The 52,969-nt window shown below is 61.5% G+C and carries 57 protein-coding genes and 9 tRNA genes (1 of these 66 cut by a window edge); 31 read left to right on the top strand and 35 right to left on the bottom strand.

Annotation, left to right across the window (positions count from 1 at the left end; translation table 11 throughout):
• The 3 genes from JNO51_RS09620 to JNO51_RS09610 all read left to right on the top strand — a co-directional run.
• On the top strand, window positions 1–610 hold the 3' portion of the coding sequence (locus JNO51_RS09620) for a LacI family DNA-binding transcriptional regulator (protein ID WP_215776472.1). The gene continues 380 nt to the left of window position 1, outside the view; the window shows 610 of its 990 coding nt (coding positions 381–990); the start codon falls outside the window, past its left edge; it ends in the stop codon at window positions 608–610.
• Between the two features lie 102 nt (window positions 611–712).
• A complete protein-coding gene (locus tag JNO51_RS09615) occupies window positions 713–1,552 on the top strand; it encodes a CHAD domain-containing protein (protein WP_215776470.1) in 840 nt (279 codons plus the stop codon).
• A gap of 29 nt (window positions 1,553–1,581) precedes the next feature.
• Window positions 1,582–2,634, top strand: a complete 1,053-nt coding sequence (locus JNO51_RS09610; RefSeq protein ID WP_215776468.1) for a sensor domain-containing diguanylate cyclase — start codon at window positions 1,582–1,584, stop codon at window positions 2,632–2,634.
• A 252-nt stretch (window positions 2,635–2,886) separates the two neighbouring features.
• On the opposite strand, the gene dnaE is transcribed toward JNO51_RS09610, so the two are convergent.
• The 3 genes from dnaE to JNO51_RS09595 all read right to left on the bottom strand — a co-directional run bounded on the left by dnaE (window position 2,887) and on the right by JNO51_RS09595 (window position 7,609).
• Complete coding sequence (gene dnaE / locus JNO51_RS09605) at window positions 2,887–6,333, bottom strand: DNA polymerase III subunit alpha (protein WP_215776466.1); 3,447 nt, start codon at window positions 6,331–6,333, stop codon at window positions 2,887–2,889.
• A gap of 8 nt (window positions 6,334–6,341) precedes the next feature.
• Complete coding sequence (locus tag JNO51_RS09600; protein WP_215776463.1) at window positions 6,342–7,247, bottom strand: VirK/YbjX family protein; 906 nt, start codon at window positions 7,245–7,247, stop codon at window positions 6,342–6,344.
• A 98-nt stretch (window positions 7,248–7,345) separates the two neighbouring features.
• Window positions 7,346–7,609 (bottom strand): PhaM family polyhydroxyalkanoate granule multifunctional regulatory protein, encoded by a 264-nt coding sequence (locus JNO51_RS09595; RefSeq protein ID WP_215776461.1) that lies wholly within the window; start codon window positions 7,607–7,609, stop codon window positions 7,346–7,348.
• Between the two features lie 250 nt (window positions 7,610–7,859).
• Between JNO51_RS09595 and JNO51_RS09590 the strand changes: the two genes are divergently transcribed.
• A complete protein-coding gene (locus JNO51_RS09590; protein ID WP_215776459.1) occupies window positions 7,860–8,498 on the top strand; it encodes a YkgJ family cysteine cluster protein in 639 nt (212 codons plus the stop codon).
• 36 nt (window positions 8,499–8,534) lie between these two features.
• Here JNO51_RS09590 and JNO51_RS09585 read toward each other — a convergent pair whose 3' ends face one another.
• The 4 genes from JNO51_RS09585 to JNO51_RS09570 all read right to left on the bottom strand — a co-directional run bounded on the left by JNO51_RS09585 (window position 8,535) and on the right by JNO51_RS09570 (window position 13,905).
• Entirely contained in the window at window positions 8,535–9,800 is a 1,266-nt protein-coding gene (locus JNO51_RS09585) for a phosphatidylserine decarboxylase family protein (RefSeq protein ID WP_215776456.1), read from the bottom strand.
• 152 nt (window positions 9,801–9,952) lie between these two features.
• A complete protein-coding gene (locus JNO51_RS09580) occupies window positions 9,953–11,080 on the bottom strand; it encodes an FUSC family protein (protein WP_215776454.1) in 1,128 nt (375 codons plus the stop codon).
• An 802-nt stretch (window positions 11,081–11,882) separates the two neighbouring features.
• Complete coding sequence (locus JNO51_RS09575) at window positions 11,883–12,794, bottom strand: DMT family transporter (protein WP_252346047.1); 912 nt, start codon at window positions 12,792–12,794, stop codon at window positions 11,883–11,885.
• A 193-nt stretch (window positions 12,795–12,987) separates the two neighbouring features.
• On the bottom strand, window positions 12,988–13,905 hold the full coding sequence (locus tag JNO51_RS09570) for a LysR family transcriptional regulator (protein ID WP_215776452.1): 918 nt from the start codon (window positions 13,903–13,905) through the stop codon (window positions 12,988–12,990).
• 107 nt (window positions 13,906–14,012) lie between these two features.
• On the opposite strand from JNO51_RS09570, the gene JNO51_RS09565 reads away from it, so the two are divergent.
• Window positions 14,013–14,771 (top strand): S9 family peptidase, encoded by a 759-nt coding sequence (locus tag JNO51_RS09565; protein WP_215776449.1) that lies wholly within the window; start codon window positions 14,013–14,015, stop codon window positions 14,769–14,771.
• Here the strand turns inward: JNO51_RS09565 and JNO51_RS09560 are convergent.
• Entirely contained in the window at window positions 14,736–15,938 is a 1,203-nt protein-coding gene (locus JNO51_RS09560) for an MFS transporter (protein WP_215776447.1), read from the bottom strand. The genes JNO51_RS09565 and JNO51_RS09560 overlap by 36 nt on opposite strands.
• 55 nt (window positions 15,939–15,993) lie before the next feature.
• Between JNO51_RS09560 and JNO51_RS09555 the strand changes: the two genes are divergently transcribed.
• The 6 genes from JNO51_RS09555 to JNO51_RS09530 all read left to right on the top strand — a co-directional run bounded on the left by JNO51_RS09555 (window position 15,994) and on the right by JNO51_RS09530 (window position 19,504).
• A complete protein-coding gene (locus JNO51_RS09555) occupies window positions 15,994–16,482 on the top strand; it encodes a MarR family winged helix-turn-helix transcriptional regulator (RefSeq protein ID WP_215776444.1) in 489 nt (162 codons plus the stop codon).
• A gap of 34 nt (window positions 16,483–16,516) precedes the next feature.
• Window positions 16,517–16,891: a hypothetical protein gene (locus JNO51_RS09550; protein ID WP_215776441.1), complete on the top strand. Its 375-nt coding sequence runs from the start codon at window positions 16,517–16,519 to the stop codon at window positions 16,889–16,891.
• Between the two features lie 100 nt (window positions 16,892–16,991).
• Window positions 16,992–17,450: a DUF411 domain-containing protein gene (locus JNO51_RS09545; RefSeq protein WP_252346046.1), complete on the top strand. Its 459-nt coding sequence runs from the start codon at window positions 16,992–16,994 to the stop codon at window positions 17,448–17,450.
• A 115-nt stretch (window positions 17,451–17,565) separates the two neighbouring features.
• Window positions 17,566–18,066, top strand: coding sequence for a DinB family protein (locus JNO51_RS09540; protein ID WP_215776439.1), 501 nt, complete (start codon window positions 17,566–17,568; stop codon window positions 18,064–18,066).
• Between the two features lie 101 nt (window positions 18,067–18,167).
• Entirely contained in the window at window positions 18,168–18,830 is a 663-nt protein-coding gene (locus JNO51_RS09535; protein WP_215776436.1) for a hypothetical protein, read from the top strand.
• A 59-nt stretch (window positions 18,831–18,889) separates the two neighbouring features.
• Window positions 18,890–19,504 carry a DUF2238 domain-containing protein gene (locus JNO51_RS09530; RefSeq protein ID WP_215776434.1) on the top strand — a complete coding sequence of 205 codons (615 nt, stop codon included), beginning with the start codon at window positions 18,890–18,892 and terminating at the stop codon, window positions 19,502–19,504.
• Between the two features lie 25 nt (window positions 19,505–19,529).
• Here JNO51_RS09530 and JNO51_RS09525 read toward each other — a convergent pair whose 3' ends face one another.
• Together JNO51_RS09525 and JNO51_RS09520 are read right to left on the bottom strand one after the other, a co-directional pair.
• Window positions 19,530–20,267 carry an ABC transporter substrate-binding protein gene (locus JNO51_RS09525; RefSeq protein WP_215776431.1) on the bottom strand — a complete coding sequence of 246 codons (738 nt, stop codon included), beginning with the start codon at window positions 20,265–20,267 and terminating at the stop codon, window positions 19,530–19,532.
• Between the two features lie 372 nt (window positions 20,268–20,639).
• On the bottom strand, window positions 20,640–21,398 hold the full coding sequence (locus JNO51_RS09520) for an SDR family NAD(P)-dependent oxidoreductase (protein ID WP_215776429.1): 759 nt from the start codon (window positions 21,396–21,398) through the stop codon (window positions 20,640–20,642).
• Window positions 21,399–21,537: 139 nt separating this feature from the next.
• On the opposite strand from JNO51_RS09520, the gene JNO51_RS09515 reads away from it, so the two are divergent.
• Entirely contained in the window at window positions 21,538–22,482 is a 945-nt protein-coding gene (locus JNO51_RS09515; RefSeq protein WP_215776427.1) for a LysR family transcriptional regulator, read from the top strand.
• 12 nt (window positions 22,483–22,494) lie between these two features.
• Here JNO51_RS09515 and JNO51_RS09510 read toward each other — a convergent pair whose 3' ends face one another.
• From JNO51_RS09510 to JNO51_RS09495, 4 genes are read right to left on the bottom strand one after another with little or no spacing between them, the layout of a single operon-like run.
• The gene (locus JNO51_RS09510) at window positions 22,495–22,755 is read right to left on the bottom strand and encodes a DUF1272 domain-containing protein (protein ID WP_215776425.1); all 261 of its coding nucleotides are present in this window, start codon (window positions 22,753–22,755) and stop codon (window positions 22,495–22,497) included.
• A gap of 12 nt (window positions 22,756–22,767) precedes the next feature.
• Entirely contained in the window at window positions 22,768–23,154 is a 387-nt protein-coding gene (gene msrB, locus JNO51_RS09505) for a peptide-methionine (R)-S-oxide reductase MsrB (RefSeq protein ID WP_215776422.1), read from the bottom strand.
• A 21-nt stretch (window positions 23,155–23,175) separates the two neighbouring features.
• Window positions 23,176–23,820 (bottom strand): histidine phosphatase family protein, encoded by a 645-nt coding sequence (locus tag JNO51_RS09500; RefSeq protein ID WP_215776420.1) that lies wholly within the window; start codon window positions 23,818–23,820, stop codon window positions 23,176–23,178.
• 21 nt (window positions 23,821–23,841) lie between these two features.
• Complete coding sequence (locus tag JNO51_RS09495) at window positions 23,842–25,209, bottom strand: deoxyguanosinetriphosphate triphosphohydrolase (RefSeq protein WP_252346045.1); 1,368 nt, start codon at window positions 25,207–25,209, stop codon at window positions 23,842–23,844.
• 241 nt (window positions 25,210–25,450) lie between these two features.
• On the opposite strand from JNO51_RS09495, the gene JNO51_RS09490 reads away from it, so the two are divergent.
• Window positions 25,451–26,116 carry a hypothetical protein gene (locus JNO51_RS09490; protein ID WP_215776417.1) on the top strand — a complete coding sequence of 222 codons (666 nt, stop codon included), beginning with the start codon at window positions 25,451–25,453 and terminating at the stop codon, window positions 26,114–26,116.
• Here the strand turns inward: JNO51_RS09490 and JNO51_RS09485 are convergent.
• The 5 genes from JNO51_RS09485 to yjgA form a co-directional block, all read right to left on the bottom strand.
• Window positions 26,113–26,496: a hypothetical protein gene (locus JNO51_RS09485; RefSeq protein WP_215776414.1), complete on the bottom strand. Its 384-nt coding sequence runs from the start codon at window positions 26,494–26,496 to the stop codon at window positions 26,113–26,115. The genes JNO51_RS09490 and JNO51_RS09485 overlap by 4 nt on opposite strands.
• Before the next feature lie 76 nt (window positions 26,497–26,572).
• The gene (locus tag JNO51_RS09480) at window positions 26,573–26,794 is read right to left on the bottom strand and encodes a hypothetical protein (protein ID WP_215776412.1); all 222 of its coding nucleotides are present in this window, start codon (window positions 26,792–26,794) and stop codon (window positions 26,573–26,575) included.
• A gap of 77 nt (window positions 26,795–26,871) precedes the next feature.
• Window positions 26,872–27,828: a YheT family hydrolase gene (locus JNO51_RS09475; protein WP_215776410.1), complete on the bottom strand. Its 957-nt coding sequence runs from the start codon at window positions 27,826–27,828 to the stop codon at window positions 26,872–26,874.
• A complete protein-coding gene (gene mog, locus JNO51_RS09470) occupies window positions 27,825–28,394 on the bottom strand; it encodes a molybdopterin adenylyltransferase (RefSeq protein WP_215776408.1) in 570 nt (189 codons plus the stop codon). The genes JNO51_RS09475 and mog overlap by 4 nt, the downstream gene beginning before the upstream one ends.
• Entirely contained in the window at window positions 28,391–28,936 is a 546-nt protein-coding gene (yjgA, locus tag JNO51_RS09465; RefSeq protein ID WP_215776406.1) for a ribosome biogenesis factor YjgA, read from the bottom strand. The genes mog and yjgA overlap by 4 nt, the downstream gene beginning before the upstream one ends.
• 95 nt (window positions 28,937–29,031) lie before the next feature.
• On the opposite strand from yjgA, the gene pmbA reads away from it, so the two are divergent.
• The 4 genes from pmbA (at window position 29,032) to JNO51_RS09445 (ending at window position 32,774) form a co-directional block, all read left to right on the top strand.
• The gene (pmbA, locus tag JNO51_RS09460) at window positions 29,032–30,375 is read left to right on the top strand and encodes a metalloprotease PmbA (RefSeq protein WP_215776403.1); all 1,344 of its coding nucleotides are present in this window, start codon (window positions 29,032–29,034) and stop codon (window positions 30,373–30,375) included.
• Entirely contained in the window at window positions 30,372–31,022 is a 651-nt protein-coding gene (locus JNO51_RS09455) for a DNA-3-methyladenine glycosylase (RefSeq protein WP_252346044.1), read from the top strand. The genes pmbA and JNO51_RS09455 overlap by 4 nt, the downstream gene beginning before the upstream one ends.
• 81 nt (window positions 31,023–31,103) lie before the next feature.
• Complete coding sequence (locus JNO51_RS09450) at window positions 31,104–32,231, top strand: patatin-like phospholipase family protein (protein WP_215776400.1); 1,128 nt, start codon at window positions 31,104–31,106, stop codon at window positions 32,229–32,231.
• A gap of 51 nt (window positions 32,232–32,282) precedes the next feature.
• The gene (locus JNO51_RS09445; protein ID WP_215776398.1) at window positions 32,283–32,774 is read left to right on the top strand and encodes a disulfide bond formation protein B; all 492 of its coding nucleotides are present in this window, start codon (window positions 32,283–32,285) and stop codon (window positions 32,772–32,774) included.
• Between the two features lie 78 nt (window positions 32,775–32,852).
• Here the strand turns inward: JNO51_RS09445 and JNO51_RS09440 are convergent, their stop codons facing one another.
• The gene (locus tag JNO51_RS09440) at window positions 32,853–33,806 is read right to left on the bottom strand and encodes a LysR family transcriptional regulator (RefSeq protein ID WP_215776395.1); all 954 of its coding nucleotides are present in this window, start codon (window positions 33,804–33,806) and stop codon (window positions 32,853–32,855) included.
• Between the two features lie 171 nt (window positions 33,807–33,977).
• On the opposite strand from JNO51_RS09440, the gene JNO51_RS09435 reads away from it, so the two are divergent.
• The 4 genes from JNO51_RS09435 to JNO51_RS09420 all read left to right on the top strand — a co-directional run bounded on the left by JNO51_RS09435 (window position 33,978) and on the right by JNO51_RS09420 (window position 36,378).
• Complete coding sequence (locus tag JNO51_RS09435) at window positions 33,978–35,135, top strand: iron-containing alcohol dehydrogenase (RefSeq protein WP_215776392.1); 1,158 nt, start codon at window positions 33,978–33,980, stop codon at window positions 35,133–35,135.
• A gap of 32 nt (window positions 35,136–35,167) precedes the next feature.
• Window positions 35,168–35,464 (top strand): DUF1330 domain-containing protein, encoded by a 297-nt coding sequence (locus JNO51_RS09430; protein ID WP_215776390.1) that lies wholly within the window; start codon window positions 35,168–35,170, stop codon window positions 35,462–35,464.
• Between the two features lie 51 nt (window positions 35,465–35,515).
• A complete protein-coding gene (locus JNO51_RS09425) occupies window positions 35,516–36,046 on the top strand; it encodes an NAD(P)H-dependent oxidoreductase (protein ID WP_215776386.1) in 531 nt (176 codons plus the stop codon).
• 98 nt (window positions 36,047–36,144) lie between these two features.
• Window positions 36,145–36,378 carry a hypothetical protein gene (locus tag JNO51_RS09420; protein WP_215776384.1) on the top strand — a complete coding sequence of 78 codons (234 nt, stop codon included), beginning with the start codon at window positions 36,145–36,147 and terminating at the stop codon, window positions 36,376–36,378.
• A gap of 78 nt (window positions 36,379–36,456) precedes the next feature.
• On the opposite strand, the gene JNO51_RS09415 is transcribed toward JNO51_RS09420, so the two are convergent.
• The 8 genes from JNO51_RS09415 to JNO51_RS09380 all read right to left on the bottom strand — a co-directional run bounded on the left by JNO51_RS09415 (window position 36,457) and on the right by JNO51_RS09380 (window position 37,200).
• A tRNA-Asp gene (locus tag JNO51_RS09415) sits at window positions 36,457–36,533 on the bottom strand.
• Window positions 36,534–36,539: 6 nt separating this feature from the next.
• A tRNA-Val gene (locus JNO51_RS09410) sits at window positions 36,540–36,615 on the bottom strand.
• Window positions 36,616–36,645: 30 nt separating this feature from the next.
• A tRNA-Asp gene (locus tag JNO51_RS09405) sits at window positions 36,646–36,722 on the bottom strand.
• Window positions 36,723–36,728: 6 nt separating this feature from the next.
• Window positions 36,729–36,804 (bottom strand) — tRNA-Val (locus tag JNO51_RS09400).
• Window positions 36,805–36,863: 59 nt separating this feature from the next.
• Window positions 36,864–36,940 (bottom strand) — tRNA-Asp (locus tag JNO51_RS09395).
• A 4-nt stretch (window positions 36,941–36,944) separates the two neighbouring features.
• Window positions 36,945–37,020 (bottom strand) — tRNA-Val (locus JNO51_RS09390).
• Window positions 37,021–37,042: 22 nt separating this feature from the next.
• Window positions 37,043–37,119: transfer RNA gene (locus JNO51_RS09385), tRNA-Asp, on the bottom strand.
• A 5-nt stretch (window positions 37,120–37,124) separates the two neighbouring features.
• A tRNA-Val gene (locus JNO51_RS09380) sits at window positions 37,125–37,200 on the bottom strand.
• A gap of 205 nt (window positions 37,201–37,405) precedes the next feature.
• Here JNO51_RS09380 and JNO51_RS09375 point away from each other — a divergent pair.
• Together JNO51_RS09375 and tilS are read left to right on the top strand one after the other, a co-directional pair.
• Window positions 37,406–38,371 (top strand): acetyl-CoA carboxylase carboxyltransferase subunit alpha, encoded by a 966-nt coding sequence (locus JNO51_RS09375; RefSeq protein ID WP_215776381.1) that lies wholly within the window; start codon window positions 37,406–37,408, stop codon window positions 38,369–38,371.
• The gene (tilS, locus tag JNO51_RS09370) at window positions 38,343–39,665 is read left to right on the top strand and encodes a tRNA lysidine(34) synthetase TilS (RefSeq protein ID WP_215776379.1); all 1,323 of its coding nucleotides are present in this window, start codon (window positions 38,343–38,345) and stop codon (window positions 39,663–39,665) included. The genes JNO51_RS09375 and tilS overlap by 29 nt, the downstream gene beginning before the upstream one ends.
• Before the next feature lie 61 nt (window positions 39,666–39,726).
• Here tilS and JNO51_RS09365 read toward each other — a convergent pair whose 3' ends face one another.
• Window positions 39,727–40,416, bottom strand: a complete 690-nt coding sequence (locus tag JNO51_RS09365; protein WP_215776376.1) for a Bax inhibitor-1 family protein — start codon at window positions 40,414–40,416, stop codon at window positions 39,727–39,729.
• 173 nt (window positions 40,417–40,589) lie between these two features.
• Here JNO51_RS09365 and JNO51_RS09360 point away from each other — a divergent pair.
• From JNO51_RS09360 to JNO51_RS09350, 3 genes are all read left to right on the top strand, one after another.
• Window positions 40,590–40,674: transfer RNA gene (locus JNO51_RS09360), tRNA-Leu, on the top strand.
• Between the two features lie 218 nt (window positions 40,675–40,892).
• Window positions 40,893–41,762, top strand: coding sequence for a radical SAM protein (locus JNO51_RS09355; protein WP_252346042.1), 870 nt, complete (start codon window positions 40,893–40,895; stop codon window positions 41,760–41,762).
• 11 nt (window positions 41,763–41,773) lie between these two features.
• Window positions 41,774–42,046 (top strand): hypothetical protein, encoded by a 273-nt coding sequence (locus tag JNO51_RS09350; protein WP_215776373.1) that lies wholly within the window; start codon window positions 41,774–41,776, stop codon window positions 42,044–42,046.
• A gap of 46 nt (window positions 42,047–42,092) precedes the next feature.
• Here the strand turns inward: JNO51_RS09350 and JNO51_RS09345 are convergent, their stop codons facing one another.
• Entirely contained in the window at window positions 42,093–43,319 is a 1,227-nt protein-coding gene (locus JNO51_RS09345; protein WP_215776371.1) for a Bcr/CflA family efflux MFS transporter, read from the bottom strand.
• Window positions 43,309–43,752 (bottom strand): MarR family winged helix-turn-helix transcriptional regulator, encoded by a 444-nt coding sequence (locus JNO51_RS09340; RefSeq protein WP_215776369.1) that lies wholly within the window; start codon window positions 43,750–43,752, stop codon window positions 43,309–43,311. Before JNO51_RS09340 ends, JNO51_RS09345 begins: the two co-directional genes overlap by 11 nt.
• 236 nt (window positions 43,753–43,988) lie before the next feature.
• Between JNO51_RS09340 and JNO51_RS09335 the strand changes: the two genes are divergently transcribed.
• The 4 genes from JNO51_RS09335 (at window position 43,989) to JNO51_RS09320 (ending at window position 47,917) form a co-directional block, all read left to right on the top strand.
• Window positions 43,989–45,083, top strand: a complete 1,095-nt coding sequence (locus tag JNO51_RS09335; protein WP_215776367.1) for an ABC transporter substrate-binding protein — start codon at window positions 43,989–43,991, stop codon at window positions 45,081–45,083.
• A gap of 100 nt (window positions 45,084–45,183) precedes the next feature.
• Window positions 45,184–46,095: an ABC transporter permease subunit gene (locus JNO51_RS09330; protein WP_215776365.1), complete on the top strand. Its 912-nt coding sequence runs from the start codon at window positions 45,184–45,186 to the stop codon at window positions 46,093–46,095.
• Complete coding sequence (locus JNO51_RS09325) at window positions 46,092–46,886, top strand: ABC transporter permease (RefSeq protein WP_215776363.1); 795 nt, start codon at window positions 46,092–46,094, stop codon at window positions 46,884–46,886. The genes JNO51_RS09330 and JNO51_RS09325 overlap by 4 nt, the downstream gene beginning before the upstream one ends.
• Window positions 46,887–46,912: 26 nt before the next feature.
• Window positions 46,913–47,917 carry an ABC transporter ATP-binding protein gene (locus JNO51_RS09320; protein WP_215776361.1) on the top strand — a complete coding sequence of 335 codons (1,005 nt, stop codon included), beginning with the start codon at window positions 46,913–46,915 and terminating at the stop codon, window positions 47,915–47,917.
• Between the two features lie 76 nt (window positions 47,918–47,993).
• On the opposite strand, the gene JNO51_RS09315 is transcribed toward JNO51_RS09320, so the two are convergent.
• A complete protein-coding gene (locus tag JNO51_RS09315) occupies window positions 47,994–49,385 on the bottom strand; it encodes a methyl-accepting chemotaxis protein (RefSeq protein ID WP_215776359.1) in 1,392 nt (463 codons plus the stop codon).
• A 424-nt stretch (window positions 49,386–49,809) separates the two neighbouring features.
• The gene (locus tag JNO51_RS17375) at window positions 49,810–50,205 is read right to left on the bottom strand and encodes a DNA-binding transcriptional regulator (RefSeq protein ID WP_252346041.1); all 396 of its coding nucleotides are present in this window, start codon (window positions 50,203–50,205) and stop codon (window positions 49,810–49,812) included.
• Between the two features lie 605 nt (window positions 50,206–50,810).
• On the opposite strand from JNO51_RS17375, the gene JNO51_RS09305 reads away from it, so the two are divergent.
• Window positions 50,811–51,077, top strand: a complete 267-nt coding sequence (locus tag JNO51_RS09305) for a metal/formaldehyde-sensitive transcriptional repressor (protein ID WP_252346040.1) — start codon at window positions 50,811–50,813, stop codon at window positions 51,075–51,077.
• Window positions 51,078–51,096: 19 nt separating this feature from the next.
• Here the strand turns inward: JNO51_RS09305 and fdhD are convergent, their stop codons facing one another.
• The gene (gene fdhD / locus JNO51_RS09300) at window positions 51,097–51,897 is read right to left on the bottom strand and encodes a formate dehydrogenase accessory sulfurtransferase FdhD (protein ID WP_215776356.1); all 801 of its coding nucleotides are present in this window, start codon (window positions 51,895–51,897) and stop codon (window positions 51,097–51,099) included.
• Between the two features lie 66 nt (window positions 51,898–51,963).
• Entirely contained in the window at window positions 51,964–52,953 is a 990-nt protein-coding gene (moaA, locus tag JNO51_RS09295; protein WP_215782690.1) for a GTP 3',8-cyclase MoaA, read from the bottom strand.
• Window positions 52,954–52,969: the final 16 nt, after the last annotated feature.

The following is a 52,969-nucleotide window of genomic DNA, read 5'->3' as shown; positions in this document are numbered from 1 at the left end:
GGCGCGGCGCTTTCGTCCCGAGCGCTTCGAATTTCCCGTGGTGATGATTGACCGTGCCGCTCCCCCGGGCACCACCGATACCGTGGTACTCGACAACCGCCTGGCGGCCAGCCATCTGACCGAGCACCTGCTGGCACAAGGTTACCGCCGCATCAGCGGGCTGTTCGGCAATATCAGTGCCACCGGCAAGGAGCGTGCTGCCGGGTACTGCGCGGCGCTGGAGGCGCACGGACTCAAACCGGACGCCCGCTTCATCGCACCAGGCAGCGACCCTGCCGCACGGGCCGTGCAGCAGCTGTTGCAAGCGCCAGAGCGCCCCGATGCCCTGATTGCCAGCAATGGCCTGCTCTTGCTGGGCGCCATGCAGGCCGTGCACGCCGCCGGCTTGAAAATGCCCCAGCAAATCGGCCTGGCCGGCTTCGATAACGATCTCTGGACCGGCCTGGTGGACGATGGCCTGACCGTCATCGAACAGCCGGTGGCCGATATCGGCACCATGGCCATGGACATGCTGCTGTCGCGGCTGCAAAACCCGGCACTGTCACCCCGTCAGCTGGTCCTGCACGGCAAGCTGCTGGCCCGCGGTTCGACGCGTCTGCAGTCTGCCTGAAGGTCTGTCCGGGGCGGCCATCGCGCATTCGGGACGAATAGCGCTTGTCTTCGCCTGCCGGGCAGGGCAAGCTGACAGGGTCATCGTCTCAATGAAGATGTCATGAAAGCCAAGTCCCCATCCGGTGTACTGCTGGTGCATTGCCAGTCCCTGCATCAGGCGGCCCTGCTGGCGTGCCGGCAACTCAGGCAACCCGCCCTGGCCGCCGATGCCCTCTATCAGCTACGCCTGACCCTGCGTATTTTCCGTATTCTGCTGCCCCTGGTACGCAAGGATCCTGCCTGCCAGACGCTGTCGGTTACGCTGGACCTGTGTTACCGCGCCACCTCACGTCTGCGTGACCGCCAGGTGGGGATTGGTCTGATCCGGCTGCTGGAGGCGCGCTGGCCGCGCAATCGCCGCCGGCCATCGACCGCGCTGGCGCAGGCGCTGCGCCAGCAATATGCCCAGTTCGCCCGCGAGATGGCGGTGCTGGGGCTGGAGCCCGCGCTGGGACAGATGCTTGAGGCCGTCGAGCGGCTGGAACAACGCCTGCCGGCCAAAAAACTGCGGCGACGCGCCAGCCGTCACGCCGACGACCTGGCCGCACAGCTCGGGCGGCGCATGCAGCAGGCTCTCAGGCGACAACGTGCGCGCGACTGGCACCGCCTGCGCCTGGCAATCAAGCATTATCGTTTCTGGGTGCTGGCGCTGGCCGATCAGTTGCCCGATGTCCACGCGCGGCAGGTGCGCGAGCTCAAGTCGCTGCAGGTGGCATTGGGCGACTGTCATGACTGGGACGTCCTGTTGCACTGGCTGCCCGAGGTGCCTGATGCGCCGCTGGCGGCGTGGGAGCCGGTGATCGCACAATTCCAACAGGTGGACATGCAGCGTGCCATGACCTTGCTGCAACCCTTGCTGCGTCGTCATGGTTTGGTGGATATTCCCGATGGTATAAGCTGAAATCAGAAGCTACTCAATTGAGGTGACGCATGCTGCATACCAAATTGCGCGCGGTGTCCGAGGCGCAGACACGACTGGAATCGCTGCGGCGCATGCTGACGCTGGGAGCGCCGGCTGAGCATGAGTATCTGCGTGTCACGCGGCTGGCGCAGAAACTGTTCCAGGTGCCGATCACCTTTGTCTCCGTGCTGGACGGGCAGAATCAGTACATGATGTCGCCGCTGGGCCTGGCTCCGGTGGCGGTGCCCTGCGAGCAATCCCTTTGTCAGCACGTGGTCAAGGCCAAGCAGCGTATCGTCTGTGAGGATGCGAGTCAGGATGAGCGTTTTGCCCATGTTCCGGCGGTGACCGGGGCACCGGGTATTCGCTTTTATGCGGCGCAGCCGATTCACAATGCCGAAGGCCATGTCATCGGCGCTCTATGCATTGCCGATACCCGGCCGCGCAGTATCAGCGAAGCCGAGTTGCAGGGGCTGGAAGATCTGGGCTATCTGCTGGAAGCCACCATTGCCCTGCGTTATCTGAGTTTCTCCCATGAGCGCGCGCTGGTGTTTGCCAGTGCCGTCGGGCGCGAGGCCATCACCGATGAGCTGACCTCGGTGTTCAATCGCCGCGGCATCATCGACATGGCCAATCATGCCTATGCGCGTTGTATTCACGAGCATCGCGGTTTCTCTCTGGCTCTGGTCGATCTGGATCATTTCAAGGCCATCAACGACGAGTTCGGCCATCTGGTTGGCGATGAGGTGCTGAAAGAGGCGGCGCACCGTATCCAGCGCACGCTGCGCGGTGGCGATATCGTCGGCCGCTGGGGCGGTGAGGAGTTTCTGGTGGTGTTGCCGGGTTCCAGTCCTTCGGTGCTGCAGGATGTCGGCAACAAGCTGGTCCAGGTGATCAGCGGGCCGGTGATTGTCGGGGAAAGCAAGGTGCAATTGTCGGCCAGCGTCGGACTGGTGGGCGTCGGGACGGCCCGCGAGGTCTTCGACGAGGTGACCTGGCTGGAGGCGGCCGATCAGGCGCTGTATATGGCCAAGGAACGCGGCCGGGCGCAGGCGGTGGTTTATCCGAGTGCGCCGGGGTGATCAGGGTGATTTGTCTTGTCCGCTAGCGCGGACGATGTTTTGACGCAGTGACCCCGCTGCACCGGGGCAGGGGCGGTGTCCCGCCACCGCCCCTTGCATCGCCAGGCGGCCCCCGAGCGGGGAAACGCGTCACAACGGGGGGCGTGCCGGGGTTGGCAGCAGAGGTCTAGGCGTGGAGGTTTTCATTTGAACAAAACGGCAAGGGCGTGCCCTTGCCGTTTTTTGTGCCATTGGCCCCATGGCCTGCCGGGCTTACCAGATGATCTTCACCGCCTTGTCGCCCAGCCAGTCCTTCAGGCTGCCGATCAGGCCGTCATCCAGCCGAACTCCCCAGTGCTTGGGCAGCATCAGCTCGCCGCGGGCCTGACCATTGTCGTACACCACCCGTACCGGGCAACCGGCCTCTTCGCTGCGGTAGGGGGTCAGCAGACCGGCGAAGCGGGCGGTGTCGGCATTGGTCTGTGACATCTGTACCTGCAGGCTGCGGGCATACAGACTGCGTGCCTCGCCCAGTTCGTAGATCTTGTCGGCGGTGATGCGCAGACCGCCGGAAAAATCATCGTTGCTGACCTTGCCCTCGATCACCAGCACCTGGTCTTCCCGCAGGCGGGTGCGGTTGGCGTCGAAGGTTTCCGAGAATACGCTGACTTCCAGCTTGGTACTCATGTCATCGAGCTGGATGAAGGCCATCTTGCCGCGGTTGCCGACCTTGGTGCGGATGCCGGTGACAAAGCCCGCCAGCAGTTGCGGCTCCTTGCGCGGGCTGATGCGGGCCAGCGGTGTCTTGATGAAGCCTCGCACCTCACGCTCGTAGGCGGCGAAAGGATGGCCGGAGAGGTAGAAGCCGATGGCGGTTTTTTCTTCCGCCAGCTGGGTGATCTGATCCCAGGGGCGGACATCGCGCATTTCCAGCGGCGGAGCGACATCATCACCGAACATGTCGAACAGGCCGCCCTGGTTGGCATTGGCAGCTTCCTGCTCGGCCGATTCCATGCACAAACCGACGTTGGCCAGCAGGCGGGCGCGGTTGCTGTCGATGGCGTCAAAGGCGCCGCCACGAATCAGCGCCTCGATCACCCGCTTGTTGACCAGCTTCTTGTCGGTGCGGCGGCAGAAGTCAAACAGATCCTTGAACGGACCGCTCTCCTGGCGTACCTGGATGATGTGTTCGACCGCCGACTCGCCGCTGCCCTTGATGGCGCCCAGCGCATAGCGGATGTGCTTGCGATCCACCGGCACGAAGCGATAGAACGACTCATTGACGTCCGGCGGCAGGAACTTGAGCTGGTTGGCGATCGAGTCGTCGTAAAACACTTTCAGCTGATCGGTGTTGTCCAGTTCCGACGACATGGTGGCTGCCATGAAGGCAGCCGTGTGATGGGCCTTGAGCCAGGCGGTCTGATAGGCCACCACGGCGTAGGCTGCCGTATGCGACTTGTTGAAACCGTACTCGGCAAACTTGGCCATCAGGTCGAACAGATGGCGCGCCAGCTCCTCCGGGTAGCCCTTTTTCTGCGCGCCCTCGGTGAAGATGCCGCGGTGCTTGTCCATCTCCTCGGCTTTTTTCTTGCCCATCGCCCGGCGCAGCATGTCGGCACCACCGAGCGTATAGCCGCCGATGATCTGCGAGATCTGCATCACCTGTTCCTGGTACACGATCACGCCATAGGTCGGTTCCAGGCAGGCCGTCAGGTCGGGGTGGAAATAGTCGACTTCCTGCTTGCCGGCCTTGCGCAGGATGAAGTCGTCCACCATGCCCGAGCCAAGCGGGCCCGGACGGTAGAGTGCCAGCACGGCGATGATGTCTTCGAAACGGTCAGGTTTGAGCTTTTCCAGCAGCCGCTTCATGCCGTCCGATTCCAGCTGGAACACCGCGGTGGTATTGGCCTTCTGCAGCACGCGGTAAGCGTCCGGGTCGGTGAACTCCAGGTGATTCAGATCGGTGGTGAAGGAGGGGTCAAGGTCCTTGATGTAACGCACCGCCAAATCAATGATGGTCAGGTTGCGCAGACCCAGAAAGTCGAACTTCACCAGGCCGATCTGCTCGACGTCGTCCTTGTCCAGCATGGATACCGGCACGGCTTCTTCGCCGCTGGCCTGGAACAGTGGGCAGAAGTCGGTCAGCTTGCCCGGGGCGATCAGGACGCCACCGGCGTGCATGCCAATGTTGCGCGTCAGGCCTTCCAGCTTCTTGGCCAGCTCCCACAGCTGGCGCAATTCTTCTTCGTTTTCCAGCCGCTCTTTGAGCACCGGCTCCATTTCGACTGCGTCATCCAGGCTGTACTGCTTGCCCGGCGCGGCCGGAATCAGCTTGGAGACCTGGTCACAGAAGGTGTAGGGCAGGTCGAGTACCCGGCCAACGTCACGCACCACGGCCTTGGCGGCCATGGTGCCGAAGGTGGCGATCTGGCTGACGGCTTCGGCGCCGTAGGCCTGGCGCACATACTCGATCACGCGGTAGCGGTTGTCCTGGCAGAAGTCGACGTCGAAGTCAGGCATCGACACCCGTTCCGGGTTGAGGAAGCGCTCGAACAGCAGCGCATACTCCAGCGGGTCGAGGTCGGTAATGCCCAGCGCGTAGGCGACCAGCGAACCGGCACCGGAGCCCCGGCCCGGTCCGACCGGGCAACCATTGTGCTTGGCCCAGTTGATGAAGTCCGCCACGATCAGGAAGTAGCCCGGGAAACCCATCTGTACGATGGTGTCGATTTCGAACTTCAGCCGGTCCTCATAGCGCGGACGCTGGCGTTCACGTTCGATTTCATCCGGATACAGCCCGGCCAGCCGTTGCTCCAGCCCCTCGCGCGTGCGTGCCAGCAGGTAGTCATCCAGTGTCATGCCGTCCGGCGTCGGGAAATCCGGCAGGTAGTTCTTGCCCAGCTGTACCGTCAGGTTGCAGCGCTTGGCGATCTCGACCGTGTTTTCCAGCGCTTCGGGGATGTCGTGGAAGCGCTCCAGCATCTGCTCGGTCGACAGGAAATACTGACACTCACTGAAGTGTTTCGGCCGGCGCTTGTCCGACAGGGTGTAACCCTCGGCAATGCATACCCGGGCCTCGTGCGCCTTGAAATCGTCCGGATCCATGAACTGGATCGGGTGGGTGGCGACCACCGGCAGGCCGGTTTCGCCGGCCAGCCACAAGGTCTGCTGCAGGACCGACTCGATCTGCGGGTTGTCCAGCCGCTGCAGTTCCAGATAGAAACTGCCGGGGAAGATCTCGGCCCAGTGGCGCGCACGGCGCAGGGCCTCGTCACGCTGACCGATCGACAGTGCCATGCCGACATCGCCCAAGTGGGCGCCGGACAGGCAGATCAGCCCGCTGTTGTCGCCCCCTTCGAGTTGCGCACGACTGATTTCGGCGCGGCCCCGATGCTGGTTGTGCGTGAAGGCTTCGGTCAGCAGCTCGCACAGGCGGCCATAACCGGCACGGTTCTTGGCCGTCAGCATCATGCGGTAGGGTTTTTCGGCATCGTCGGGGTTTTCCAGCCAGATATCGCAGGAGACGATCGGCTTCAGACCCTTGCCGCGGCAAGCTTTGTAAAACTTCACCATACCGAAGATGTTCATCAGGTCCGACATGCCGATGGCCGGCATATTGTCCTGCTGAGCACGTTTCACCGCATCGTCCAGGCGCACGATGCCGTCGGTGATGGAGAACTCCGAATGGAGTCGCAGATGAATGAATCGGGTTGCGTTCATGCGCTCTTTTACTTGATGTTCGTGGCGATCTGGCTCGCCAGGTCATCCAGCAGGGTGTAGCGGCGCTGGTATTCGGCGCGCTTCTTGCTGGCAATGTCTTCCATGGTCTTGCGGGGCAGCGGCAGTGGCAGACGGAAATAGTCGCCATCCTCGGGTTTGGCCTCGAGCGACTGCCAGAAACTGTCGTAATCTGCCTCGAAATTTTTGCGGTAACGCCAGGAGTTGTAAATGTGCTGTGCCTTGCCCACGGCCAGTACCTGCTTGATACCCAGGCGCTGCGCCAGCACCGTCAGGGCCTCCATGGCGACGCGCTTGGGAAACAGGCCGTGGAAGGCCTTGGTCACGGCACGGATGGTGTCGGCACTGCCCTCATAACGGCGCGGCCCCTGCAGGCCGCCGATGACCAGAGCCGGTGCGCCGTGGCGCTGGCAAAGCGTGAAAGACAGCGTGACCAGGGCAAAGCCGGCAGGATCCATCAGCAGAATCGCCAGTTCGCCCTCTTTGTCGAAACCGTGGGCATGAGTGAGCAGCAGGGTGTACTGGCGCTCATCCTTGCCCGTCAGCTCGGCCAGCAACTGGTGCTGGTTGCGCAAGACGGTATCCAGTATGGCGGGCGGGAAAAGCGATTTCTCCAGCTGGTAATTGGCCAGCAGGACTTGCAGCTTGGCACCGGTGTTCAGCTTTTGCATCAGATAGGGCCGATGCAGCTTCATCGCCAGCCGGGGGTTGAGCCGCAGATGGGCCAGCAGGGCCTCGTCGGCAACAAACAGGTCCAGCCAGCGCAGCATGGCCGGCAGGGTCAGCAGGCTGCGAAAGCCCAGCTTGAAGCGGTGCTTGAATTCGTCCAGGCCATCGCGGCGAGAAAAGTCCCCGCGCACCAATTGGCGCAGGAGTGAGGCAGCAGTCTGGGGCATACCGGATCAGGTGTGGGAAGCAAAGGCGCTATTCTACTCAAGCACGGCGCTCAAGTCGCGGCCTTTCTCAGTCAGGCCTGGCTGGCTGTGAGCAGCGTTCAGCCCTCTTTTTTCTTGGCAGGCTGCGGCTTGAGGGCGGCGAGCGCCACTTTCTGCATTTCCAGCCCCTTGATCTGCATCGACAGCATGCCCAGGTTCATGGTCAGCCAGGTTTCCACCACCTTCAGCTCATTGATGCGTCGCTCAATATCTTCTTCCGTCATCGGCGGCATGAAAGGTTGTGCCGCTGCCGGCGTGGCGTTCTGCCACATCTGGCGGAACATGGCGAAAGGGTCGGCCGGGTTGAAGTCCGCATTGCTCATGATGGCGTACCTGCAAGGGTCTATGTCGGTGGAATGAAACAGGTCTCCTGTCAATTTAGCCCTTGTCATCAGCAGGGGCAAGCCTGGTTCATGAGCGGATGTGGTGAGACAGGTGACTGGCATGGCGCGGGTTTCCAGACGCGCCCGCGGGCCATGTCGACGCCAGGGGAAAGGCAGGCGCAAGACAACTTTTGACTTTTTCGCCGCGGCCATGCAAAAAGGCGCATGTGTTGAAAACAGGAGTGTCTGCATGCTGGATGAAGAACAACAGGCTGCGTTCGAACAATCGGTGGCTGGCGTGTGCCAGAAGGCCCTGCACCATCTGAGCGAGCATCCAGGCCGCGAGGCGGCGGTGCAGTTTGTCGTCAACGTGCAGCGCGGCGTGGACCGTGTGGTGCAGCAGGCAGCCGGGGATGGGCCGGTGCTGGCCTGTCGCGAGGGCTGTAGTTACTGCTGCCAGGCGCGTGTCGAGATCACGCCGCCGCAACTGTGGCTGATGCTGCGCACCATTCGCCAGTGGCCGCAGAACGAGCGAGACGCCTTGCGTGAGCGCCTGCAGACCCAGGTTGTGGTGCGCGCGAGGGATCCGTTTGCTCGCCATGACTGTGCCTTGCTGCAGCAGCAGCGCTGTCTGGTGTATGAGCAACGTCCCGCGACTTGCCGGCGGGCGCACTCACTGGAAGTGGCGGCCTGTGCCCGGGGCGACGAGACCTTGCCGCAGGACATGGCTATCCGCTTTGGCGCCGAGGCCCTGATGCGTGGGGCGGATGCGGCCTATCAGGCGCTGGGGCTGGATGTTGCGCCTCGCGAACTGGGCGAGGCCCTGCTGGTGGCGCTGGATACGCCACAGGCAGAGCAGGAGTGGTATGTCGCCAGCGGTTTGCAGTAGGGCGGGACAGGCCGGTCGGTGACCGGCCTGTCATCGTCAGCGCATCACGGTCGCGATGCGGGCATTGACCGGAATGTTGCTGGCGTTGAGTCCCGGTTGCTGGCCGTGCAGATCAAAGGCCAGCTTGGCCTGCGGCCCGTAGAACACGCAGTGGGTCGAACCTCCGAAGTGGAACATGCCGAGCTGCTCGCCCTTTTTCACCTTCTGACCTTCATACACCGTGATCTGGCAGGTCGAGACCTCGGCCATGCCGACCGGCATGACGCAAATCAGTCCGATGGCCGGATTGTCCGCCTGAATGAAAATCATCGCCCGGGTCGCCACCTCGGTGATGTAGCCCTGCGAATCATTCGGCCCGGCCGGGTCATAGCCTTCCGACAGGGCTTCCGAGTAATACGTACCATCCTTGACGTAGGCCTTGATCACGGTCCCGCTGACCGGGCTGTGCCAGCGGTGGTAGCTCAGCGCGCTGAGGAAGGCCTGGTAAATGGTGCCGCCGATGAAATGCTCGGTCAGTGGATCGTTATCCAGCATATGGGCGACCGAGTAGGGCTGAGCCTTGATCCAGAAGCGATCATGCGCCTGGACGTTGTGCGCCAGCCGGTAGGGAGCCGATTCGCAGGCGTTGACGATGACGTCATCCTTGTCTGGTGCGGCGACCGGGCGTACTCCGGGGCGGAATTCACGAGTGAAGAAATCATCCCAGGAGCGGAAGCCATGATAGGGCTGGGTCGGTTCGCACTGAAACTCCTGGTCGAAATTCGGCATGGCCTTGCGTGCCGCCGGCCCGAACCAGTCACTGTTGCTCTGGTTCCCCAGAACGGCGCAGGAGTCCTTCGAGCAAAGAAAGCGCGCCCATTCGTTCAACACCAGTTTGAGCTGCTGATTGACCCGGTCGTTGAGAAACGCGGCAAACCCGGCGGTGGTGCCCATCGACCAGTCCAGAATGGCATTGATCGGAAACCCGACCAGGCCCGTGGTGTTGAATGCCGGCGCACGAGTCAGGATGACATTGATCATCTGCAGCATCTGCTGGTAATTGCGAACCTGCGGGCCGCCGGCCGGGTTGCGATTGTACGGAGGACGATGCGGCACCTGCTCGAACATCTGATGGAACAGCATGTAGATTTCAGCATCATTCTCGATCAGCGCCTGAAACGACTGCAGTACCGGATGCAGGGGCTTTTTCAGTTCCCGTGCCTCTTCATGCAGGTCGCTTAACCATTGCGTCAGCAAGGCCTGATCGGAAGGTAGCCATTGGCCGACACGGAAAGGCGCTGTGGACTCTGCTTGCGTGCTCATGGATCAAATCCTCTTGAATAAGCCATCAGGCAAGCCAGGACGAAGGCTTGCGCCATTCGAATGGAATTGGCTTATTAAGATTAATATCCATATGAAATGTTGCGCGGCAATATGGGGGTCAGGTGCCTGTGCGAAAGGACAGGTGCCCGGAGTCAGGGTGCAGGATCGTGCGGCAGCGCCTTGTGCGGCACCCCGGGCAGGGTCCGGACCCAGCGGCGCAGATGGCGGCTGACCGTGGCGCGCCAACGCGGATGATGCAGGCAGTAGCCCCCGGCCAGGCCGACCAGGCAGCCCAGCACGGTGTCGGCGAAGCGGGCCCGGATCAAGATCTCCGGCGGCGTCAGGCCCAGACGGGCCGCATCGGCCAGCAGGATGGTGATCGGCGTGATGAACATGGTGGCAAAGCCGTAATGGCGCACGATCAGCGTTTCGATGATGAAGTTCAGGCTGATCATCACCAGACAGACCGTCCAGGGGGTGAGCGGCAACATCAGAATGGCGAATGCCAGCATCAGCCCGAGCGAGGTGCCGAGCAGGCGGTGCAGCTGCTTGTTCCAGACCGCCCGCAATGACACGCCGGGAATCACCGCCAGGCAACTGATCGGTACCCAGTAGGCATTTTCCATGTGCAGCAGTTGCGCCAGCGCGGTGGCCAGACCGACGAAGCCGCCGATGAACACCGAATCCACCACCACATACTCAAAGCGCTTTTCTGCCAGGTTCGGCGCGGGTTTGGGCGGGCGATGCCGCAGGCTGTACAGACTGTAGCAGAAGGCAATGACACAAGCCTGCAGGCTGCCGAGGAACATCAGGCCGACTTTCAGCGGCAGGTCGGCGGTGGTGCTGGGAGAGTAGGCGCCAATCGCCGCGGCCATGATGAAAAACAAACTGCCGGGCTGGCCCAGCGCATAGAAGCGGCTCACCATGGTGACCAGGGTGGTGATCAGCGCCAGGATCACGACCATGCCCGGCGCAAAGTGATGGCTGATGACGCCCAGTGCATAGCTGGCCGTGATGGCAAAGGCGCAGCTCATCACCGTCAGCATGCGGTGCGGCAGTGCCGTATCCGGCAAGTACAGAAAAATCATGCCGCCGAGCGAGGCAATCAGTCCATAAGCCAAATGGCCGAACCAGGCACCGACCAGCAAGGGCAGGCCGCTGGCCAGTGCCGCCGCGAAGGGCAGCTGCCAGGGGCGGTCGCTGGCATGGATGGTGGTGAGGTGGCGCAATTCATTGCTCAGCAGGGCGCGCAGCCGCTGCCAGCGGGTCGGTGTAGTCATGGACAAGGTGCGCGGAGGCGCAGAGGTTCAGCGTTGGGACACCCATTCAGTGTACGCGCTCAAGCGGGGGTGGGGCAAAAAAACGCTGCTTGCCTTTCTCTTTAAATGACATGCGAGTATGCTGATTGCCGGTGGCAGGTGGTCCCGGCTGACGCATGCGTCGGGCCCTTTCTTCGGCATTCCATTTCCGGGAGTCTGCTCCCTGAAAGAGACAAAATGAGTTTCTCGACAGTAGGGGTCCTGGCGCTGATTGCCGTGGCTGCTCTCTGTTATTGCTACCTGACGCGCGAAGAGTAAGTCACACCTGAGGCCGTTTGCACGGCTCCCTGCGCCAGATCTATCCCGTCACGACGCATCTGGCAGCCGCGTGACGGGGGTCGATGGTCAGCGTGTTGGCCAGTTGCCCGCCCTGGTGCGCACTGGTCCGTCATGCTGGAAGGTCGTTGTGTGCCAGGATCATTGATCGGCATGTCAAGATGATGGGTGACGTTGGCAAACCGGCAGGTTGCGGCGGTGTTGCCACACGAGCCATACAGTGATGCGACCTGAACTTATCAGATGGCGCACCATATGATGCAGCGCAATAAATAGTTTGATTTCAAGACTATGCTGTGGTCGACGATGTCGCAGCCGCCCTGAGGCATCGACTACCCATTGCGAGGCCACATCATGACTTATCAGGAAGAACTCTGTGCGTATCTGCACACGCAACATCAATTGCAGCAATTGCTGGCGCAACTGCATGGCGAAGGTGCCATCGCGCTGATGGACGAAGAGCTGTAATCCGCAGATTCCCGCTGACTCAATGCCGGTGTGAAGACACACTGAGCAGCACGCTGATCATCAACAGGAAGGCCGCCAACGTTTCCCAGAGCGTCGGGCCGCGCCATGCCCAGAGAAACGAATACAGCAGGGCAAACAGGGTTTCGAACAAAATCATTTGCCCGGTCATGGTCAGCGGCAGCAGACGACTCATGCGGTTCCAGAAGGCGTTGCCAATGACCGAGGCAAAGAGGGCGATACCGGCGCTGACCGCGGCAAAGCGCAGCCAGTCGGATGCGCCGTGCGCCGTGCTGTCCTGCAGCGAGGGCACGATCAGCAGCAGAGACTCGATGCCGGTCACTACCCCCAGTAACAAACTCCAGTCACCGGCGCTGATGTGCTGCAGCCGTGACAGGCTGTGACTGTTGCTGACGGCAAACCAGGTCCAGGAAACCAGCGCGCCCACCGCACACAGCAGCCCGGTCAACGGGTGGTTTCCCGCGGCCTGCCGGGCACTGTGCAGGCTGGGCCAGACAATGCACAACACGCCGGCCAGGCCTAGCAGCAGCGATGGCAGCAGACGGAACAGCGGTGGCTTGCGCTGCCTGTAATAGCCGATCAGTGCAATGGCCACCGGCATGAAACCGATCATCAGCGAGGTCATCGCCACACCGCCTCGCTGTACCGCCGAAGCCAGCAGCAGGTAATACAGAATGTTGCCCAGCAGGCTGAGCCAGGCCAGTACCAGCCATTCGCGCCAGCCCAGCCCCGGCACCACACTGCGCCAGCGCGGCAGCAGCAGACCCGCCGCAACCACGCCATAAGCCAGATAACGCCCGGCTGACAGCTGCAGCGGCGTGAAGTCCGACGCCCAGAGGGGCGCCATGAATACCGTCCCCCACAATGCCCCGGCCGCCATGCCACAGGCGACCCCGCGTGTCAGTTGCTGCAAGCTGCGACATCCTTTCTCATGCCCGCGCCGCTGTCTTGCGGCGATCTGTCTGTGCGGGCCTGGCCATGGGTTGGTGAGACAGCGACTTTACCATGCTGATTGGGTAGGGTGATGGCGCTTTGGGGTCAAGGCGGTGGTCCTTCTATCGCGCTGACCTGTGCGGTGTTCTGGCACCTGTCCCTGCCGCGGTGGGTCAGCCCAACCCCGCCAGTCTGGTCGGCAACTGCTCTGCCAGTGTATCGATGACCAGGCGCAGGCGCTGTGTGATCTGCCGTGCCGCCGGCCACAGCAACTGCAAGGGGTAGCCGACCGAGAGGCTGTCGCCCAGCACTGGCAGCAGGCGGCCACTGTCCAGGTCTGCACGTACCAGCCACAGCGGCAGCCTGGCGATGCCCAGCCCGGCCAGAGTCGCATCCAGCAGCGCACCCAGATCATCCAAGCACAGCCGCGCCGGGACGTCGACGCGCTGTGCGGGGGTAGCGCCCGCCTCAAAGCGCCAGCTGGCGGTCTGCTGAGCTCGGCCATAAATCAGGCAGTCGAACTGTGTCAGCGCGGCCGGGGTATCCGGTCTGCCGCGTTGCGCCAGATAGGCCGGGCTGGCGCACAGCACCATGTGCTGTTGCCCCAGAGGGCGCGTCTGATAGTCGTGGTTGTCCGGCAGGTCCCCGCTGCGGATCGCCAGATCAAATCCTTCTTCGATCAGGTCAACCCGCCGGTCGGTCAACGACAGTTCCCACTGCAGGCCCGGGTGCTGCTCGGCCAGCGCAAACAACAGCGGGGCGATCAGCGTGCGTCCCAAGAGTCCCGGCATGCTCAGCCGCAGTCGACCCTTCAGCGCCAGCTGGCCCTGCGCCAGCGCCGCTTCGGCCTGCTCCAGTTCCGCCAGCACCCGCAAGCAGCGCTGATAGAACAACGTGCCTTCCGCAGTCAGGTGCTGACTACGTGTTGAACGATGAAACAGCCGGGTGCCCAGACGCTGCTCCAGCCGGGCGACGCTTTTGGCGACCGCCGAGCGCGACAGATGCATGCGTTCAGCCGCCATGCTGAAATTGCCGGCTTCTGCTGCCTCGACAAAGGCGGCGATGCCACTGAGCCGATCCGGATTGGCCATTTTAACGACTCCATTTTGTCGCCAATGTGGCGAAATAATGCCGTAACAGTAGCATAAAAATATTCAATATCATGCAAAGGATCGCTCACCAGAAACAGGAGGTCCTCATGCAAGCTGACTACCCAAGCCTAACCCATCACTACGGCGCCATGGCCTGCCAGGCGGGCGAACTGTGGCTGCCGTCGCGAACCAGTCCGCCGGTGGTGGTACTGCTGCATGGCGGATTCTGGCGCTTGCCCTGGGGACGCGAGCAGTTGCACCCCCTGGCCCTGGACCTGTGTCGGCGCGGTTTTGCTGTCTGGAATATGGGCTATCGCAGGCTTGGTGAGGACGGTGGTGGCTGGCCCGGCACCTTCGAGGATGTGCGCGCCGGTCTGGATGCCCTGGCCGACTTGGTCGGGCAGGGGGTGGTGCTCGATTTGCATCGCGTGCTGCTGGTCGGCCATTCGGCCGGTGGTCATCTGGCGCTATGGGCGGCCGCCAGGCATGACGGGCCGGTTCGTCCTCTGGCGGTGGCCGGGCTGGCCCCGGTCACCGATTTGCGTCGCTGCCATGAGTTCGTGCGTGAGCCCGAGGTGCTGCGCACCTTGCTGGGCGGCACGCCTACCAGCCAGGCCGAGCGCTATCGGCAGGCCTCACCCGTGGATTGCCTGCCGCTGGGCGTGCCGCAACTCATTCTGCATGGCAGCGAGGATGAGGCGGTGCCGCTGGTCTGGTCGCAGGATTATGTCCGCCTGGCGCTGCAAGCCGGTGATGCGGCACAACTGACCGTGATCGAGGGTATGGATCATATGCGCTTTCTCGACCCGGCCAGCGAGGCACATCAGCAGCTATGCCGCTGGTTGGTGCGTATCAGCGCTGAATAGCCGATGGCGGGTCAGCAGGCAGGCTGCGGCAGCCACTGCTGCACTCAGTAGCAGCACCGCAGTCATGCCCCATGCCGAATACAGTCTGCCGCCCAGCGCGGCGCCCAGGGTAATGCCGACATACAGCGCGCTGCTGAGCAGGCCCAGTACCGTGGGGCGTCGGGTATGAAAGGCCTGCGCCGCACAAGCCTGCAAGGCCGGGAAAAACCCATAGGCGACAAAGGCCACGGTGAACAGGGCGGCGGCCAACAGCCACAGCCCATGCTGCCGATAGGCCAGCAGGCACAGGCCGAAGCAGGCGGTCATCAGTGCCAGCGACAGCCGTACCTGGCGCGCCGCGCCGAGACGGTCCGCCAGCCGGCCTCCTGCCAGCACCCCGCCAGTCGCCCCGGCGCCAAAGCAGGCCAGGGTCAGTGCCACCTGAGCGGCAGGTGCCGCGAACGTCTGCACCAGTGCCGTGGCCAGCAGGGTATAGCAGGCATAGACACTGACCGCCCAGGCGCACATGCACAGCAGCAGCGGCCAGGCCTGCCACAGTCGCTCCTGACTGCTGTCCTGGCGAACCGGAGCCTGGTGCGGCAGGCTGCCGGACCAGGCGACGGCATTGACCGGCACCATGGCCAGCAGCGCCACGCCGAGGGCGGCAAACAGCATGCGCCAATGTGTCAGTTGCCCCAGCCAGAGCCCGAACGGGGCACCCAGGCACAGGGCAATCACCAGCCCGGAATTGATCTGAGCCAACCGTGCGGCCCGTTGCGCCGGGGCGGCGCGCTCCGCCGCCATGGCATACAGCATGGGCGAAATGCCGGCTGCGGCCAGACCGGCCAGGACACGGCTCAGGGTGAGTTGCCACAAATTCGGTGCCAGCGCGGTATAAGCATTGGCCAATGCCAGTGCGCCGACGCCGGCGAACAGGACGTTGCGCAAACCCCAGCGCTCGGCGAGCCGGCCGAGCAGCGGGCAGGCCAGGGCATAGGTCAGGCTGAAAGCGCTGACCAGGACGGCGACCGCCGCCGGTGATTGGTGCAGTTCGCGGCCGATCAGCGGCAAAAAGGCCGAGACGATAAACAGATCGGTGCCGACTAGAAAGATGGTCAGCCAGCTGACCGGTACCCACAGGGCGGCAGGCAAGAGCGGGAATGGCAACGTGCGGCTGCTGGATGGCATGACAGGCTTCCTGTATAATGTTAGAGTTCAAACATGATATTAGAGTTCTAACATTATGCGCAAGCAGCAATCGGCGGCCAGGCCGCCGGCCCCCGGAGAGGGCAAACGGGGAGAAGACGGACACCTGGGGTATCTGTTGCGCCAGGCTGCCGCCATGCACCGGCTGAAGATGGAGCGTGCCCTGAGCGACCTGGGGGTCACGCCGCCGCAATTCTCGGTGCTGACCATGCTGGCCGCCTATCCTGGTCAGTCCAATGCCGACATCGCCAGGCTGGCCATGCTGACCCCGCCCACCGTGACAGTCATCGTCGGCAATCTGGAGAGCATGGGCGCCGTGCTGCGGCGACCTCATGCACAACATGGCCGCATCCAGCATATCGACCTCACCGAGCAGGGCATGGCGCTGCTGGCTTCCTGCCGAGCGCGTGTACAACAACTGGAGGCTGCGCTGGCCGCTGGCCTGAGCGAAAGCGAGACGACGCTGCTGCGTCGCTGGCTGGCCGGCGTGGCAAGGGAGGGTGAAGCAGAGGGTACCCCGCCCTGAGCATTCCCCTTGCTGCCGGTCTGATGGATACCTAATGGGGGTATTGTTGCCCTCGGCGGCATTCGGCGCTATGCTGGCACGCATGCGAATTTTCCGGTTGTGCCTGCTGCTGATCGCCATGGCCCTGCTGCCTTTGCAGAGCTGGGGCGGCGATACGCCCTGGCGGTCCGCGCAGGGCGCCGACCGCGCCCGGGCCGTGCTCAGTCAGGCGGATTGTGCACATCACGACGAGCCGTCCACGACGACTGGCCACACGCATGGGCATGCGTCCTGCTGCCAGAGCCCACTGGCTGCCCAACCTGTTGTCCTGCCGGCCCCCTGGGCACTCAAGGCGCCGCAGAACAGCCGGCATGGTGCCCGTTTCACCTCCCACATCCAGCGACAGCTTCTGCGGCCACCCCAGGCCTGATTCGGCTTTGCCCCCCCGTGTGCGCCATGCCGGGCATGGCGTAAGCATCGTTGCGGCGCCACGCGAACCGTGGATGGCGCCAATCTCGCTGGAGAAAAACATGAATAGATTGAACAAGCCGCGCCTGTCGCTGGCGCTGGCCCTGTTGTTGACGCTGACCCTGCATGAGACCGTCTGGGCGGCGGCCAGTCAGACCCTCACGCTGGTGAAGAACAAGGGCTGCGTCTGCTGCGAACGCTGGGCGGCCGATATGAAGGCCCATGGCTTTGCCGTCAAGACGGTAGAAATGGCCGATGTCACGCCTTTCAAGGACCAGCAGCATGTGCCTGTCGCCCTGCGTTCCTGCCATACCGCCACGATCGGCGGCTATGTGATCGAAGGGCATGTGCCGGCTGACCTGATCCGCAAGCTGTTGAAAGACAAGCCTCATCTGGCCGGGCTGGCCAGCCCGGGGATGCCGCCTTCCGCGCCGGGGATGGACTTGCCCGGCAAGCCGGTGCCTTATCAGGTGATGGCCTTCGGCGCGGACGGCAAGACCACGCTGTATGCCCAGCGCTGATTGCGCTGACCACGGCGTCCGCCGAGTGTGCCACATGCCCTGACAGGGGCGTGTGGCGCCGCAGGCCATGCTGGCGGTGTACACTCGGCATGTCGTCATTCGCCCGGAGCTGGTCATGTCCATGCCGCTTCTTTCCCTGTTGCAGTACAAATCCTGGGCCGACACCCGAACACTGGCGGCCGTGGCGCATATCGACCGCAGCCAGCATGGCGCTGCCTTCGATTTTGCCCGACAACAACTTAATCACATGGTGCGGGTCGAGGCGCTGTTTCGCGCCCGACTCATCGGTGAGCCTGCGCCGCATGATTCAACCAACACGGCACAATTGCCGGCGTTTGCGGCACTGGCTGCCTCGCTGGAGGCATCGAATCACTGGCTGCTGGACTATGTGCCTACCCTGAACGCCGGGGCGCTGGCGCAGTGCATCCGCTTCACCTTTGTGGATGGTCAAAAAGGTGCGATGAGCCGGGAGGAGATGCTTTGTCACCTCATCAATCATGGTACCTACCACCGGGGGGCCATTGGTCATGCGCTGGATTTGGCCGGTGCGCCGCGCCCGGCCGACACCTATACGGTGTTCCTCCATGCGGCCGAACCGGGGCGTCGTGAGGAATAGGGCGCTTGGCCGGTTGGCGGTCCGGGGCGATGCCGGCGTGATAGCATGGCAGTGGTCAGCGATGCGGTGATGTTGGCTGACGTCGACACTTTCTCTCATTCATGACGATCCTGACCATGCGAATCGGATGCCTGCATACCGCGAATAGCAATATCCCTGTCTTCGATGCGGCGCTGGCCAGCCTGGCCTGCGCGGACGTTCGGCTCAGCCATCAGGTGCGTCCCGATTTGCTGGCGGCGGCCGTCGCCGCCGGCGGACTGAATGACGAGATCGTCCTGCAAACCAGCGAGGCGCTGGCCGCATTGTGTGCGGTCAATGAGGTCGTATTGCTCACCTGCTCGACACTCGGTCCGGTAGTGAGCGCTTTCGTCTCGTCTACGCCCGTTTTGCGCGTGGATGAGGCGCTGGCCCGGCAGGCCGTGACAATGAGCACCTCCGTAGTGGCGCTGTGCGCGGTCGAAACGACCCTGGCGCCCACCCGGGCGCTGTTCGAGCAACGGGCCCGGGAGACCGGTGCGACCGTTGACGTACGACTGGTTGACGATGCGTGGGGCTATTTCATGGCAGGTGAGATGGCGCGCTATGATTTGACGATGGCGCAGGCGGCGGACAGCGCGTATGCCGAAGGGGCGGGGGTTGTGGCCTTCGCCCAGGCCTCCATGGCGGGCGCTGCGGCTTATGTGCGGCACAACCGATCCGCTTTGACCAGCCCGATCAGTGGCTTGCAGGCGGCCATTGCCGCTTGCCGGAACCAGTCAGATTGATTTGAGCATTTGGCCGGCGCCCTGTCATACTGGTATTACCGTTTTCTCCCAATAAGAATATGCACCCAGATACTCGCTTCCGGGCCGGCCTGTTGCTGCTCATCGCCTTGCTGGCCATTTCCGGCTATCACCCTTATGACCAGACCACCTGGCTGCTCGAAGTCTTGCCGGTGCTGATCGTCATTCCGCTGCTGAGTCTGACCTACCGCCGCTTCACCTTCACCCCGCTGGTCTATGGCCTGATCTTTGTGCACTGCTGCGTTCTGCTGCTGGGCGGCAAGTACACCTATGCGCGAGTACCGATCGGCTTCGATCTCGCCCATCTGCTGGGCATTCAGCGCAATCCCTACGACAAAATCGGGCATTTGTTTCAGGGTTTTGTGCCGGCGCTGGTGATCCGTGAAATTCTGCTGCGGGGCCGGCATGTGGCGGGTCGGAAAATGCTGTCCTTTGTCACTGTTTGCATCGCACTGGCCATCAGCGCCAGCTATGAATTGCTTGAGTGGGCCTCGGCCCTGGCCATGGGGCAGGGAGCGGATGCTTTTCTGGGGACGCAGGGCGACCCGTGGGATACCCAGTCGGACATGTTCTGTGCCCTGATTGGTGCCAGCCTGGCGCTGCTGCTGCTCGCCCGTGTGCAGGACCGGCAGATGCGTGCCCTGAGGCTGGCGTGATGCTCGCCAGCAGCGGCTGAACGCTTTACAGGACGGAAAGCCCGTATTTATCCCGCAAGGCGTCCAAAGTGCCATCCCGTTGCAATTTTTGCAGCCCGGCCAGGATACGGGCGCGCGTGTTTTGCGGCACCTTTCTGGAGATCACCACACAAATCGCGCCGGTTGCCAATACGGCAGGCAGCAACTTGATGCTGCCGTTCAGGTGTTTATCGTGGAGATACCTTTTTAATTCCTCGCCGCCGTAATAGACAAACCTGACCCGACCCAGAAGCAGTTTCTTCAGGCAATTCAGCAGCGATTCAGAACCATCGTCAATTTCCACCCCGCCGAGTGATTTGAGTTGCTCGACATAGATGGATCCCTGAGGGACGGCGACAGCGCCGGCGTTGACTGTTTTGCTCAAGTCAGCCAAATCATGCACCTCAGCATGATCATCTTTGGCCGCGGCCAGGCGTATATGTTGTACGTAGAGAACGGGTTGCGTGATGACATGAAAGTCATCCTGCCTGGACGGGGTGCTTACCAGGCCGAAGAAGATGTCCAATTTGCCTGATTTCAGGCCGGATTCAATTCGTTTTATTGAACGCAAATCATTTTGGCCAGCAAAAGAAAGGTCGGGATCCCGTTTTTGCAAAGCCTGCATCAGCTCGATGCTGAAGCCGGGCTGCTGACGATTGCCTGGGTCGAAGCGAATCGGGTTATCTGTGATCCCGCTTGTATGGAGTACCAATTTTTCGGAGAAAGATGCCATCGAGAGCAACATCAGACTCGAAAACAGTATTTTTTTTATCATGAATGACAGTCGCCAGCGAGATCATCGCCCTGCCAGAATGACGCTGGCAGGGCGAAAACATTCGTTTATCCCAATACAATAACATTGGATAGGTCCAGGCTGGAATCGATGGCACGTTCAGAAATGCCATGGCACCGTATTTCACTTGATTGTAGTCAAACAATTGCCGGGGAACGGCTTGCCCATGTCTGCGGCGAAGGCATGGACTGCCGAGAATGATCCCATCCCACCGGGGGGCTTTCGCTCCCCGGCCTCCAGGATGACAGCCAGGCAAGCCGGCGCGGCCAGAACAGCAGGCAAGGGCTGTGGGACAGGGCGACACCCCAGATCCCCTCCCGCTGCCTACAACATCATCCCGCCCGAAGCCTCAATCCGCTGGCCGGTGATCCAGTTGCTTTCCGCCGTCAGCAAGGCGGCGATGGCGTCACCAATATCGTCGGGCAAGCCTGCCCGACCCATGGCCGTATTGGCGGCGATCATGGCATTAACCTGCGGATTGTCACGGGTATGACCACCGCCAAAGTCAGTTTCGATGGCGCCGGGTGCCAGGACATTGACCGAGATGCCGCGCGGGCCGAGTTCCTTGGCGAGGTAGCGCGTCAGGGTCTCGATCGCGCCCTTCATGGTGGCGTAGGCGGCGTAGCCGGGGAGGCTGAAACGCGCCAGCCCACTGGAGATGTTCAGGATGCGTCCACCATCAGCGATCAGGGGCAGCAGCGCCTGGGTCAGGAAGAAGACGCCTTTCAGATGCACGTTCATCAGGGCATCGAATTGTGCTTCCGTGGTTTCCGCGAAGCCGCCGTAGATCCCCATGCCGGCATTGTTGATCAGGTAGTCGATCTGCCCGGTTTGCCATTTGTGTTGCAACCGTTCTTTCAGCTGTGCGGTGAAGTCTGCGAAGGCCGGCACATTGCCGGCATCCAGCTGAAGCGCGGCAGCCCGGCGGCCGTGCTGTTCGATTTCGGCAACCAGCGCTTCGGCTTCGGCTTGACGGGTGTGGTAGGTGACGATGACGTCGACGCCCCTGGCGGCCAGCTTGAGGGCTGCATTTTTGCCGAGACCGCGGCTGCCGCCGGTGATGAGCGCGATGCGTTGAATCATGGTGTTCTCCTGATGGGTGGCGATTCGTCAGGCAGAGGCCCTGCCTGGTACAACGCAGTCTATTGCTACGCCATTTCGGGATAAATGTGCTTTTTTTGGCTAGACTGTCCAATATTGACGAACAAAAGGCGCCGCCATCATGAACCAGCTCGATGCCATGCAGATCTTTGTGCGCGTTGCCGAACTCTCCAGTTTCACGGCCGCGGCGGACAGTCTGGGGCTGCCGAAGGCAACGGTTTCACTGGCGGTGCAACAGCTGGAGCGCCTGCTGGGCACGCGCTTGCTGCACCGGACGACACGCAGTGTGCAGATGACTCAGGACGGCCATGTGGTGTTCGAACGCAGCAAGGATCTGCTGGCCGATGTGGCCGAGTTGCAGGGGCTGTTTCGCCAGGCGCCTGCCACGGTCAGCGGGCGTTTGCGGGTGGATATGCCGATTGCCATTGCACGCGACCTGGTGATCCCGCATCTGCCCGACTTTCTGCGCCAGTACCCGGCGCTGGCGCTGGAGCTGAGTAGTACCGACCGCCGGGTTGATCCGGTGCGCGAGGGGTTCGATTGCGTGCTGCGGGTGGGGGCCTTGCTGGATTCCAGCCTGATTGCCCGGCCGGTTGGCGAGTATCGCATGATCAACTGTGCCAGCCCTGCTTACCTTGCCGAGTATGGCGTGCCGACCTCGCTGGCTGATCTCAGCCAGCATCGCCTGGTGCACTATCTCACCCACTTTGGGGGGCGAGACCCCGGCTTTGAATATCTCGACCCCGGTCTGCCAGGTACCGTGCGCCATGTCGCCATGGGTGGTGTGCTCACCGTCAACAATTCCGAGGCCTATACAGCGGCTTGTCTGGCGGGCCTGGGAATTGTGCAGTCGCCCGAACCGGGAATGCGCCGCTATCTGGCCAGCGGAGAACTGGTGGAAATCCTGCCGTCTCATCGTCCTGCGCCCATGCCGATTTCGCTGATCTATGCCAATCGTCGCCATTTGCCACAGCGCGTGCAGGTGTTCATGAGCTGGATCGCCGGTTTGCTGCAGTCGCGCTCGGCGCTGGACACGCTGCCAGTCGGCCATGACGGACAGGGGTGATGCCGGGAGGGTTCAGTCGATCTGTCCGGGTTTTGTCAGACAGCCCGCCGGGTTGTAGACACGCTGATTGGAGGCCGGGGCGCTGGCCAGTTTGCCGGCAGGGCGGCGCGGTCGGGGAAGCAGTTCGCCGCCGCAGTTCGGGCAGCGGCCGTTGAGCTTTTCTTCGGCACATGCGACGCAAAAGGTACACTCGAATGAGCATATCCGCGCATCGGCAGACTCGGGGGGCAAGTCCTTGTCGCAGCATTCACAGTTTGGTCTGAGTTCCAGCATGGCGAGCTCCTCTCACGCCTTCCGGAAAGTCAGCGCCACGGAATTAATGCAATAACGCTCCCCGGTCGGCAATGGGCCATCCTCGAAAACATGCCCCAGATGGGCATCGCAGTTGGCGCAGCGCACTTCAGTTCGCACCATGCCGTGGCTGCGGTCCACCAGGCGGTTGATGGTGCCCGGAACGGCTTCCTGCCAGAAGCTGGGCCAGCCGCAACCGGCATCAAATTTGGTGTCGGCATGAAACAGCAGGGTGCCGCAGCAGAGGCACAGGTAATCACCGGCTTCGTTGCGCTGGTAATGTTCGCCGCTGAACGGGCGTTCGGTGCCGGCTTCGCGGGTGACGCGGTAGGCTTCGGCACTGAGTTGCTGGCGCCATTCGGCATCGGTTTTCTTGATCATGGTGTGTTCTCCTGAGTCACATCACAGCTCGTCGCGGCTGTGTTCGAGGTGGCTTTGGTCCGCCCAGCGCTCGAGCTGCCATTCCCCATCGACATAGCTGATCCAGTTCAGGGCGGCATTGGGGATGGGGAAGTCGCGCTGATGGGTGATCGGCAGTTTGTTGGCCATGCGGTAGGCGATGTCCAGCACACCGCCGTGGCTGACGACCAGTACCGTCTGGCCGGGGTGACGCGCGGCGGCTTCGTCAAAGAAGGTCTGCACCCGGCTCTGGAAGACGGCCAGGCTTTCGCCACTGCCCGGGGCGTAGGCCGGGTCGCGGGATTTGAACAATCGGTAGTCTTCCGGGATGCGCACTTCGGCCTCGGCGTAGGTCAGTCCCTGGAAGTGGCCGAAATGCCGCTCGCGCAGCCGTTCGGTGGCGATCGGTGTCAGGGCGTTGTCGCGGGCAATGGCGGCCGCGGTCTGGCGCGCCCGCTGCAGGTCGCTGACATAGAGCGCGCTGAACGCCAGGCCCGCCTGGGCCAGCGCCTGGCTCAGCCGGTCGGCTTGCTGCAGACCGGTGGTATTGAGCTGGATGTCGATCTGTCCCTGCAGGCGTCGCTCGATGTTCCAGTCGGTTTCGCCGTGGCGCACCAGGCAGAAGCGGGTGGTCAGTGCGGATGGCATGGGCGGTCTTTCGTCTTGCGTTTAGAGGATGCCGACACCGGAAATGTCGCGTGCCAGATTGGCGGCGTAGTTGTCGGTCATGGCGCCGGTAAAGTCGAGGATACGCATATAGGCCTGATACAGATCAGGATGGATGTGACCGCCGTGTTCCATCAGGCCAAGTGCCAGGTTCTCGCGCGGACTGAGCTGGTCGCGGCCGCGGGTGTGCAGGGTGAAGACAGCGGGGACCAGCGCATCGAGCAGCACGGCAATGCAGGGGTAGGAGGCCAGCTCGGTCACCAGCTTGGTGTGGTGGCGGTAGACCTTGTGGCTGGCCAGTTCCTTGGCCTGAATCAGGGTCTCCTGGATGGCCGGGGTGCAGACGTTGAGCAGGTCCTTGGCAGCAAAGTCGCCGGCCAGCAGCGAGTCATGGTGCAGCATGAATTTCTCGGCCACTTCGCTGACGCAGCGGCCGACGGCGATGCCGCGCAGCATGGCGCATTTTTGCCGGATGTCGTCGGTCTCCCAGACGCGTTCATATTCGGTAAAACCGGCAAACAGGCTTTCGAACTCCTTGACGTCGAGGATGCCGATCTCGACCGCGTCTTCCAGATCAAGAATGGCATAGCAAATGTCGTCGGCGGCTTCCATCAGGTAGGACAGCGGATGGCGTGCCCAGACATGGGTGTCCTTGCGGATCAGTCCCAGCTCGTCGGCCACCTGTTCGAAGTAGGGCAGCTCGGCGCGGTAGATGTTGAATTTGTCACGTCCCAGTGCCGGCGGCGCGTCGGCGGTCCACGGATATTTGATCAGCGCGCCGATGGCGGCCGAGGTCAGGCGCATGCCGCCTTCGTTGGCGTACATCTCCAGTGTGGCCACCATGCGCAGGCTGTGGGCGTTGCCTTCGTAGGTCTGGATGTCGCGCCGCTGGGCCTCGCTCAGCGGGGCCAGCAGGTGAGCGTTTTTCGGCTGGCGGAACCAGTCGCGCATGGCGTCTTCGCCGGTGTGGCCGAACGGCGGATTGCCGATGTCGTGTGCCAGGCAGGCTACCTGCACCACGGCGCCGATGTCATGCGGGGTGTAGCCGGCCGGCAGACGCTGGGCGTGCTGCAGCATCATGCCGACCCGGTTGCCCAGACTGCGGCCGACGCTGGCCACTTCCACACTGTGCGTCAGGCGGTTGTGGGTATGGTCGTGGCGCGCCAGCGGGTGAACCTGGGTTTTGCGCCCCAGGCGGCGGAAGGCGCTGGAGAATACCACCCGGTCATGGTCGATGTGGAAGTCGGTGCGCAGCCCCGGGCTGCCTTCTTCGGTGGCGGGGGTGCGGGTGTCGCGCACCTGCCCCTGGCTGACCTTGAAGCGCCGGGTGGAGAGCAGGCGTTGCCAATCCATGCGATGGGAGTGAGACATGGGCAATCAGTTTTGAGAGTGATGTCCCGATCATAGCAGCTTGCTGTCTGGCGTGAGTGATCTGTCATCGCGGTGTGCTGTGTCCTCTGAAGCAATGGGTGATTCAACTGGCGCGACACAAAAGGCGGGGAGGCGGATGCCCATTTTTGTTATTGTTTACAATATAATGTGATTAGAATGGCATTAATGCGGTTTTATTTGAATTAATAATTATTTAACTTCTTCATAAGATAGATACTTCATGTTGCCCTTTCAGTTTTATTCTCTGATCACTTCTTTTCGTCAGTTCGTCAGGGTTGTTGCACTGTGTTTGGTGGTTGTGATCAGTTTGATGTTTGGTATGAAGGCCGTATTTTTTGGCCTGTTCTGTATCGGAATGCTCCACCCCGTATGGCTGAGCATGCGCATGCAGGATCTTGTCAATGCGGGTCAGGCTATTTCGGATCCCGCGATCATAAAACAGCTGGTGTATGTGCAAGGCATCCCGGTAAGAGAAAACAGATCAACGCTGCATAATGCATTCTTCACTTCGCCGGACACGATGCAAAAGGAGCTCAGTCGGTTTTCCTCTACTCGATTTGCCCTGTATATCGCGGCGTTTTTTTGGTCGCTGTACGATTTGGGCCATGCCCTGCAATCCTGGAATCATCAGATCGGCCTGCCGGCGCTGGCGTGGGTGGCGGCTCTGGTCATGGCGATATTCTTCGGCAAGCGTGCCATTACTTATTTCGCTTACTGGCAAATCGCCCTTCGACAAAGCTGGCATCGCACGACCATCCAGGTGAATGGCGAAACGCTGCATGCCGCCTATACCCGATACAGAGACAAAACCGGTGTGTGTTATGTCCCCTTCCTTTGTGGGGTGTTTACGCCTGAAGTGGCCATCCACGACACTCGCCCGGATTAGGTGTCCAGTCCCGGACGATTACAGATACGCTTTTTGAACAAATCGGGTCTTCGTTTTTGCCAACTCTTCATCGCCTGGATTGGCGTTAGGTGTTGCAAGGCAAGTTGGGGAAGATGCTGGTTGTAGAGCCAGACATGCCGTTCCAGCGTCTGCGCCAAGCCCTCGCCTGACTTGAAGCGGGCGAGCTTGTTTGGGTGCTGCAGGACTGATTTCACTCCTTTACCGGTCACCACGCCTATTACGCCAGCAGAAAGCAGTTGTCGCTGGCGGTACGGCTGGTGATCGCCGCGCTGCGGGAGCCGGCAGGGGGTGCGTGATGTGTAGTCAGCGTCATGGGGCTTTCTGTCGTAGACAATGTACCGATCATTGGCGGCGTGCATAAAAAGTGCGCCCAGCAAAAAATAAAGGCCGCTTCCGATGGGAAAGCGGCCTTGTTGTTCTGGCGTGCCAGCTTAATTACAGCACCGGCATGGCATAGCCTTCGATCTTGGCGGCCTGCACCAGACCGCTCAGGTACTGATGCATCAGCTTGTTGCCTGCCATTTGGGTCAGGTATTGCTGCAGTCGTTCCTTGACGTCGTCAAAGCTGATCTGTTCGCCTGGATGGTGAATGATGTGGTAGCCAAACTGGGTCTGCACCAGGTGCGGGGTGATCTGACCAGCTACGGTGCGGAACACGGCTTATTGGATGAATGAGTTAAATGAAGCCAATACGATGAAAGTCAAGAGGGTGGTAGCTTGTGGCCCGGCAGCCTTCAGATCCGGCTGCCGTTCTGGCCCTCGAAGTAACGCAGCAGGCGACGCGGCAGCCAGTCCAGCCGGCCGGGGAAGGGGCCGGTGACAAAGCCGACATGACCACCGTGCGTCGGGAACTCCAGGGTAATGGCGGGCGAGACCTGGCTGGCTTGCGGTAATGCCTGGGCGGGCAGGAAGGGGTCGTTCTGCGCGTTGATTACCAGGGTAGGAATGGCGATGCAGTGCAGGCGTTGCTTGCTGCTCGCCTGGCGCCAGTACTCGCGGCCGCTGGCAAAGCCATGCAGTGGCGCGGTCACGGCGTGGTCGAAGTCGGCGAAGGTGCGGGCGCGCCTGACCTGTTCGGCGCTGAACAGGTGCGGATGGTAGCGCAGCTGGTCCAGCGCCTTGGTCTTCAGCGTACTCATGAACATGCGGGTGTAGATCAGCCGGCCCAGGCCACGGTCGAGCTGGGTGCTGGCCGCGGTCAGGTCGAGCGGCGTCGAGATGGCGGCCGCGGCATGCGGCAGGGCATGGTCGCCGTCTTCGGCCAGGTAGTTGAGCAGCATGCTGCCGCCCAGTGAGACGCCGGCCACGTACATTTGGGGCTGGCGTTCGCTCAGACGGCGCAGGATCCAGCGAATCTCGGCGGCATCGCCGGCATGGTAGGCGCGTGCCAGGGTATTGTGCACACCACCACAGCCGCGGAAATGCGGCACCACGCCTTGCCAGCCGCGCTGGGCGACGGCTTGCATCAGGGCGCGGGCATAGTGGCTGTCGCTGCTGCCCTCCAGTCCGTGAAACAACACCACCAGCGGGGCATCCGCCGGGCCGTCGATGAAGTCGAGGGCGATCTGGCCGCCGTCCGGCGTGTCCCACAGCTCGCGCCGGTAGGGCGGTCGTGGCTGGCGCAGCAGCAGGGCGGGCCAGATGGTCTGGGCGTGGCCGCCGGGCAGCCAGCGTGGCGGGTGATAGGTCATTGGGCTGATTTCGGACGGAAAGCTTTGACCACGGCCGGGTCGGTCTCGGCGCGCGGGCCGCCGATCAGCTCCAGGCAGTAGGGGACGGCAGCAAAGATGCCGGGTACCACGCTCTGGCCTTCCGCATCGCGCAGTCCTTCCAGGGTCTCGCGGATGGCCTTGGGCTGGCCGGGCAGGTTGAGGATCAGTGCCTGCTTGCGGATCACGCCTACCTGACGTGACAGAATGGCGGTCGGCACGAAGCGCAGGCTGATCTGGCGCATCTGTTCGCCGAAGCCGGGCATCTCGCGGTCAGCAACGGCCAGGGTGGCATCGGGAGTGACGTCGCGCGGTGCCGGGCCGGTGCCGCCGGTGGTCAGTACCAGATGGCAGCCCAACTGGTCGACCAGTTCGATCAGGGTGGCTTCAATCTGCGGCTGCTCGTCGGGAATCAGCCTTGTCTCGACACTGAAAGGCGTGGTCAGGGCACTGGCCAGCCAGTCTTGCAGGGCCGGCAAGCCCCGATCTTCGTAGACGCCGCTGCTGGCCCGGTCCGAGACCGAGACCAGCCCGATCTTCAGACTCATGCCTCGTCCTCCGCATCCTGGCTGCCCGGGATGGCCGGTTCGGGAATGATCTCCTTGATGGCCTGGAACAGCTGGCGGAAGTGCTTGGGCGGCTTGGCTTCCTGTTTTTCCTTGCGTGCGTTGCGGATCAGGTTGCGCAATTGCTGGATATCGGCCTGCGGGAATTCGTTGATGAAGACCGGCAGGGTTTTGTCGTCTTCCAGCAGGCGTTCGCGCCAGCGCTCCACCTGATGCAGCCAGCCGGTGTGGGCGGCGGATTCGCCCTTGCGTACGGCCAGGTGGGCACGGATGGGCTCGGGGTCGATGTCGCGCATCAGCTTGCCGATGTACTGTTCCTGGCGCTTCTTGGCGCCAAAGGCACTGATGCGCTTGTAGTCGAGCAGGGCCGTCAGCAGGTCTTCCGGCAGGTCGAGCTTTTTCAGCTTGTCGTTCGGGACTTCCAGCAGTTCGCGGCCGAGATCCTGCAGCGCATCCATTTGCTTTTTGCGCTGGGTCTTGCTGACAAATTCCTCATCTGGTCCATCATTCAGATAGTCGGCCATGGTTGTCTCGGTCTCTTATTTATTCAAGGCTGGTATGATACCGGAAAAGCCCGCTGTGGCGGGTGCCCACTCTTTATCCGATTGTGAAAAAGACCATGACAGAAAACAACTTCAGCTTCAGTCGCGCTTCCCTCGAACAGATCGCCCGGCATGTGCTGGATCTGGCCGCCCGTCAGGGGGCGACAGCCTGCGAGGCGGATGTCTCCGAGGGACTCGGACAGACCGTCAGTGTGCGGCTGGGTGAAGTGGAAACCATCGAGTACAACCAGGACAAGGGGGTCGGGGTCACGGTGTATCTCGGCCAGAAGAAAGGCCATGCCAGTACCTCTGATTTTTCCGAGCGGGCACTGGCCGATACCGTGTCGGCGGCGATCAATATCGCGCGCTTTACCGCGGAAGATCCGTGCTCCGGGCTGGCTGAGGCCGGTCTCTTGGCGACCGAGTTCCCCGATCTGGATCTGTATCACCCCTGGGATTTGTCGATGGAGGACGCGGTCGCCATGACCCGCGAGTGCGAGCAGGCCGCCCGCTCGGTCGATGCCCGCATCAGCAACTCCGAAGGCGGGACGCTGTCGCGCCAGGCCAGTCAGTTCATTTACGCCAACAGCCTGGGTTTCTGCCAGGGTTTCCCCAGTACCCGCTACAGCCTGTCGGCTGCGGTGGTGGCCGAGCAGGATGACGCCATGCAGCGCGACTACTGGTACAGTGCGGCTCGTCATCCGGGCGATCTGGCCAGTGCGGCCGAAGTCGGCCGTCTGGCTGGCGAGCGCACGGTACGGCGCCTGGGGGCGCGGCCAATCAAGACCGGGCGTTATCCGGTGATCTTTGAGGCCAATGTGGCTTCCTCGCTGATCGGACACCTGATCACCGCCATCAGTGGCGGCAATCTGTATCGCCAGTCCAGCTTCTTGCTGGGCGCGCAGGGCACCGAAGTGTTTTCGCCGCTGGTGACGATTGACGAGGATCCATTCCTGCTGCGCGGGCTGGCCAGCAGTGCTTTCGATAACGAAGGGGTGGAGACCAGTGCGCGGCGTCTGATTGATCGCGGCGTGCTGACTGGCTATCTGCTGGGTAGTTATTCGGCGCGCAAGCTTGGGCTGAGCACCACCGGTAATGCCGGCGGGGCGCACAATCTGCTGGTGCACAGCACGGGTCAGAGCCTGCCCGAACTGCTGCGCGAGATGGGCACCGGCCTGCTGATTACCGAGTTGCTTGGTCATGGCGTCAACACCGTGACCGGTGACTATTCGCGTGGTGCCGCGGGCTTCTGGGTGGAAAACGGCATGATCAGCCATCCGGTGGAGGAGATTACCGTGGCAGAGAATCTGCGCGATCTGTTCCGTCATGTGGCGGCCATCGGCAACGATACGCTGGTGCGTGGCACCACGCGCATCGGCTCGGTGCTGGTCGAGTCGATGTCGGTCGCCGGCCAGGCGTGAGCGTCCCTGATTACTGGGCTCGGGCCTGCGCCGAGCTGGCCGCCGAGGACCAGGTGCTGGCCGGTCTGATGCGTCAGTTCGATGCCTCGATCCTGCGGACACGTGGCGAGCCGTTCGAAACCTTGTTGCGCGCCATCGTGGGCCAGCAGATTTCCATCGCGGCGGCCGATGCCATCTGGGGGCGGCTGGCGCAGCTGGCGCCGCTGCAGCAGCCGCAGGCGGTGCTGGCGCCGCTGCAGCAGCCGCAGGCGGTGCTGGCGCTGACGCCCGAGGCGCTGCGACTGGCCGGTTTGTCGCAGCGCAAAGTCGAGTATGTGCAGGATCTGGCGCGTCATTTTGCCGACGGTCATCTGGATGCCGCTCGGCTGGCGACCCTGGATGACGAGGCGGTGATTGCCGAGTTGACGGCGGTGCGCGGCATCGGTCGCTGGAGCGCAGAGATGTTCCTGATTTTCAATCTGCTGCGTCCGGATGTCTGGCCGGTGGACGACATCGGCCTGCAGAAGGCGGTGGCGCGTTGCTATGGGCTGGATGCCGTGCCGAAGCAGGCCGCCCTGCGCCAGCTCGGTGAGCGCTGGCGCCCCTGGCGGACGGTGGCGTGCTGGTATTTCTGGCGCAGTCTGGACGCGGTCGAGGTGCTGTACTAGCTTTGAATTGCCCGGTGAGCGTATCGGGGGAGGCAACCGTCCTGTCGGACACCGCACAAAAACCATAAGCGGGGCGCAGTGATGAGCAAGCAAGCAAATATCGGGCTGGTGCTGGCGGGTGGCGGCGCGCGCGCGGCCTATCAGGCGGGGGTCATGCTGGCGATTTCCCACCTGTTGCCGGATGCCAGGAAAAATCCGTTTCCGGTGATCTGCGGCACCTCTGCCGGCGCCATCAATGCCACCGGTCTGGCCTGTGCCGCGGACGATTTTCGTCAGGCGGCAGGCAATCTGGCGCAGCTGTGGCGTCAGATTCATATCAGCGATGTCTACCAGTCGGACATGCTGTATTTCCTCAAGAGCTTCCTGCATTTTGGCGTGTCGATTGCTTCTGGCGGCCGTCTGTGGAAGAACCCCAAGAGTTTTCTCGACAATGCCCCGCTGCGTGACTATCTCGCTCGGGTGGTGCGTTTTGACGGCATCGACCGGGCGGTCAGTGCCGGGGCGCTGCGCGCGGTAGCGCTGACGGCCTCCTGTTTCAACAGTGGCCAGTCGGTGACGTTTTTTGACGGGGTGCCCGAGGTGTGCGAGTGGACGCGGCAGATGCGCATCGGAGTGCGCGAGAAACTCGACCTGGATCACCTGATGGCCTCGTCGGCCTTGCCCTTGATCTTTCCGGCCACCAAGGTGGGCGATCGCTTTTTCTGCGACGGTGCCGTGCGGCAGATGGCGCCGCTGTCGCCGGCGCTGCATCTGGGGGCGGAGAAGTTGTTTGTCGTCGGGCTGGCCAGTCACAAGACGCCGGTGCGCGATGGCGGCTATCCTTCCCCCGCTCAGGTGTTCGGCCATCTGCTCAACAGTATTTTTGCCGATAGTATGGCCAGCGACATGGAGCGGCTGATCCGTGTCAATCACACGGTCTCGCTGCTCAACAGTCATCATGAGCTGGCTTCGCAGACCCCGCTCAAGCGTGTCGAGGTTTTCTTGCTCAATCCCAGTGCTTCGCTGGAGGAGATCGCCCACAAGCACGTGCATCTGTTTCCACCGGCTTTGCGCTTCATTCTGCAGGGTACTGGTGCCACGCGCCGCCGTGGCTTGTCGCTGGCGACTTATCTGCTGTTCGAGCCGGGCTATTGTCGTGAATTGATCTCACTGGGTTATAAGGATGTTCTGAAACAGAAGGCGGAGATTCTGAATTTTCTGGAACTTTAATCTGCTTTCTGTATTCTAGATGGTTTGTGTTCGAACAAATCGGGAGTGAGTATGCGGTTGCCGGGGCGACGTGCCGGATTTTTTCTGATCAGTGCTGCTTGCGCTGGTGCCATGGGTTTTGCCTTTTATGCTCAATATGTGATGGGGCTTGAGCCTTGTCCGCTGTGCATGTTGCAGCGCGTGGGGGTGGTCAGTGCCGGGGTGCTGGCCTTGCTGGCCGGTCTGGTCAATCCGCGTGAGTGGGGCTTCCGTGTCTGGTCCGGGCTGGTGGTGCTGGCCTCGCTGGCGGGGGGCGCCGTATCGGCCCGCCAGTTGTGGCTGCAGAGCCTGCCGGCGGATCAGGTACCGCAATGCGGTCCGGGGCTGGACTATCTGCTGCAGACTCTGCCGTTTACCCATGCGCTGGAAAAGGTGCTGATGGGTAGTGGCGAGTGTGCGGTGGTGGACTGGCGTTTCCTCGGCATGGCGATGCCGTTCTGGGTGCTGGTGTTCTTTGTGCTGGTGATTGGCTTTACGCTGTTCCAGCAACGCAAGATGCGCTGATCAGCGTGTTGATCGGCGGTCAGGGGCCCGGGTCGTTCGACCCGGGCCTTTTTCATGGTCGGTTGCCCGTCTCCGATTTCAGGCCTCGAACGCCCGGAGCGCCGCCGGCTTGACGTGCAATTCTTCACGCCGGGCGAAGGCTTCCAGCAGGTATTCCACCGTCACCTTTACCCGTGGCGCGACCAGGGCGCGGTGCGGGTACTGCAGGGTCATTTCGAACTGGCCGGGGTGGTGGGCCTTGAGCAACAGGACCTTGAGCCGGCCCGTCTGCAGGTGATGCCAGGCGTGATGCACGCCGATTTCGGCAATGCCGGCGCCGTCGACGGCCAGCTGGGTGATGGTCTCGGGGGAGGACAGGGTCAGGACGGCGGCTTCGGTGTTGAGGGTGGTGATGCTGCCGTCGCCGGTCTGAAATTGCCAGGGCGACACGCGGCCGCCGAGAAAACGTCGGGTGATCAGGCGGTGCTGGCGCAGATCCTCGGGTTGTGCGGGAACCCCGTATTGGTCGAGGTAGGCCGGTGAGGCGACCAGCACCATATTGAACTGGCAGATCGGGCGTGCCACCAGTGAGGAGTCGGCGATGCGGCCGCCGCGCAGGGCCAGGTCGTAGCCGTCGCGCACCAGATCGATCACATGGTCATCGAAATCGACCTCGACCGACAGGCCGGGATAGGCCGCCAGCAGGCCGGGCAGGGTGGGGGCCAGTTGCTCGCGCCCGAAGCCGGCACTGGTGGAGAGGCGCACGCGACCCGAGGGGGCGGCGCGGTGGGCGATGACGGCATCGGTGGCTTGTTCCAGTGCCTCGATGGCGATGCGCGCCTGGCGCAGGAAGGCTTCGCCCTCTTCGGTCAGGTTCAGGGTGCGGGTAGTGCGGTTCATCAGGCGTACGCCCAGCGCCTTTTCAAGGCCGGCAATGTTTTTGCTGACGGCGGCGGACGAGATGCCGAGCTGCCTCGCGGCGGCGGCGAAGCTGCCGGCATCGCTGGCCTGCACGAAGGACAAGATGGCACGTACACGTTGAGATGAGTCCATGAGCGGCGGTCTTGAAAGGGTCCAAATGCGGGATGGTCTGTGTTTTTATTGTCAACCTTGAGTTATTGAATCGTCAACCATCTGACGCATTATCTTCATGAATGCCGACGCCTAGAATAGCGTCATCGAAATGGCATCGACCTCCTGTGTGAGGTCCAGAGGAGAAGCGTCATGTTGAATTTTACTTTTCATAATCCCACTCGCATCGTGTTTGGCCAGGGCACGATGGCGGCGCTTGACCAGCATGTGCCGCTGGATGCCCGTGTGCTGGTGTTGTATGGCGGTCAGAGTGCCGAGCGCAACGGGACGCTGGGCGAGGTGCGCACTGCGCTGGGTCAGCGGACCTGCTTTGAATTTGGCGGTATTGAGCCGAATCCGACCTTCGAAACCCTGATGGAGGCGGTGATGCTGGTGCGTGCCGAGCGCATCGATTTTCTGCTGGCGGTGGGAGGTGGCTCGGTGATCGACGGTAGCAAGTTTGTCGCTGCCGCGGCCCAGTTTGAGGGCGACCCGTGGCAAATCCTGTCGAGCGTGGGCTCGGCGGTGCAGCGCGCTTTGCCGCTGGGTGTGGTGCTGACGCTGTCGGCGACCGGTTCGGAGATGAATGCCGCTGCGGTGGTGACTCGCCGCGCCACGCAGACCAAGGCCTTCTTTCATTCGCCCTGGGTGTTTCCGCAGTTCTCGATTCTGGATCCGACCAAGACGTATACCCTGCCGGCCCGTCAACTGGCCAACGGGGTGGTGGATGCCTTTACCCATGTGATGGAGCAGTACCTGACCTATCCGGTGGATGCCCGGGTGCAGGACCGTTTTGCCGAGGGACTGTTGCAGACCTTGATCGAGATCGGGCCCAAAGTGGTGCATGAGCCCGCCGATTACGACAGTCGGGCCAATCTGATGTGGGCGGCCGCGATGGCACTCAATGGCTTGATCGCCAGTGGTGTGCCGCAGGACTGGGCGACGCATCTGGTTGGTCATGAGCTGACCGCCCTGCATGGTCTGGACCATGCCCAGACGCTGGCGGTCCTGCTGCCTTCGATGCTCGATCTGCGGCGTGAGGCCAAGCGCGGCAAGCTTTTGCAGTACGCCGAGCGTGTCTGGCACCTGACCGAGGGCAGTGAGGAGGATCGCATCGAACAGGCCATCCTCAAGACCCGTGCTTTCTTTGAGCGTCTCGGTATCGGCACGCGTCTTTCCGACTATGGCATCGGCGAGCAGGACATCGATGCCTTGGTCGCAGCCCTGCAGGCGCACGGCATGGTTGGCCTGGGCGAGCAGGGGGATGTCACGCTGGCGCTGAGCCGTCAGGTGTATCTGGCCAGTCTGTGAAACGCATTATCCCGTCAACAAGGAATCTGCTCATGTCTCAAGCTGCGTATTTTGTCATTGATGTAAAAGTCACCGATCCGGAGGGTATGAAGCCCTATCAGGCGCGTGTTGCCGAAACGATCAAACCCTTTGGGGGCGAGCGTCTGGTGTATGGCGGGGCGCTCGATGTGCTGGAAGGTCAGGGGCCAAACGGGCTGGTGGTGATCGTGCGTTTCCCCAGTATGGCGCAGGCACATGCCTGGCACGACTCGCCGGCCTACCAGGCCATCATCGGTCATCGTCTGGCTTCGTCCGAGAGTCATGCCTATCTGGTGCAGGGTGAGGCCTGAACCCGGCAGGTGACCATCTTTTACTTACCCATTTTTTGAAAGCTGACTGAAATGAAAACTCTGGTCATTGTGTCTCACCCCTATCCCGAGCAATCCAGCGTCATCAAGACCTTGCAGCAAGTCGCTGCCAGTGTGCCGGGGGTGACGGTGCGCAATCTGGAATCGCTGTATGGTCATGATACCGAGGCGTTTGATCTGGCTGCCGAACAGAAGGCGCATGAAGGGGTGGATCGTGTGGTGTATCTGTTCCCGATCCACTGGTTCAATCTCACGCCGATGCTCAAGGCTTATCTGAACAAGGTGTGGTCCTATGGCTGGGCCTTCGGCCCCGGCGGTGATGCGCTGCGTCACAAGGAAATGCTGGTGGTGGTCTCGGCGGGGGCCAGCGAATATACCTATTCGTCCCAGGGGCTGGTGCAGAGCACGATGGACGAGGTGCTGACGCCGATGAAGGCCAGTGCCTTGTATGTCGGCATGCGATATCTGCAACCGCTGGCCTTCCATGAGGCCATGGGGGCCAGTCTGGAGACGCTGCAGGGGTTTGGCGAGGCGTTTGCCGCTCGTCTGGCCGGTTCGCAGTGATCTGATGCCTGGACGGGTCAGTCAAATGAGCGGCAGGTTCGGGGATACGCCGGGTCTGCCGCTTTGTTTTTGTATTCACCACCCGCAGGGAGCGACAGATGATTGATGATCCCATTGGTCCGGTTCAGCCCGTGCAGGGGGTGCGCGCACTCACCCCGGTGTCGGTGCCGCGCCATCCTGGATATGGTGCCTTGCGCACATGGCTGGCGTTTTCCAGGCGGCTGAGTGCCAGAAAAGCCCGGCAGCGGTCCGGTGCCAGTGCGCCGGCAGGCAGTGAAGTGGATGCGACGTCTTGTGCGGCGGATCAGGGGCATCTCGACGATTACGCCTGATCCGGCAGGGGGCGGGCTGAATGGCAAAAAGGCTTGTAAAGTCGTCTGCGACGATTTTACAAGCCTTTTGCTTGATGCTGGCGGAGCGGACGGGACTCGAACCCGCGACCCCCGGCGTGACAGGCCGGTATTCTAACCAACTGAACTACCGCTCCGAACTCTGGTGGGCGTTGACGGAGTCGAACCGCCGACATTCTGCTTGTAAGGCAGACGCTCTACCAACTGAGCTAAACGCCCGAATTTCTGAATTCGGCTGAATGATCGGGTTGGCGGAGCGGACGGGACTCGAACCCGCGACCCCCGGCGTGACAGGCCGGTATTCTAACCAACTGAACTACCGCTCCAAACCCTGGTGGGCGTTGACGGAGTCGAACCGCCGACATTCTGCTTGTAAGGCAGACGCTCTACCAACTGAGCTAAACGCCCGGAAACTTCCGGTTGCTGATGGTGCCATCAGCCAACGATCTATTCTGTATGGTGCAGGTTGGCGGAGCGGACGGGACTCGAACCCGCGACCCCCGGCGTGACAGGCCGGTATTCTAACCAACTGAACTACCGCTCCAACCTGGTGGGCGTTGACGGAGTCGAACCGCCGACATTCTGCTTGTAAGGCAGACGCTCTACCAACTGAGCTAAACGCCCGAAACTTTATGCTTTGCAACGTTGGCGGAGCGGACGGGACTCGAACCCGCGACCCCCGGCGTGACAGGCCGGTATTCTAACCAACTGAACTACCGCTCCGGACTTGGTGGGCGTTGACGGAGTCGAACCGCCGACATTCTGCTTGTAAGGCAGACGCTCTACCAACTGAGCTAAACGCCCTTCTAATGCCCGTCGTTGCTTGGCAGGAGGCGAATTAAAACATACGGGAAATATTTGCGCAAGAGGATAATCCAAAAAACTTTATGCTTTTGGCCGATTCCTTTAAACATACTGGCGGGGTGAATTTTGTCGGACAGAAAAGATGACGAGGCCAATCTCCCCATGTATCATTTGCCGATTCCCCATAATGCGGACGATGTAACGAATGAAACCGACCTTTCTCGATTTTGAGCAACCGATCGCCGAGCTCGAGAACAAGATTGAAGAATTGCGTTTTGTCCAGGACGATTCGGTGCTGGACATCTCCGAAGAAATCTCGCGCCTGCAAAAGAAAAGCCAGGAACTGACCAAGACGCTCTACAGCAAACTGACGCCCTGGCAGATCTCGCAGGTGGCACGTCACCCGCAGCGTCCTTACACGCTCGACTATATCGGTGCCCTGTTTACCGATTTCAGCGAGCTGCATGGCGACCGCTCCTTTGCCGATGATCCCGCCATTGTCGGCGGCATGGCCCGTTTCAATGGCCAGTCGGTGATGGTGATCGGCCAGCAGAAGGGGCGCGATACCAAGGAAAAGCTGTATCGCAATTTCGGCATGCCGCGTCCCGAAGGCTATCGCAAGGCATTGCGCCTGATGAAGCTGGCGGAGAAGTTCGGCCTGCCGGTGATTACCTTCGTCGATACGCCGGGTGCCTATCCGGGGATTGACGCGGAAGAGCGCGGTCAGAGTGAGGCGATCGGTCGCAATTTGTACGAAATGTCCAAGCTGCGTGTGCCGATCATCTCGACCGTGATTGGCGAGGGTGGCTCCGGCGGGGCGCTGGCGATTGCCGTGAGTGATTACCTGAACATGCTGCAATATTCGACCTATTCGGTGATTTCGCCGGAGGGTTGTGCGTCGATTCTGTGGAAGACCGCCGAGCGTGCATCGGACGCGGCAGAGGCGCTGGGCATTACCGCCCACCGTCTCAAGACGCTCGGTCTGGTGGATCGCGTCATCAATGAGCCGCTGGGCGGCGCCCATCGTGACCATGCCCAGACCATGAGCAGCATGAAGCGCGCGCTGGTCGAACAGCTGAAGGATCTGAATGGCCGTACGCTCGACGATCTGCTCAAGACCCGTTTCGATCGCCTGATGAGCTATGGACGATTCAAGGAAGAAGCAGCCTGATCTGCTGATGCCCTTGTTGGCGGCCTGGCCGGCCGAGCTGGCTGGCCAGTCGGTCGAGGCGGGGCTGTCGGGCGGCCTGGATTCGATGGTGCTGCTCGATGTGTTGTGGCGCTGCCGTGAGCAGCGCCATTTTCATTTGTCCGCCGTGCATGTACACCACGGGCTGAGCCCCCATGCGGATGCCTGGGCGCAGCACTGTGCCGGATGGTGTGCCGCACGCCAGATTCCCCTGCGCATCGAGCGTGTCTCGGTGCGGCCGGAAGGCGGGGAAAGTCTGGAGGCCGTCGCACGGCGTGAGCGTTACCGGGTCTATGCCCGCACGTCGGCAGGCGTGGTGGCGCTGGCGCATCATCTGGATGATCAGTCGGAGACGGTCTTGCTGCAGTTGCTGCGTGGCGGTGGCCCCCATGCGCTGGCAGCCATGCCGGTCTGGCGCGCACTGGATGAGCGGGTGCATCTCTGGCGGCCCTTGCTGGGCTGGACGCGCGGCGAGCTGGAACAGTATGCCGCCGCGCGTGCGCTCTCCTGGGTGACCGACGAGAGCAATGCCGATACCCGCTGGCGGCGTAATCTGCTGCGCCATGACATCTTGCCGCTGATTGCCGCGGCACAACCGGATTACCGCCAGCACCTGCAGCGTACGGTGCAGTTGATGGCGCAGGCAGCAGAGATTCTGGATGAGGTGGCGACGCAGGATCTGGCCGCCTGCCTGCAGCAGGGGCGCCTGCTGTTGCCGCGCTTTGCCGCCCTGAGTGCGGCGCGTCAGCGGCAGTTGCTGGTGCGCTGGATGGCTCAGCTGCAGGCCGGCGACGCGTCCCCCGATGGGGTGGAGAGTTTTCGCCAGCAGTTGCTGCAGGCCGGTGAGGATCGCCACCCCGCCTTGCGGCTGTCGGGCAAAACCTTGTTCCGCTATCGGGATCAGGTCTGGGCGGTCGCGTCGACTGCCATGGCGCTGCCAGACGAGCAGCGGGCACGCTATCTGCCTGCTGTCGGGCCGGAAGCCTTTGTGGGGGGGCGGTTGCAGCTGATCGATCATGAGCAGGGGGTGGCGCACCAGCTGTTGCTGGGTGGGTTTTCCTTGCGGCCGCGTCGCGGCGGGGAGCGTTTACCGCAGGCCGTCGGCAACAAGCCGGTCAAGACGCTGCTGCAGGAAGCGGGTATTCCGCCCCTGCTGCGCGAGCGCTGGCCCTTGCTGTATCTGGCCGATGGTCGTCTGGCGGCGATTCCGTCAGTGGCGGTAGCCACTGATTGTCGCGGCGAAGCGGGGCAGTGGCCGGTCTGGCTGCCAGAGTGATCGTTCCAGCCATGAAAAAACGCCCCGCATGCGGGGCGTTTTCCATGGTGGCGGCTGCCGCTTAATTGCGGTTGTTGCCGCTCAGGGCGATCAGGATCTGCAGCAGGCTGGTAAACAGGTTGTAGATCATGACGAAGATGGTCAGCGCAGCCGAGATGTAGCTGGTTTCACCACCATCCACTACCTGCTTGACCTGGAACATGATCATCAGCGAGCTGAACAGCGCGAAGCCACCGGCAATGACCAGGCTGAATACCGGCAGTTGCAGGAAGATATTGGCAATCATGCAGATCATCAGCACGATGGCACCTGCGGTCAGGAAGCTGCCCAGGCCGGACAGATCACGCTTGGTGGTGGCGCCGATGCTGGCCATCACCAGGAAAATTAGCGACGTGGCACCGCCGGCGATCATCACCAGGCTGCCGCCGTTCTTGAGGTGCAGGGCGACCTGCAGCAACGGTCCGAGCAGCAAACCCATCATGAAGGTGAAGGCGAACATCAGATAGGCGCCCACCGGGGAGTAGCGGTTCTTCTCGATGGCGAACATCAGGCCGTAAATGGCGACCAGCATCAGGATCATGCCCATGATCGGGCTGGTACGCAGGAACATGAAGCTCATATTGGTGCCGATCAGTGCGCCGATCACGCAAGGAATCATCGACAGGCCAAGCAGGGCATAGGTATTGCGCAGAACCTTTTGGCGCGAGTCGGCCAAGGTCGAGCTGTATGCCGTTTGAAGGTTCGGGTGCATAGCGGATTTCTCCCAAGAGTTATAAATATTGCTTGCAGCATGTACATAGACATATTGCATCGAATTTGGTTTCTTTCAAGAGCACATTTTCCCGTCTTGCCGCAGGGCGGGGCTTCGGGTACTATTGCGCTCCTTCCCGAAGCGATGGATCTTAGTCGCTTTGCATGGGTTTGGCGAGCGTGGCGGAATTGGTAGACGCACTGGATTTAGGTTCCAGCGCCGCAAGGCGTGAGAGTTCGAGTCTCTCCGCTCGCACCACATGATTTATCCGGTAACAACCCGCGTCCCCGCGGGCCATCAGTCGTGTCCTCCCGTTTTTCTCCCCGCTGACAATAATCCGGCACCACTTGCGCCATATCAGTTGATGCTGATTCGGGATTGGTCGCGCGAGCGGAAAGGTTTTAACATCGTTTCTGCGGGTGAGTGACCCGTGATCTTCTGTTTTTGTAGCGATTCATGATCCGATCCGCCCCTTTATGAGTGCTCGACAAACGCCGGTGATGGCACCGGGCAAATTACTCTCCCCGACGGACCATAATCAGGTCCTGAGCGGCTTTCAATATGTCTATCCGGTGGTTTCCCGTCGTGCCGGCGGGGTGTCGGTCGGCGTCAATCTCAATCTGAACAATGCCTGTAACTGGCGGTGCCGATACTGTCAGGTAGCTGGTTTGCAGCGCGGCGCACCGGAAGCGACCGATGTGGTTCAGCTGGAGCGCGAGCTGGCCGCCTTGCTTACCGAGATTCTGCACGGCAACTTCATGCAGCAGCATGTGCCGGCCGCGATGCGCCAGTTGCGGGATATCGCCCTGGCAGGCAATGGTGAGCCGACCCTGAGCAAGCAGTTTCCTCAGGTGATCCAGGCGGTGTTGCGTCAGGTCGAGGCGTTTGGTCTGGCGGGCAAAATCCGGCTGGTGGTGATCACCAATGGCAGCATGCTGCACCGCCCCGCGGTGCAGGCGGCCCTGCGTGAGCTGGGGGCGGCCGGCGGCGAGGCCTGGGTCAAGATTGACCGCGGCAGCGAGGCCGGGGTGCGGGAGGTTAATCAGGTACGCCAGACGCCCGAACAAATGCGCAGCAAGATCGAGCGTGCAGCGGCCTGCTGCAGTGTCTGGGTGCAGACCTGCATGTGTTGTCTGGACGGAGCGCCGCCCGATGAGCCGGCTGTGACGGATTATCTGAACCTGCTGGCCTCGCTGAAAGGCATTCGCGGGGTTCTGCTGTATGGCCTGGCGCGCCCGCCGATGCTGGAGGAGGGACGTACGGTCTCGGCGGTGACGCCGGCCTGGATGCAGCAGCTGGCGGCACGTATTCAGGCACAGGGTATTCGGGTGGAACGCTACGATTGATGGGGAATAAATTGAACAAGCAGCGCACCCCGCAGGGGGATTTGAGCGACAAATATGTGATTGGCTTTCGCACCCCGGTGAAAGTTGTCGGCCGGTCACTGGCGCTGGACAAGGCCGTCGGCCCAAAGGGCGTATTCGCCACCTTTGAAGAGGCGCGCTACTTTGTCGAAACGCATATGGCGCAGGCGCGCAAGGCGGGTGCCTGTCGTGCCGTGGTGACGCGCGGGGCAGAGGAATTTGCCGAGTATTTCGACTCGATGTGGTTTGTCTACGGCGATCGCTGAAGTGCGGACAGGGCAGCGGCGATTGACTGTCGCTGCCCGTGTCTTGTCACGCGACGCTGTCCGCGGCGCGGGGTGGTTGTGCCGGCTGAATCAGCCAGCGGTTGGCCGTGAAACAGATCAGCGCCAGGATCAGATAAACCGCCAGCAGCGACGGCGCGTCATGAACGGCCAGCAGACTCAGCACAAACGAAGTCAGGCTGGTCATCAGGATATTAATCAGGAACATCAGGGCGGTGGCGGTGCCGGCAATGTGCCGGAACAGTGCCAGTCCGCGTCCCATCGACATCGGGAACAGCATGCCCTGGCTGAAAAACATCAGGGCGCTGATGCCGCACAGCAGGGTCAGGCTGTCTGGCCAGCACTGACCGAGGATCAGTCCGGTGGCGGTGACGGCCAGCAGCAGCCGGGTCATACCCTGCTGGACGCGGGCGACCGGGGACCGCGCCACCAGCCAGCGGCACAAGAAGGTAGCCAGCAGGAATACGCAGCCCAGGCCGAAGGCGATGTGCCCGAACACGATCGGTGAGTAGTGCCACCGGCTCTGGATGATGAAGGGGCCGACGGTATTGAAGGCAATGCTCATCGAGTAGATCGCCCCCATCAGAATGACCATGCCCATGAACTGACGGTGTTGCAGCACCTCGCGCAAATTCTGGCGGATCGTCGGCAGATTCAGTGCATGGCGCCGGAAATGGGTTTCCGGTACATGCCAGGCCACCAGCAGGGCCATCACGGCCATCGAGGCGGCAAAGAACACGAAGCAGGCCTGCCAGCCGGCATAGACTTGCAGATAGCCGCCGAGCACCGGACCAATGATGGGCCCCAGACCGAACATGCTGCCGGTAATCACCCCCATGCGCACCAGTTCCTGTGGCGCCAGGACATCCGGAAAGACCGAGCGGGCAACGACCGAGATGGTGCCGACCATCAGGCCCTGTATCAAACGGGTGGCCAGCAGTGCGGGCAGGGTGGGCAGCCAGATCGGCAGCAGGCTGATCAGCACGAAGCCCAGCAGGCCACCCAGCAGCAGCTTGCGCCGTCCCCAGGCATCGGTCAGGAAGCCGGAAAAGAAGTTGCCCAGCGCATAGCCGAGCAGGTAGAGGCTGATCAGGTTCTTGATGGCACTGTCCGGCTCGCCCAGTTCAGTGGCCATGGCCGGCAGGGAGGGGGAGATCAGATCCACCGCCATGCCGAACAAGGGCATCAGCAGCAGCAAAACCAGCAACAGGCGTTTGAGTCTGGCCTCTGGCAGAACGTGGGGATCAAAGTCCATCGACGTCTCCTGCCTGATGCTGCAGATTGTGCTGCATCCGGCTCAGCATGTCCTGCAGGAGGGCTTGCTCCTCTTCACTGAATCCGGCAAACAGCAGGCCATCCACGCGATCGATGGCTGCCAGCAGGGTCGGCATCAGGGTTTCTCGACACTTTGCGGTCATCTCCACAAACAGGCAGCGACGATTGGCCTGCCACGGGCGACGCGTGATATGCCCCTCTTTTTCCAGTCCTTCCAGCGTGCGCGCCAGCTGACCCGGATCCATGTCCAGTTGACCGAGCAGGTGCTTTTGCGTGCAGTCGCCGGCCTGATTCAACATCAGCAGGATCTGCCGTTGCGAGCGGGTGATGCCGGTGGTCTGTAATTGCTGATCCAGCAGACGACGCTTGAGGTTGACGATGTGGGCCAGATGATGGCCGAGGCGATTGAGCATGAGGGCCCCTGAATTGACTAGTTCAATTATTGTATATATCAACAGTTGACTATGTCAATTCAATGTCGGGTGCGACGCATCGGCTCCCGAACCGACGTCATGGCTTGCATTTGTCGGGCGCGTCTTCTATGTCTACTACTGCAACACATTTGTCATAAAAGTGGCATCGGTCTGTCATTTTGCCTGTTTATCCTCGCGCTTGTTTGTCGTGGACTATTCCAGAGGGTGAGAAACGCATGAAACGTAATCTGCTTGCTTGTGCAGTACTGGGTGCTCTGAGTGTTGCTACTTCCGTTCAGGCTGCAAATCTGGACGCCCTGATCAAGGCCGCCAAGAAGGAAGGCCAACTGACCACCATCGGCCTGCCGCATGACTGGTGCGGTTATGGCGCCATGCTGGCCGACTTCAGCGCCAAATACGGCATCAAGATCAACGAACTGAACCCGGATGCCGGCTCGGGCGACGAAATCGAAGCCATCAAAGCCAACAAGGGCAATATGGGTCCGCAGGCACCGGACGTCATTGACGTCGGCCTGTCCTTTGGCCCGCAAGCCAAAGAAGCTGGTCTAATCCAGCCCTACAAGGTCTCGACCTGGAACACTATTCCGAACGAAGCCAAGGATGCCGAAGGCTACTGGTATGGCGACTACTACGGTGTGCTGGCTTTCGAGGTCAACACTGATCTGATCAAGCAAGTACCGACTGACTGGAAGGATCTGCAGAAGCCGGCATACAGCAATGCCGTGGCGCTGGCCGGTGATCCGCGCGTGGCCAATCAGGCGATTTCCGGCGTGTATGCCGCTGGTCTGGCTTCTGGCGCCAAGGATCCGGCCAAGGCTGCCGAAGCCGGTCTGAAGTTCTTTGCCCAACTGAACAAGAGCGGCAATTTCGTTCCGGTGATTGGCAAGGCCGCTTCGCTGGCACAAGGCACCACCCCGATCATCATTCGCTGGGACTACAACGCCCTGGCCGATCGCGACACTCTGAAGGGCAACCCGAACGTTCAAGTTGTGGTGCCGAAGAGTGGCGTGCTGGCCGGTGTGTATGTTCAGGCCATCAGCAAGTATGCCCCGCACCCGAACGCCGCCAAGCTGTGGATGGAGTACCTGTACTCTGATGCCGGCCAGATCGGCTGGCTGAAGGGCTATTGCCACCCGATCCGCTTCAATGATCTGGCTGCCAAGAAGAAGGTGCCGGCTGATCTGCTGGCCAAGCTGCCGAACCCGGCGCTGTACAAGAAGGCTGTGTTCCCGAGCCTGAAGGATCAGGAAACCTACAAGGCCACCATCACCAAGCAGTGGGATGGCGTGGTCGGCAGTAACGTCAAGTAATCGCTGTTCAGCCGCAAGCCGCCATGGTTCGCCATGGCGGCCAGGCTGTGCCACCCGGCACGGCATGCAGACCTAGCAAGACACCATGCAAAGAAAACCGATGGCTATTACGGAAACTGTCAAAGAGCCCGCCGTGCTGCACGCCGGCCCGGCTCCGCGGCGTCACGCCGGTCAGGCCCTGACCTGGCTCGGTGTCGCGCCCTTCCTGATTTTTGCCCTGCTGTTCCTGATCCTGCCGACCATGCAGCTGATGATCGGCGCGTTTCAGGATGCCCAGGGACACTTCACCCTGAATAATATTGCCCGGCTGTTTACCGACGACATCCTGGGGGCCTACTGGGTCAGCTTCAAGGTCAGCTTCGTATCCGCCTTCGGCGGGGCGCTGATTGGTTTGTTGCTGGCACTGGCGGCCATCCAGGGTGGGTTGCCGGCCTGGGTACGTCCGACCCTGATGACCTTTTCCGGGGTGGCCTCCAATTTTGCCGGGGTGCCGCTGGCCTTTGCCTTTCTGGCGACGCTGGGGCGAATCGGCCTGCTGACGGCCCTGCTGCGCAGCTACCTCGGCTTTGACCTGTATGGCACCGGCTTCAGCATTCTGAGCTTTACCGGTCTGACGCTGACTTATCTCTACTTCCAGATCCCGCTGATGGTGCTGATCATTGCGCCGGCCATCGACGGCATGAAGGCCGAATGGCGCGAGGCCTGCGAGAGTCTGGGCGGCAGCAGCTGGTATTTCTGGTGGCATGTCGCGCTGCCCATCCTGTTTCCGAGCATTATGGGCTCGGCGCTGCTGTTGTTTGCCAATGCCTTCGGCGCCGTGGCGACGGCCTATGCGCTGACCGGCAGTTCGCTCAACATCGTGCCGATCCTGCTGTTCGCCCAGATTCGCGGCGATGTGCTGCATGACCAGAACCTGGGCTATGCCCTGGCGCTGGGCATGATCGTGGTGACCGGGCTGTCCAATGCGGGCTATATCTGGCTGCGCAGCCGCGCGGAAAGGGGGCAGGCATGAGTCGCCATTCTTCCCGTCTTGGCGCCTGGGTGGCCATGATCATCGGCAGTGCCTATTTCTTGCTGCCGCTGCTGGCAACCTTCCTGTTCAGTCTGAAGATGCGTCGCGATGCCCTGAGTTTCGATGCCTACAAGGTGGTGCTGACCGATCCGCAGTTCCAGGCGACCTTCAGCTACTCCACCATGATGGCGCTGCTGACCATCGTGACCGGCATCGTGCTGGTGGTGCCGACGGCTTACTGGATTCAGCTCAAGCTGCCGAAGCTGCGTGGCTTGATTGAATTCATCACCCTGTTGCCGCTGGTGATTCCCGCCATCGTCATCGTGTTCGGCTATCTCAAGATGTACAACAGCAGTTCCTGGCTGCCGCTGACCGCTCATGAGCGCAGCACGGATTTTCTGCTGATGGCCAGCTACGTCACGTTGTCCTTGCCCTATCTGTACCGATCCATCGATACCGGTCTGCGCGCGGTGGATGTGCGTGGCCTGACCGAAGCGGCGCAGAGTCTGGGTGCCAGCTGGGGCGAAATCCTGCTGCAAGTGATCTTTCCCAACGTCAAGTCGGCCATCCTCTCCGGTGCCTTCCTGACTTTTGCGGTGGTGATTGGTGAGTTCACCATGGCCAGCCTGCTCAACCGGCCGGCTTTTGGTCCTTATCTGCAGTTGATCGGCGCCAATCGGGCCTATGAGCCATCGGCGCTGGCGATCATCGCCTTTCTGGTGACCTGGGCCTCGATGGGGCTGATCCAGGTTTTTGCCCGCAATGGCCGTGCCAGACGCAAAGCGGTCTGAGTGACTGAATATTGATTGGAACAAATATGGCTTTTCTGGATATCAAGCAACTCAACAAAAGCTTTGGCGACCATGCCGTGGTGCATGACATCAATATGTCCATCGAGCGCGGCGAGTTCGTCACCTTCCTCGGCCCGTCCGGCTGCGGCAAGACCACCGTGTTGCGTATGATTGCCGGCTTCGAGAATCCGAATCAGGGGTCGATTCACGTTGCCGGGCAGGAGATTACCCATCAGTCGCCGCAAAAGCGCGGTATCGGTATCGTCTTCCAGAATTACGCGCTGTTTCCCAACCTGAATGTCGAGCAGAACATCGGCTTCGGCCTGAAGGTGCGCAAGTTGCCCGGGCGCGAAATCGCCAGCAAGGTGGCCGAAGTCATGAAGCTGGTCGAGTTGACCGGCAAGGAAGCCCGTTATCCGCACGAGCTGTCGGGTGGCCAGCGCCAGCGCGTGGCCCTGGCGCGTGCGCTGGTGGTGGAACCGAAGATTCTGCTGCTGGACGAGCCGCTGTCTGCGCTGGATGCGCGCATCCGCAAGAATCTGCGCGAGCAGATCCGGGACATTCAGCGCCGCCTGCAGCTGACCACGGTCTTCGTGACGCATGATCAGGAAGAGGCCCTGACCATGTCGGATCGCATCTATGTGATGAATCAGGGCAGGGTAGAGCAGCATGGCTCGGCAGAGGAGATCTACACCCAGCCGGCGACCGAATTCGTTGCGCGCTTCATGGGCAACTACAACCTGCTCAAGGCGGAAGAGACGCATCAGTTGCTCGGCTTGCAGATCGAAGGTCATATGGCCATCCGTCCGGAGTCGATTCACGTTCTGGCGGCCGGCAGTCACGAGTTGGGTATGTTTGAAGGGGTGATTCGCCGCCACCAGTTGCTCGGTGGCGTCATCCGCTATCAGGTGGAGAGTCGTGGCGTGCAGTTGCTGGTGGATCGTCTGAACCGTAATGCTGCCGATCTGATGCCGATCGGCACCTCGGTCCGCCTGCAGATCGATCAGAACGATATGCGCGTGGTGCGCTGAGCGCCGCATTTGCAGCGAAAAAAAGACCGGCCGGCGCATCGCGCCCGCCGGTCTTTTTTATTCCTGAGCCCGTGGATTACTGCCCGACAATGTGATTGAAGCGGACGTCGGCGCTCATCACGCCCAGCAGTTGGCCCTGCGGGTCAAACAGTGGCGTGCCGATGGTGAAGCAGTACTGGTTGGTGTCGACCGAACGGTACAGGTCGGAGACGAACAGGCGACGTTGCCGCACCGGCTCCTGGAACCAGCGACGATCGCTCCAGTTGTTCTTGCGGCCATCCGGGTTGACCTGGCCCGATTCCACGTCAGAGCTGATCTGGCGCCCGCTGACATCGGTGATGCACAGCATTTCGAAGGTGGTCTCGCGCTGGTAGAGTCCGACCAGCTTGCGATCCAGGTCATCCGGGTCCAGGCGGGTCAGCTGCCACTTGGCGATTTCCTCTTCCACCACCTGCCGCATGCGCTTGTGACCGGTAAAGCGGAATTCACCGACTTCCGTCAGCAGAACATCGCACTGTTCGCTGACCTGGGTGGCACGTGAGGCCAGTTCGCGGGCATCGACCAGTTGTTGCTGGGTGCTTTCCACGACTTCGCCGATTTGCGCCGTAATGGCGTGAACTTTCTCGTTCTGCGAGCTGCTGGCTTCAGCGATGACACGTACATGCTCAATCAGGGTGTTGATGTCGCGCGAGGCGGCCTCAATCGAGGCGCCGGCGGCCTGCGAGACGGTGATGCCGGTGTGTACCTGCTGCGACATGGCCACCATGGTTTCGCTGGAGGTGCTGACCTGTTCCTGAATGGTGGCCAGCAACTCCTCGACATTCTGGGTGGCCGACATGGTCTGGTCAGCCAGCTTGCGGACTTCGTCCGCCACCACGGCAAAGCCGCGGCCCTGTTCGCCGGCGCGGGCGGCCTCGATGGCCGCATTGAGCGACAAGAGACGGGTGCGGTCGGCGATGTTCTTGATGAGTTCCACCACTTCGCTGATCGACGCCGAGCTGTCTTTCAGCAGCGCCATCTGCTGCTCCAGTGCGCTGGTGCTGTCGCCGATCGCCTGAATCTGCTTGCGGCTCAACAGGTCATTGCTGTTGGCGCTTTCGGCCGCTTCGGCCACCTGGCGGGAAAATGCCGAGGCCTCGCTGGCGCTGGTGGTGATCGAGTCGACGGTCTCGGCCAGAATGCGGCTGGCGGTGGAAATGTTCTCCGCATTGCTTTGCTGGGCACGCGAGCGTTCTTCCAGCAGGCGGGAGAGCTTGGCCAGCTCCGGTGCCTGTTGCGACAGGCGGATGGCGGTGCCGGCGATTTTGATCAATGCGCCGTGGAAGCGATTGATCAGACCTTTGATCAGTTGGGCAATCCAGCCAAGACTGCCACGATCATCGAGCGTGACCGTCAGGTCGACGCCGTCACGGGTGGCTTCCGACAGCGGTTTGAGAAACTGGGTCAGTTTACGCGCTGAGACAAACATGTACTTCGCTCCCGGCCGTTCTTGCGCGGCCTGAAAATAATTTTCTGTGCCTGTGGGTACTGTGCTGGCCGGGAAAAAAGGGCCCGGACCGATCAAGTAGGCGCAAGAGTGCATACTCAGATGCCATATTGTCAACCGGGGCAATGCCTGGCGGTGTGCCACTGAGTGCGCGGTACTTGCCGACGTCGACCGGAAGGGGGTGGCGCTGAGATGTGCTCTAACAGTAAAACTTGATATTGGTGGAATATTGCACAGGCGAAGGGAAATGACAGTATTAAACCGGCAAAGGTTTGGTCTGGATCAACCGGCAGCCCCCCATTTGGGGCAGATTGGCGACAAAAGTGTCGGTTTCTTGCCCCCGTCACACCCGGGAGAGGTGGTGCACGGGAGTCCGGGCGGTGCCGGACTCCCGTGAGGGGCATGATCAGCCCAGGCAGGGGCTCATCGCTTGCTTTTCGCGGTCACTCAGCACGGCTTCGGCGGCGCCGGACAGCTCGGAGGCACTGTAGGCCAGTTGCTGGCTGGCCTTGATGACGCGCTGGATGCGATCCAGCTGCTGTTTCAGCGTGCCGGTATCCAGATGGCCCTCAGTAATGGCGCGAATCATGGTGGCATTCTGCTCGGTGATGTCTTCCAGCTTGATGCCGAGTTGATAGCGCAGTCGCAGCAGTTCCATGACCGGCTTGGGAATGCGGCGGTCCTGCTCGTAGCGCGAACCACCCGACTGCGTCACGCCGACGGCGGACCAGAATTCCTGCTGGTTCAGGTCAAGGCGGCGACGCATTTCACGCGGATCGAAATTGACTTCTTTGCTAAGCATGATCAATACCTCTATATATAATTTAAACAGAAATAACAAAAAGTTTAATTGCAGCCGAGCCGAATCCCGTGGCGGTCTGCCCGCAATTTTTCAGAACGGGGAATCGTCAAGCCCGTGCCGTGGCAATCTGGCGATGGGCAAGTGCGTTTGTCATGGCGCTGTCACATTGAGGCAGCGCTTGCACAAAAGTTCAGTGTCATCGACAAGGAACATGTCATGGCGATCTGAGTGTTTTCATTCGCCTCTGACGGATTAATCTGTCCCGGTTCACGCTACTTACATGAGGGATTGTACATAGGGCATGAGAAAAGGGAATGCAACGACAAGTAGTTTAAGATAAGTCTTACTTTATTAAATGAATCATGGACTTCTCATATTTACCTGCCCCAGCAAACCGCCCCTGATGGTTGCTTGTTTGAGGTCAAATATGTCTTTTGAATTTATTGCTTGAAATGGGTTGAGGTGAGACGATAAAACCCTGAATTTCGGAATTTTCACCAGTATCTTATGGATGATTGCCTGCTATTGGCATGATGTCCGGGTGGCGGGTGATGCCTGGTTTGCAGGGCAGGTATCGATGCTCAACAAAGAACGAAATGACACACATGCCCCACAACAACCGTGCCGTTTTGACTCGCGTGCGGCGCATCATCGGTCAGGCGCAGGCTCTGGAGGCCGCGCTGCTGCAGCAGACCGACTGTCATCTTGTGCTACAGCAACTGGCGGCAGTCCGCGGCGCCGTCAATGGCCTGATGGCAGAAGTGCTGGATGGCTATATGCGCACCCATCTGATGGATGGGGGAAGTACGGAGGAAAAGCGCGAGCAGGACATGGCGCAGGTGTCCCGTGTGCTGCACGCTTATCTGAAATGACGGCGCTTGCTGCTGCGGCTCAGTAAACGACAAAGCCATTGCTGCGGCAAAAACTCAGCAGGCGAATGCCGGCTTTGCGGGCAATGTCGATGGCCAGAGACGTGGGGGCCGAGATGGTGGCAATCAGCGGGATATTGCGTCGCGCCGCCTTGCGCACCAGTTCGTAACTGGCGCGGCTGGTGAGAAAGACCAGGCCGCTGTCGGGGGCGATCTGCTCGCGCGCCATCCAGCCCAGCAGTTTGTCCAGCGCATTGTGACGACCGACATCCTCGAAGACCCGGATGATTTTTCCTGTGCGCGAGCACCAGGCTGCGCCATGTGCGCAGCCAGTGGCCTGCATCAGCGGCTGATGCGTCGGCAGCGCGGCGAGGATCTGGCCGATCATGGCTTCGCTGACCTCGGGGGCCGGGGTGTCGACCCGGATGACTTCCGGTTCCAGATCCAGTAATTCGATGCTTTCAATCCCGCAGACACCACAGCCGGTGCGTCCCGCCAGCGCGCGCCGCTGGGCCTTCAGCGCCATGAAGTCTGCGCTGGCCAGTTCCATTTGCACTTCGGCGCTTTGTGCGTGATGGATGACTTCCATGTCACGGATGGCGCTGGCCTCGGCAATGATGCCTTCCGACAGGGCGAAACCCAGGGCAAAACAGTCGAGATCGGCCGGTGTGGCCATCATCACGGCGTGGGAGATGCCGTTGAAGACCAGGGCGACCGGGCATTCTTCTGCCACGCTGTCCGTGACGATCTGCACTGCGCCATGGCGGTGGCGCTGAACGGTGACGCGGCCATGGCCGGACCGGGTCGGGGTCTCTTGCGGCATGAATGATCTTTCCGTGAAGGGCTGTCCGGCAGTGTACGGAGATGCCGGATGACTCACAAGCCTGTCTCAGCCGCCAGTCTGCGACATGAAGCGCATGATCTTCTGCGGTGCAGCGACAAAATCATGGCTGTGCGGCTTGAGTTCCACCGCCTGGCGGATGGCGGCTTCCAGGCCGGCATCATCGATGCCGGCGCGCAGCAGCGGGCGCAATTCGAAGCGTTCTTCCTGCCCCAGGCACAGATAGAGCGTACCGTCCACCGACAGGCGAACCCGATTGCAGGTGGCGCAGAAGTGCTGCGAAATCGGCGTGATGAAACCAATGCGGCCACGACCGTCGGCGGTTTCCCAATAACGTGCCGGCCCGCCGCCGAGCTCGGCCGACGAGGGCGTGAGCCCGAAACGTTCGACCAGGACCGGGCGCACCTCGTCCAGCGACAGATAGGCGGTGTTGCGTCCGCTGTCGCCGACCGGCATGGCTTCGATCAGGCGCAGGATGAAGCCGTGTTCCAGGCAGAAGGCGGCCATGCGGGTGATTTCATGTTCATTGACGCCGCGCATGGCGACCATATTCAGTTTGATCGGCGTCAGTCCGGCGGCCTTGCCGGCCATGATGCCGGCCATCACGGCGTCCAGACTGTCGCGACCGGAGACCTCGCGCACACAGGCGCGATCCAGCGAATCCAGGCTGACATTGATGCGTGCCAGGCCGGCGGCCTTGAGTGCCGTGGCATGTTTGGCCAGCTGGGTGGCATTGGTCGACAGCGAGAGATCGTGCACGCCGGGCAGGGCAGACAGTTGCCCGACCAGCTGCACCAGATTGCGACGCAGCAGCGGTTCGCCGCCGGTCAGTCGGATGCGGCCTGCGCCCATGCGGGCAAAGGCGGCGACGACACGGGTGATTTCCTCAAAGCTCAGCCAGTTCTCCGGTTCGCTGTAGCCGTCAAAGGCGTGCGGCCGGCAATAGCTGCAGCGCAGATCGCAGCGATCAGTCAGCGACAGGCGCAGGTAATCGATCCGGCGGCCAAAACGATCCTGCAAAGGGGCAATATCACGCATCATGAGCTTCTTGCTG

This window comes from Paludibacterium sp. B53371 (genome assembly GCF_018802765.1).
Classification (GTDB): domain Bacteria; phylum Pseudomonadota; class Gammaproteobacteria; order Burkholderiales; family Chromobacteriaceae; genus Paludibacterium.
Note: the sequence above shows the minus strand (reverse complement) of the source record. Positions and strands in the feature narration are given on the sequence as shown.

What these genes read in the sequence shown, in the direction of transcription:
- JNO51_RS09615 (WP_215776470.1), top strand. Translation starts at nt 713, where the DNA reads ATGAAAGCCAAGTCCCCATCCGGTGTACTGCTGGTGCATTGCCAGTCC.
- JNO51_RS09610 (WP_215776468.1), top strand. Translation starts at nt 1,582, where the DNA reads ATGCTGCATACCAAATTGCGCGCGGTGTCCGAGGCGCAGACACGACTG.
- dnaE (WP_215776466.1), bottom strand. Translation starts at nt 6,333, where the DNA reads ATGAACGCAACCCGATTCATTCATCTGCGACTCCATTCGGAGTTCTCC.
- JNO51_RS09600 (WP_215776463.1), bottom strand. Translation starts at nt 7,247, where the DNA reads ATGCCCCAGACTGCTGCCTCACTCCTGCGCCAATTGGTGCGCGGGGAC.
- JNO51_RS09595 (WP_215776461.1), bottom strand. Translation starts at nt 7,609, where the DNA reads ATGAGCAATGCGGACTTCAACCCGGCCGACCCTTTCGCCATGTTCCGC.
- JNO51_RS09590 (WP_215776459.1), top strand. Translation starts at nt 7,860, where the DNA reads ATGCTGGATGAAGAACAACAGGCTGCGTTCGAACAATCGGTGGCTGGC.
- JNO51_RS09585 (WP_215776456.1), bottom strand. Translation starts at nt 9,800, where the DNA reads ATGAGCACGCAAGCAGAGTCCACAGCGCCTTTCCGTGTCGGCCAATGG.
- JNO51_RS09580 (WP_215776454.1), bottom strand. Translation starts at nt 11,080, where the DNA reads ATGACTACACCGACCCGCTGGCAGCGGCTGCGCGCCCTGCTGAGCAAT.
- JNO51_RS09570 (WP_215776452.1), bottom strand. Translation starts at nt 13,905, where the DNA reads ATGGCCAATCCGGATCGGCTCAGTGGCATCGCCGCCTTTGTCGAGGCA.
- JNO51_RS09565 (WP_215776449.1), top strand. Translation starts at nt 14,013, where the DNA reads ATGCAAGCTGACTACCCAAGCCTAACCCATCACTACGGCGCCATGGCC.
- JNO51_RS09560 (WP_215776447.1), bottom strand. Translation starts at nt 15,938, where the DNA reads ATGCCATCCAGCAGCCGCACGTTGCCATTCCCGCTCTTGCCTGCCGCC.
- JNO51_RS09555 (WP_215776444.1), top strand. Translation starts at nt 15,994, where the DNA reads ATGCGCAAGCAGCAATCGGCGGCCAGGCCGCCGGCCCCCGGAGAGGGC.
- JNO51_RS09550 (WP_215776441.1), top strand. Translation starts at nt 16,517, where the DNA reads ATGGGGGTATTGTTGCCCTCGGCGGCATTCGGCGCTATGCTGGCACGC.
- JNO51_RS09545 (WP_252346046.1), top strand. Translation starts at nt 16,992, where the DNA reads ATGAATAGATTGAACAAGCCGCGCCTGTCGCTGGCGCTGGCCCTGTTG.
- JNO51_RS09540 (WP_215776439.1), top strand. Translation starts at nt 17,566, where the DNA reads ATGTCCATGCCGCTTCTTTCCCTGTTGCAGTACAAATCCTGGGCCGAC.
- JNO51_RS09535 (WP_215776436.1), top strand. Translation starts at nt 18,168, where the DNA reads ATGACGATCCTGACCATGCGAATCGGATGCCTGCATACCGCGAATAGC.
- JNO51_RS09530 (WP_215776434.1), top strand. Translation starts at nt 18,890, where the DNA reads ATGCACCCAGATACTCGCTTCCGGGCCGGCCTGTTGCTGCTCATCGCC.
- JNO51_RS09525 (WP_215776431.1), bottom strand. Translation starts at nt 20,267, where the DNA reads ATGTTGCTCTCGATGGCATCTTTCTCCGAAAAATTGGTACTCCATACA.
- JNO51_RS09520 (WP_215776429.1), bottom strand. Translation starts at nt 21,398, where the DNA reads ATGATTCAACGCATCGCGCTCATCACCGGCGGCAGCCGCGGTCTCGGC.
- JNO51_RS09515 (WP_215776427.1), top strand. Translation starts at nt 21,538, where the DNA reads ATGAACCAGCTCGATGCCATGCAGATCTTTGTGCGCGTTGCCGAACTC.
- JNO51_RS09510 (WP_215776425.1), bottom strand. Translation starts at nt 22,755, where the DNA reads ATGCTGGAACTCAGACCAAACTGTGAATGCTGCGACAAGGACTTGCCC.
- msrB (WP_215776422.1), bottom strand. Translation starts at nt 23,154, where the DNA reads ATGATCAAGAAAACCGATGCCGAATGGCGCCAGCAACTCAGTGCCGAA.
- JNO51_RS09500 (WP_215776420.1), bottom strand. Translation starts at nt 23,820, where the DNA reads ATGCCATCCGCACTGACCACCCGCTTCTGCCTGGTGCGCCACGGCGAA.
- JNO51_RS09495 (WP_252346045.1), bottom strand. Translation starts at nt 25,209, where the DNA reads ATGTCTCACTCCCATCGCATGGATTGGCAACGCCTGCTCTCCACCCGG.
- JNO51_RS09490 (WP_215776417.1), top strand. Translation starts at nt 25,451, where the DNA reads ATGTTGCCCTTTCAGTTTTATTCTCTGATCACTTCTTTTCGTCAGTTC.
- JNO51_RS09485 (WP_215776414.1), bottom strand. Translation starts at nt 26,496, where the DNA reads ATGCACGCCGCCAATGATCGGTACATTGTCTACGACAGAAAGCCCCAT.
- JNO51_RS09475 (WP_215776410.1), bottom strand. Translation starts at nt 27,828, where the DNA reads ATGACCTATCACCCGCCACGCTGGCTGCCCGGCGGCCACGCCCAGACC.
- mog (WP_215776408.1), bottom strand. Translation starts at nt 28,394, where the DNA reads ATGAGTCTGAAGATCGGGCTGGTCTCGGTCTCGGACCGGGCCAGCAGC.
- yjgA (WP_215776406.1), bottom strand. Translation starts at nt 28,936, where the DNA reads ATGGCCGACTATCTGAATGATGGACCAGATGAGGAATTTGTCAGCAAG.
- pmbA (WP_215776403.1), top strand. Translation starts at nt 29,032, where the DNA reads ATGACAGAAAACAACTTCAGCTTCAGTCGCGCTTCCCTCGAACAGATC.
- JNO51_RS09450 (WP_215776400.1), top strand. Translation starts at nt 31,104, where the DNA reads ATGAGCAAGCAAGCAAATATCGGGCTGGTGCTGGCGGGTGGCGGCGCG.
- JNO51_RS09445 (WP_215776398.1), top strand. Translation starts at nt 32,283, where the DNA reads ATGCGGTTGCCGGGGCGACGTGCCGGATTTTTTCTGATCAGTGCTGCT.
- JNO51_RS09440 (WP_215776395.1), bottom strand. Translation starts at nt 33,806, where the DNA reads ATGGACTCATCTCAACGTGTACGTGCCATCTTGTCCTTCGTGCAGGCC.
- JNO51_RS09435 (WP_215776392.1), top strand. Translation starts at nt 33,978, where the DNA reads ATGTTGAATTTTACTTTTCATAATCCCACTCGCATCGTGTTTGGCCAG.
- JNO51_RS09430 (WP_215776390.1), top strand. Translation starts at nt 35,168, where the DNA reads ATGTCTCAAGCTGCGTATTTTGTCATTGATGTAAAAGTCACCGATCCG.
- JNO51_RS09425 (WP_215776386.1), top strand. Translation starts at nt 35,516, where the DNA reads ATGAAAACTCTGGTCATTGTGTCTCACCCCTATCCCGAGCAATCCAGC.
- JNO51_RS09420 (WP_215776384.1), top strand. Translation starts at nt 36,145, where the DNA reads ATGATTGATGATCCCATTGGTCCGGTTCAGCCCGTGCAGGGGGTGCGC.
- JNO51_RS09375 (WP_215776381.1), top strand. Translation starts at nt 37,406, where the DNA reads ATGAAACCGACCTTTCTCGATTTTGAGCAACCGATCGCCGAGCTCGAG.
- tilS (WP_215776379.1), top strand. Translation starts at nt 38,343, where the DNA reads ATGGACGATTCAAGGAAGAAGCAGCCTGATCTGCTGATGCCCTTGTTG.
- JNO51_RS09365 (WP_215776376.1), bottom strand. Translation starts at nt 40,416, where the DNA reads ATGCACCCGAACCTTCAAACGGCATACAGCTCGACCTTGGCCGACTCG.
- JNO51_RS09355 (WP_252346042.1), top strand. Translation starts at nt 40,893, where the DNA reads ATGAGTGCTCGACAAACGCCGGTGATGGCACCGGGCAAATTACTCTCC.
- JNO51_RS09345 (WP_215776371.1), bottom strand. Translation starts at nt 43,319, where the DNA reads ATGGACTTTGATCCCCACGTTCTGCCAGAGGCCAGACTCAAACGCCTG.
- JNO51_RS09340 (WP_215776369.1), bottom strand. Translation starts at nt 43,752, where the DNA reads ATGCTCAATCGCCTCGGCCATCATCTGGCCCACATCGTCAACCTCAAG.
- JNO51_RS09335 (WP_215776367.1), top strand. Translation starts at nt 43,989, where the DNA reads ATGAAACGTAATCTGCTTGCTTGTGCAGTACTGGGTGCTCTGAGTGTT.
- JNO51_RS09330 (WP_215776365.1), top strand. Translation starts at nt 45,184, where the DNA reads ATGGCTATTACGGAAACTGTCAAAGAGCCCGCCGTGCTGCACGCCGGC.
- JNO51_RS09325 (WP_215776363.1), top strand. Translation starts at nt 46,092, where the DNA reads ATGAGTCGCCATTCTTCCCGTCTTGGCGCCTGGGTGGCCATGATCATC.
- JNO51_RS09320 (WP_215776361.1), top strand. Translation starts at nt 46,913, where the DNA reads ATGGCTTTTCTGGATATCAAGCAACTCAACAAAAGCTTTGGCGACCAT.
- JNO51_RS09315 (WP_215776359.1), bottom strand. Translation starts at nt 49,385, where the DNA reads ATGTTTGTCTCAGCGCGTAAACTGACCCAGTTTCTCAAACCGCTGTCG.
- JNO51_RS17375 (WP_252346041.1), bottom strand. Translation starts at nt 50,205, where the DNA reads ATGCTTAGCAAAGAAGTCAATTTCGATCCGCGTGAAATGCGTCGCCGC.
- JNO51_RS09305 (WP_252346040.1), top strand. Translation starts at nt 50,811, where the DNA reads ATGCCCCACAACAACCGTGCCGTTTTGACTCGCGTGCGGCGCATCATC.
- fdhD (WP_215776356.1), bottom strand. Translation starts at nt 51,897, where the DNA reads ATGCCGCAAGAGACCCCGACCCGGTCCGGCCATGGCCGCGTCACCGTT.
- moaA (WP_215782690.1), bottom strand. Translation starts at nt 52,953, where the DNA reads ATGCGTGATATTGCCCCTTTGCAGGATCGTTTTGGCCGCCGGATCGAT.